Source organism: Ruegeria sp. ANG10 (assembly GCF_040705255.1).
In the GTDB taxonomy this organism is placed as follows: domain Bacteria; phylum Pseudomonadota; class Alphaproteobacteria; order Rhodobacterales; family Rhodobacteraceae; genus Ruegeria.
Genome location: NZ_JBFCVU010000002.1, coordinates 112,089 through 167,807, shown reverse-complemented (window position 1 = coordinate 167,807; position 55,719 = coordinate 112,089). Strand labels below are relative to the sequence as shown.

At 57.7% G+C, this 55,719-nt stretch carries 54 protein-coding genes and 3 tRNA genes (1 of these 57 cut by a window edge); 28 read left to right on the top strand and 29 right to left on the bottom strand.

Features of this window, described 5'->3' with window-relative positions; translation table 11 throughout:
* Window positions 1-93: 93 nt before the first annotated feature.
* The 3 genes from AB1A64_RS04860 to AB1A64_RS04850 all read left to right on the top strand — a co-directional run bounded on the left by AB1A64_RS04860 (window position 94) and on the right by AB1A64_RS04850 (window position 1,790).
* Entirely contained in the window at window positions 94-804 is a 711-nt protein-coding gene (locus tag AB1A64_RS04860; RefSeq protein WP_366550389.1) for an aspartate/glutamate racemase family protein, read from the top strand.
* Between the two features lie 295 nt (window positions 805-1,099).
* Window positions 1,100-1,360, top strand: coding sequence for a hypothetical protein (locus AB1A64_RS04855; RefSeq protein WP_366550388.1), 261 nt, complete (start codon window positions 1,100-1,102; stop codon window positions 1,358-1,360).
* 259 nt (window positions 1,361-1,619) lie between these two features.
* Window positions 1,620-1,790, top strand: a complete 171-nt coding sequence (locus AB1A64_RS04850) for a hypothetical protein (protein WP_170348840.1) — start codon at window positions 1,620-1,622, stop codon at window positions 1,788-1,790.
* A 411-nt stretch (window positions 1,791-2,201) separates the two neighbouring features.
* Here AB1A64_RS04850 and AB1A64_RS04845 read toward each other — a convergent pair.
* Window positions 2,202-2,278 (bottom strand) — tRNA-Ile (locus AB1A64_RS04845).
* A gap of 107 nt (window positions 2,279-2,385) precedes the next feature.
* On the opposite strand from AB1A64_RS04845, the gene purM reads away from it, so the two are divergent.
* The 3 genes from purM (at window position 2,386) to rnd (ending at window position 5,294) form a co-directional block, all read left to right on the top strand.
* A complete protein-coding gene (purM, locus tag AB1A64_RS04840) occupies window positions 2,386-3,432 on the top strand; it encodes a phosphoribosylformylglycinamidine cyclo-ligase (RefSeq protein WP_366550387.1) in 1,047 nt (348 codons plus the stop codon).
* Window positions 3,429-4,025 (top strand): phosphoribosylglycinamide formyltransferase, encoded by a 597-nt coding sequence (purN, locus tag AB1A64_RS04835; RefSeq protein WP_366550386.1) that lies wholly within the window; start codon window positions 3,429-3,431, stop codon window positions 4,023-4,025. Before purM ends, purN begins: the two co-directional genes overlap by 4 nt.
* Window positions 4,026-4,136: 111 nt before the next feature.
* A complete protein-coding gene (gene rnd, locus AB1A64_RS04830) occupies window positions 4,137-5,294 on the top strand; it encodes a ribonuclease D (protein WP_366550385.1) in 1,158 nt (385 codons plus the stop codon).
* A 6-nt stretch (window positions 5,295-5,300) separates the two neighbouring features.
* On the opposite strand, the gene AB1A64_RS04825 is transcribed toward rnd, so the two are convergent.
* The gene (locus tag AB1A64_RS04825; protein ID WP_366550384.1) at window positions 5,301-5,828 is read right to left on the bottom strand and encodes a hypothetical protein; all 528 of its coding nucleotides are present in this window, start codon (window positions 5,826-5,828) and stop codon (window positions 5,301-5,303) included.
* 139 nt (window positions 5,829-5,967) lie between these two features.
* Between AB1A64_RS04825 and AB1A64_RS04820 the strand changes: the two genes are divergently transcribed.
* Entirely contained in the window at window positions 5,968-6,378 is a 411-nt protein-coding gene (locus AB1A64_RS04820) for a SufE family protein (protein WP_170348835.1), read from the top strand.
* Between the two features lie 6 nt (window positions 6,379-6,384).
* Here the strand turns inward: AB1A64_RS04820 and AB1A64_RS04815 are convergent, their stop codons facing one another.
* Window positions 6,385-7,050 carry a DUF1638 domain-containing protein gene (locus AB1A64_RS04815; protein WP_366550383.1) on the bottom strand — a complete coding sequence of 222 codons (666 nt, stop codon included), beginning with the start codon at window positions 7,048-7,050 and terminating at the stop codon, window positions 6,385-6,387.
* Window positions 7,051-7,140: 90 nt separating this feature from the next.
* Window positions 7,141-7,839, bottom strand: coding sequence for a B12-binding domain-containing protein (locus tag AB1A64_RS04810; protein WP_170348833.1), 699 nt, complete (start codon window positions 7,837-7,839; stop codon window positions 7,141-7,143).
* 290 nt (window positions 7,840-8,129) lie between these two features.
* Here AB1A64_RS04810 and AB1A64_RS04805 point away from each other — a divergent pair, with 290 nt between their 5' ends.
* Window positions 8,130-9,194 (top strand): PA0069 family radical SAM protein, encoded by a 1,065-nt coding sequence (locus tag AB1A64_RS04805; protein ID WP_366550382.1) that lies wholly within the window; start codon window positions 8,130-8,132, stop codon window positions 9,192-9,194.
* Window positions 9,195-9,242: 48 nt separating this feature from the next.
* Here the strand turns inward: AB1A64_RS04805 and gltA are convergent, their stop codons facing one another.
* Complete coding sequence (gene gltA, locus AB1A64_RS04800; protein ID WP_170348831.1) at window positions 9,243-10,538, bottom strand: citrate synthase; 1,296 nt, start codon at window positions 10,536-10,538, stop codon at window positions 9,243-9,245.
* Window positions 10,539-10,657: 119 nt separating this feature from the next.
* Window positions 10,658-12,058 (bottom strand): glutamate--tRNA ligase, encoded by a 1,401-nt coding sequence (gltX, locus tag AB1A64_RS04795; RefSeq protein WP_366550762.1) that lies wholly within the window; start codon window positions 12,056-12,058, stop codon window positions 10,658-10,660.
* 78 nt (window positions 12,059-12,136) lie between these two features.
* Between gltX and AB1A64_RS04790 the strand changes: the two genes are divergently transcribed.
* The gene (locus AB1A64_RS04790; RefSeq protein ID WP_366550381.1) at window positions 12,137-14,188 is read left to right on the top strand and encodes a ComEC/Rec2 family competence protein; all 2,052 of its coding nucleotides are present in this window, start codon (window positions 12,137-12,139) and stop codon (window positions 14,186-14,188) included.
* Here AB1A64_RS04790 and lexA read toward each other — a convergent pair.
* The 6 genes from lexA to AB1A64_RS04760 form a co-directional block, all read right to left on the bottom strand.
* Window positions 14,182-14,880 (bottom strand): transcriptional repressor LexA, encoded by a 699-nt coding sequence (gene lexA, locus AB1A64_RS04785; protein ID WP_170348829.1) that lies wholly within the window; start codon window positions 14,878-14,880, stop codon window positions 14,182-14,184. The genes AB1A64_RS04790 and lexA overlap by 7 nt on opposite strands.
* Before the next feature lie 78 nt (window positions 14,881-14,958).
* Window positions 14,959-16,131: a gephyrin-like molybdotransferase Glp gene (gene glp, locus AB1A64_RS04780; protein ID WP_366550380.1), complete on the bottom strand. Its 1,173-nt coding sequence runs from the start codon at window positions 16,129-16,131 to the stop codon at window positions 14,959-14,961.
* Window positions 16,128-16,601 (bottom strand): cyclic pyranopterin monophosphate synthase MoaC, encoded by a 474-nt coding sequence (gene moaC / locus AB1A64_RS04775; RefSeq protein ID WP_366550379.1) that lies wholly within the window; start codon window positions 16,599-16,601, stop codon window positions 16,128-16,130. Before moaC ends, glp begins: the two co-directional genes overlap by 4 nt.
* Window positions 16,601-17,413 carry an indole-3-glycerol phosphate synthase TrpC gene (gene trpC / locus AB1A64_RS04770; protein WP_366550378.1) on the bottom strand — a complete coding sequence of 271 codons (813 nt, stop codon included), beginning with the start codon at window positions 17,411-17,413 and terminating at the stop codon, window positions 16,601-16,603. The genes moaC and trpC overlap by 1 nt, the downstream gene beginning before the upstream one ends.
* Complete coding sequence (gene trpD, locus AB1A64_RS04765) at window positions 17,410-18,429, bottom strand: anthranilate phosphoribosyltransferase (protein WP_366550377.1); 1,020 nt, start codon at window positions 18,427-18,429, stop codon at window positions 17,410-17,412. The genes trpC and trpD overlap by 4 nt, the downstream gene beginning before the upstream one ends.
* Window positions 18,426-19,007, bottom strand: coding sequence for an aminodeoxychorismate/anthranilate synthase component II (locus tag AB1A64_RS04760; protein WP_366550376.1), 582 nt, complete (start codon window positions 19,005-19,007; stop codon window positions 18,426-18,428). Before AB1A64_RS04760 ends, trpD begins: the two co-directional genes overlap by 4 nt.
* A 195-nt stretch (window positions 19,008-19,202) precedes the next feature.
* On the opposite strand from AB1A64_RS04760, the gene AB1A64_RS04755 reads away from it, so the two are divergent.
* Window positions 19,203-20,693, top strand: a complete 1,491-nt coding sequence (locus AB1A64_RS04755) for a divergent polysaccharide deacetylase family protein (protein WP_366550375.1) — start codon at window positions 19,203-19,205, stop codon at window positions 20,691-20,693.
* Window positions 20,694-20,738: 45 nt separating this feature from the next.
* On the opposite strand, the gene trpE is transcribed toward AB1A64_RS04755, so the two are convergent.
* The 5 genes from trpE to fabI all read right to left on the bottom strand — a co-directional run bounded on the left by trpE (window position 20,739) and on the right by fabI (window position 26,707).
* Window positions 20,739-22,250 carry an anthranilate synthase component I gene (trpE, locus tag AB1A64_RS04750; protein WP_366550374.1) on the bottom strand — a complete coding sequence of 504 codons (1,512 nt, stop codon included), beginning with the start codon at window positions 22,248-22,250 and terminating at the stop codon, window positions 20,739-20,741.
* A gap of 11 nt (window positions 22,251-22,261) precedes the next feature.
* Complete coding sequence (locus AB1A64_RS04745) at window positions 22,262-24,103, bottom strand: peptidyl-prolyl cis-trans isomerase (RefSeq protein WP_366550373.1); 1,842 nt, start codon at window positions 24,101-24,103, stop codon at window positions 22,262-22,264.
* 80 nt (window positions 24,104-24,183) lie between these two features.
* Window positions 24,184-25,359, bottom strand: coding sequence for an aminotransferase (locus tag AB1A64_RS04740; protein WP_366550372.1), 1,176 nt, complete (start codon window positions 25,357-25,359; stop codon window positions 24,184-24,186).
* A gap of 27 nt (window positions 25,360-25,386) precedes the next feature.
* Complete coding sequence (gene gpt, locus AB1A64_RS04735) at window positions 25,387-25,896, bottom strand: xanthine phosphoribosyltransferase (protein ID WP_366550371.1); 510 nt, start codon at window positions 25,894-25,896, stop codon at window positions 25,387-25,389.
* Between the two features lie 4 nt (window positions 25,897-25,900).
* Window positions 25,901-26,707, bottom strand: a complete 807-nt coding sequence (gene fabI, locus AB1A64_RS04730; protein WP_170348819.1) for an enoyl-ACP reductase FabI — start codon at window positions 26,705-26,707, stop codon at window positions 25,901-25,903.
* 135 nt (window positions 26,708-26,842) lie between these two features.
* Between fabI and pdxH the strand changes: the two genes are divergently transcribed.
* The 4 genes from pdxH (at window position 26,843) to AB1A64_RS04710 (ending at window position 28,691) form a co-directional block, all read left to right on the top strand.
* Window positions 26,843-27,448, top strand: coding sequence for a pyridoxamine 5'-phosphate oxidase (pdxH, locus tag AB1A64_RS04725; protein ID WP_366550370.1), 606 nt, complete (start codon window positions 26,843-26,845; stop codon window positions 27,446-27,448).
* Window positions 27,449-27,569: 121 nt separating this feature from the next.
* Window positions 27,570-28,097: a cold shock domain-containing protein gene (locus AB1A64_RS04720; RefSeq protein ID WP_366550369.1), complete on the top strand. Its 528-nt coding sequence runs from the start codon at window positions 27,570-27,572 to the stop codon at window positions 28,095-28,097.
* Between the two features lie 6 nt (window positions 28,098-28,103).
* On the top strand, window positions 28,104-28,571 hold the full coding sequence (locus AB1A64_RS04715; RefSeq protein ID WP_366550368.1) for a DUF192 domain-containing protein: 468 nt from the start codon (window positions 28,104-28,106) through the stop codon (window positions 28,569-28,571).
* A 43-nt stretch (window positions 28,572-28,614) separates the two neighbouring features.
* Window positions 28,615-28,691: transfer RNA gene (locus AB1A64_RS04710), tRNA-Pro, on the top strand.
* Between the two features lie 10 nt (window positions 28,692-28,701).
* Here the strand turns inward: AB1A64_RS04710 and AB1A64_RS04705 are convergent.
* The gene (locus AB1A64_RS04705; protein ID WP_366550367.1) at window positions 28,702-29,136 is read right to left on the bottom strand and encodes a hypothetical protein; all 435 of its coding nucleotides are present in this window, start codon (window positions 29,134-29,136) and stop codon (window positions 28,702-28,704) included.
* A 531-nt stretch (window positions 29,137-29,667) separates the two neighbouring features.
* Between AB1A64_RS04705 and AB1A64_RS04700 the strand changes: the two genes are divergently transcribed.
* Window positions 29,668-33,288 (top strand): vitamin B12-dependent ribonucleotide reductase, encoded by a 3,621-nt coding sequence (locus AB1A64_RS04700; RefSeq protein WP_366550366.1) that lies wholly within the window; start codon window positions 29,668-29,670, stop codon window positions 33,286-33,288.
* 549 nt (window positions 33,289-33,837) lie between these two features.
* Window positions 33,838-34,083 (top strand): hypothetical protein, encoded by a 246-nt coding sequence (locus AB1A64_RS04695; RefSeq protein WP_366550365.1) that lies wholly within the window; start codon window positions 33,838-33,840, stop codon window positions 34,081-34,083.
* Window positions 34,084-34,134: 51 nt separating this feature from the next.
* Here the strand turns inward: AB1A64_RS04695 and AB1A64_RS04690 are convergent, their stop codons facing one another.
* Window positions 34,135-35,679, bottom strand: a complete 1,545-nt coding sequence (locus AB1A64_RS04690) for a trimethylamine methyltransferase family protein (RefSeq protein WP_366550364.1) — start codon at window positions 35,677-35,679, stop codon at window positions 34,135-34,137.
* Window positions 35,680-36,097: 418 nt separating this feature from the next.
* Here AB1A64_RS04690 and AB1A64_RS04685 point away from each other — a divergent pair, with 418 nt between their 5' ends.
* On the top strand, window positions 36,098-36,616 hold the full coding sequence (locus AB1A64_RS04685; RefSeq protein WP_366550363.1) for an outer membrane beta-barrel protein: 519 nt from the start codon (window positions 36,098-36,100) through the stop codon (window positions 36,614-36,616).
* Window positions 36,617-36,622: 6 nt separating this feature from the next.
* On the opposite strand, the gene AB1A64_RS04680 is transcribed toward AB1A64_RS04685, so the two are convergent.
* Window positions 36,623-37,813, bottom strand: a complete 1,191-nt coding sequence (locus AB1A64_RS04680; protein WP_366550362.1) for a pyridoxal phosphate-dependent aminotransferase — start codon at window positions 37,811-37,813, stop codon at window positions 36,623-36,625.
* 265 nt (window positions 37,814-38,078) lie between these two features.
* On the opposite strand from AB1A64_RS04680, the gene cysS reads away from it, so the two are divergent.
* Genes cysS through AB1A64_RS04665 form a run of 3 tightly spaced genes read left to right on the top strand, consistent with a single transcriptional unit; the run spans window position 38,079 to window position 41,889 of the window.
* Complete coding sequence (gene cysS / locus AB1A64_RS04675; protein ID WP_366550361.1) at window positions 38,079-39,476, top strand: cysteine--tRNA ligase; 1,398 nt, start codon at window positions 38,079-38,081, stop codon at window positions 39,474-39,476.
* Complete coding sequence (gene cimA, locus AB1A64_RS04670) at window positions 39,476-41,110, top strand: citramalate synthase (protein WP_366550360.1); 1,635 nt, start codon at window positions 39,476-39,478, stop codon at window positions 41,108-41,110. Before cysS ends, cimA begins: the two co-directional genes overlap by 1 nt.
* Window positions 41,107-41,889 (top strand): squalene/phytoene synthase family protein, encoded by a 783-nt coding sequence (locus tag AB1A64_RS04665; RefSeq protein ID WP_366550359.1) that lies wholly within the window; start codon window positions 41,107-41,109, stop codon window positions 41,887-41,889. The genes cimA and AB1A64_RS04665 overlap by 4 nt, the downstream gene beginning before the upstream one ends.
* Window positions 41,890-41,892: 3 nt before the next feature.
* On the opposite strand, the gene AB1A64_RS04660 is transcribed toward AB1A64_RS04665, so the two are convergent.
* Window positions 41,893-43,119: an MFS transporter gene (locus AB1A64_RS04660; protein WP_366550358.1), complete on the bottom strand. Its 1,227-nt coding sequence runs from the start codon at window positions 43,117-43,119 to the stop codon at window positions 41,893-41,895.
* 98 nt (window positions 43,120-43,217) lie between these two features.
* On the opposite strand from AB1A64_RS04660, the gene AB1A64_RS04655 reads away from it, so the two are divergent.
* The 3 genes from AB1A64_RS04655 to AB1A64_RS04645 are packed head-to-tail and all read left to right on the top strand — an operon-like array spanning window position 43,218 to window position 45,018.
* Window positions 43,218-43,850, top strand: a complete 633-nt coding sequence (locus tag AB1A64_RS04655) for a DNA-3-methyladenine glycosylase 2 family protein (RefSeq protein ID WP_366550357.1) — start codon at window positions 43,218-43,220, stop codon at window positions 43,848-43,850.
* On the top strand, window positions 43,847-44,512 hold the full coding sequence (locus AB1A64_RS04650) for an alpha/beta fold hydrolase (protein WP_366550356.1): 666 nt from the start codon (window positions 43,847-43,849) through the stop codon (window positions 44,510-44,512). The genes AB1A64_RS04655 and AB1A64_RS04650 overlap by 4 nt, the downstream gene beginning before the upstream one ends.
* A gap of 2 nt (window positions 44,513-44,514) precedes the next feature.
* The gene (locus AB1A64_RS04645) at window positions 44,515-45,018 is read left to right on the top strand and encodes a GNAT family N-acetyltransferase (RefSeq protein ID WP_366550355.1); all 504 of its coding nucleotides are present in this window, start codon (window positions 44,515-44,517) and stop codon (window positions 45,016-45,018) included.
* A gap of 4 nt (window positions 45,019-45,022) precedes the next feature.
* Here AB1A64_RS04645 and AB1A64_RS04640 read toward each other — a convergent pair whose 3' ends face one another.
* Window positions 45,023-45,448, bottom strand: a complete 426-nt coding sequence (locus tag AB1A64_RS04640; RefSeq protein ID WP_366550354.1) for a VOC family protein — start codon at window positions 45,446-45,448, stop codon at window positions 45,023-45,025.
* Between the two features lie 31 nt (window positions 45,449-45,479).
* Entirely contained in the window at window positions 45,480-46,085 is a 606-nt protein-coding gene (locus AB1A64_RS04635) for an rRNA large subunit pseudouridine synthase E (protein ID WP_366550353.1), read from the bottom strand.
* Window positions 46,086-46,298: 213 nt separating this feature from the next.
* On the opposite strand from AB1A64_RS04635, the gene AB1A64_RS04630 reads away from it, so the two are divergent.
* Window positions 46,299-46,886 carry an HNH endonuclease gene (locus AB1A64_RS04630; RefSeq protein ID WP_170348801.1) on the top strand — a complete coding sequence of 196 codons (588 nt, stop codon included), beginning with the start codon at window positions 46,299-46,301 and terminating at the stop codon, window positions 46,884-46,886.
* On the opposite strand, the gene AB1A64_RS04625 is transcribed toward AB1A64_RS04630, so the two are convergent.
* Together AB1A64_RS04625 and AB1A64_RS04620 are read right to left on the bottom strand one after the other, a co-directional pair.
* Entirely contained in the window at window positions 46,883-47,347 is a 465-nt protein-coding gene (locus tag AB1A64_RS04625) for a disulfide bond formation protein B (protein WP_366550352.1), read from the bottom strand. The two genes, AB1A64_RS04630 and AB1A64_RS04625, sit on opposite strands and share 4 nt — an antisense overlap.
* Window positions 47,344-47,922: a YqaA family protein gene (locus AB1A64_RS04620; protein ID WP_366550351.1), complete on the bottom strand. Its 579-nt coding sequence runs from the start codon at window positions 47,920-47,922 to the stop codon at window positions 47,344-47,346. The genes AB1A64_RS04625 and AB1A64_RS04620 overlap by 4 nt, the downstream gene beginning before the upstream one ends.
* Window positions 47,923-48,067: 145 nt before the next feature.
* Here AB1A64_RS04620 and AB1A64_RS04615 point away from each other — a divergent pair.
* Window positions 48,068-48,153, top strand: a tRNA-Leu gene (locus AB1A64_RS04615).
* Window positions 48,154-48,235: 82 nt separating this feature from the next.
* Here the strand turns inward: AB1A64_RS04615 and AB1A64_RS04610 are convergent.
* Both AB1A64_RS04610 and AB1A64_RS04605 read right to left on the bottom strand, forming a co-directional pair.
* Complete coding sequence (locus AB1A64_RS04610; RefSeq protein ID WP_366550350.1) at window positions 48,236-48,382, bottom strand: hypothetical protein; 147 nt, start codon at window positions 48,380-48,382, stop codon at window positions 48,236-48,238.
* Window positions 48,379-49,872, bottom strand: coding sequence for a BCCT family transporter (locus AB1A64_RS04605; RefSeq protein WP_366550349.1), 1,494 nt, complete (start codon window positions 49,870-49,872; stop codon window positions 48,379-48,381). The genes AB1A64_RS04610 and AB1A64_RS04605 overlap by 4 nt, the downstream gene beginning before the upstream one ends.
* A gap of 383 nt (window positions 49,873-50,255) precedes the next feature.
* Here AB1A64_RS04605 and AB1A64_RS04600 point away from each other — a divergent pair, with 383 nt between their 5' ends.
* From AB1A64_RS04600 to AB1A64_RS04590, 3 genes are all read left to right on the top strand, one after another.
* Complete coding sequence (locus AB1A64_RS04600) at window positions 50,256-51,224, top strand: TAXI family TRAP transporter solute-binding subunit (RefSeq protein WP_366550348.1); 969 nt, start codon at window positions 50,256-50,258, stop codon at window positions 51,222-51,224.
* A 101-nt stretch (window positions 51,225-51,325) separates the two neighbouring features.
* A complete protein-coding gene (locus AB1A64_RS04595) occupies window positions 51,326-53,935 on the top strand; it encodes a TRAP transporter permease (RefSeq protein WP_366550347.1) in 2,610 nt (869 codons plus the stop codon).
* A complete protein-coding gene (locus tag AB1A64_RS04590; protein WP_366550346.1) occupies window positions 53,932-54,363 on the top strand; it encodes a universal stress protein in 432 nt (143 codons plus the stop codon). Before AB1A64_RS04595 ends, AB1A64_RS04590 begins: the two co-directional genes overlap by 4 nt.
* Here the strand turns inward: AB1A64_RS04590 and AB1A64_RS04585 are convergent.
* Together AB1A64_RS04585 and AB1A64_RS04580 are read right to left on the bottom strand one after the other, a co-directional pair.
* Complete coding sequence (locus tag AB1A64_RS04585) at window positions 54,360-55,400, bottom strand: lipocalin-like domain-containing protein (protein ID WP_366550345.1); 1,041 nt, start codon at window positions 55,398-55,400, stop codon at window positions 54,360-54,362. The two genes, AB1A64_RS04590 and AB1A64_RS04585, sit on opposite strands and share 4 nt — an antisense overlap.
* Window positions 55,390-55,719 carry the 3' end of an ABC transporter permease gene (locus tag AB1A64_RS04580; protein ID WP_366550344.1) on the bottom strand. Its footprint extends 2,085 nt past the window's final position, so 330 of the gene's 2,415 nt are visible here — the last part of the coding sequence; its start codon lies off the right edge, out of view; its stop codon occupies window positions 55,390-55,392. The genes AB1A64_RS04585 and AB1A64_RS04580 overlap by 11 nt, the downstream gene beginning before the upstream one ends.

The following is a 55,719-nucleotide window of genomic DNA, read 5'->3' as shown; positions in this document are numbered from 1 at the left end:
TATCCGGTCTGTGCAAACTCTGCCCACGTCGCCGCGTTTCGAATGGCGAAGAAAATCCTGCAGAACGTGCCCGGAAATCAAAAGGTTTGAGGAATGATCGCAACAGGTGGCAAATCGGTTTACGGTGCATCGGTGGGTATCCTGATGCTGGACGCGCGCTTTCCCCGCATTCCCGGCGATATGGGCAACGCGCTGACCTGGCCGTTTCCGGTGCATTACCGCATCGTGCGGAACGCCTCGCCCGATCTGGTGGTGCGTCGCGGGGCCGCTGGCATGCTGGACGCCTTTGTCGATGCCGCGCGCGAGCTGGTTGACGAGGGCGTGGACGGGATCACCACCAATTGCGGGTTCCTGTCGCTGTTTCAGAAAGAACTGTCTCAGGCGGTCCCGGTGCCCGTTGTCACATCCTCGCTGATGCAGGTCGAAATGGTGAACCGGATATTGCCCGCGGGCAAACGGGCAGGGGTGCTGACCATCTCGGCCTCGACCCTGACCGAGGCCCATTTACGCAGCGCAAAGGTGCCCGAGGGCACGCCCATCGGCTCGACCGAAGGAGGGCAGGAGTTCACGCGCGCGATCCTCGACAATGAACTGACGCTGGACGTGGACAAAGCCCGCGCTGACAATGTCGAGGCTGCCCTGGCGATGAAAGAGGCCCACCCCGACCTCGGCGCGCTGGTGCTGGAATGCACCAACATGTGCCCCTACGCGGCCGATATTCAATCGGCGACGGGGCTGCCGGTGTATTCCATCGTCTCTCTGGTCAGCTGGTTTCAAGCGGGGTTGCGACCGCCTGTTTATTGAGCGATTAACGCCGAGCGGCGACGTGTTTTGCATCCATTCAACGCGCCGCGTGCCCGTGCAAGTTAAACGATGAATTTCACGCGGATTCGACACCTTGAGTCGGTTTTATTGGCGTAATTGCCGTAGTATATCTTCTTCACTTTGCAGGATATTCTAGTAGCCGGTGCCGGCACTTGGAGACGTCAGTCGCGCGATCACAGATCACGCGGATGAGATATTGCAGATGATAAGATGATGCAAATTTTTGGTCTAAAGAACCGATCGACCCGTATCCCTTTTGTAATGGGAGGAAGTCATGACCAATAGTTTCGACGTAAAATCGACGTGGGATTCGGTAATGGATGAGACCAAGAACCCACTCAAGAAATACTCTCTAACTACAGCGCATATGCTAATGCAGATGTTGGCGTGGATGTGGAGTGCAATTTTTTCACTTATGATTGGCAGCTATTTCGTTTTCGGAATCACAGCGGTGGGCCACATGCTGCTGATTGGTGGATTGTTTGTAACGTTAGCCGTTTTCCAAAAAGCCGAAGCGGCTGATCCCAAAGAGTGACGTTGCCTCCCCCAATGATGGGGAGCCATCGTAATCCGGGGCATTTGGTCCAATCCCTGACCTGCTCCGAATAGCCTACACTACCCCAAACTGTCGCCCGCGTTGTTTGTAAAGGTACATCTCCGAACAACGCGGTTTTTTTTGGTGAGGGAATGCATGTGAAGGCTCTGCAGTCGAGTAAGGCGTTTTGTGTCCACTAAACTTGAGGCGATTTTTTATTTTATAGTGACGGAATGTTTTTCGCGGTCGGGGATTAGCAATGGACAACACTGTATTGTATTTTTTAGTTGGCATTTTTGTCGTTGGGCTTTTGACGCTCGGCTATTACTCAAGAAGTAGCGGCGCATTGATATCTATTGTGATCGTGATTGGCGTAATTGCCTCAGTAATAGCCTATCTTGGTGGCTATTTTGGTGAGCCTCCAAATTAGAAATCCTACTGAGCATCGAAAGCAGCGAGTGATCCAGCGCCTTCGCTGCCGCGTATCGTTTTTGTCCCTTTAGTCTGGGCAACCCCTGACCAGGCTATGACCCGCGTTGCCCGCCATCCCAGATTTGGGCAACGCGGGCACCGTTAATCCAGTTCTTAAGTTCATCCGCATCGTATTTTTCCGCCACCGCGCTCAGTGTAGGCCATTTAGGTATCTTTCAGGTCAGCGCGGAATCTTTGGGTGCTAGGGGTATCTAGCTTCTTGATACGAGCGACCGGCCGGGCAAGTGATTTCTGGTCTATCAGTAATGCGTGTTGTTCTGGTTCGGTCTGATCCGACTTTGGAATCACGCAACAACCACAGAAACAGCGTTCCCTTGCTTGCCTTTTGAAAACCAGTTTAGCGGTGATTTGGTAGGCCCGGCAGGACTTGAACCCGCAACCAAAGCGTTATGAGCGCTCTGCTCTAACCAATTGAGCTACAGGCCCGCCTGAGCGCTTTGAGTATCACGGTGAACGGCCGCGTCAAGCCTGACCGTTGCAACAGGACGCACAATCGAATAACCCGCGCGGGAACCATTCATAAGGGGCTGGCCATGACGACGGGCAAGAACGGAATCACCTATGCCGATGCAGGCGTTGATATTGATGCGGGGAACGCTCTGGTCGACCGGATCAAGCCTGCGGCCAAGCGCACCAACCGCTCGGGCGTGATGAGCGGTCTGGGCGGGTTTGGTGCCTTGTTCGATCTGAAAGACGCCGGATATCAGGACCCGATTCTGGTGGGCGCGACCGATGGGGTTGGCACCAAGCTGCGGATTGCCATTGATACCGGCGTGGTTGACGGCGTGGGCATTGATCTGGTGGCGATGTGCGTCAACGACCTGATCTGTCAGGGGGCCGAGCCTCTGTTCTTCCTCGATTATTTCGCCACCGGCAAGCTGGACACCGACACCGCCGCACGGATCATCGAAGGCATTGCCGAGGGCTGTGTGCAGTCCGGTTGCGCCCTGATCGGTGGTGAAACGGCCGAGATGCCGGGCATGTATCCCGACGGTGATTTCGATCTGGCCGGATTCTCGGTCGGCGCGATGGAACGTGGCGCGCATCTGCCCGCGGGCGTACAGCAGGGCGACGTGCTGCTGGGGTTGGCCTCGAACGGGGTGCATTCCAACGGCTATTCGCTGGTGCGCAAACTGGTTGAGATCTCGGGTCTGGGCTGGGATGCGGCGTCGCCCTTTTGTGACGGGTCGCTGGGTGAGGCGCTGCTGACGCCAACGCGGCTGTATGTAAAACCCGCGCTGCAGGCGATCCGGGCAGGGGGCGTACATGCCCTGGCCCACATCACCGGTGGCGGCTTGACCGAAAACCTGCCACGCGTGCTGCCCGAAGGGCTGGGTGCCGAGATCGACCTGAACGCCTGGGACCTGCCGCCCGTCTTCCGCTGGATGGCGGAAACCGGTGGTATCGTCGAGGCCGAGATGCTGAAGACCTTCAACTGCGGCATTGGCATGATTGTCGTCTGCGCCGAAGACCGCGCCGATGAACTGGCCGCTCTGCTGGCCGGGGCCGGAGAAACAGTTGCTCGCATCGGCACCGTGACCGACACGCCCGGCACGGCCTATTCGGGCAAACTGTTGTGAGTCACAAGCGCGTCGCCATCCTGATTTCGGGGGGTGGGTCCAACATGGTGTCGCTGGTCGACAGCATGGTCGGCGATCACCCGGCACGCCCATGTCTGGTTCTGTCGAATGACGCTACGGCGGGCGGGCTGAAAAAGGCCGCGGACCGTGGCATCCCGACGGCTGCGGTAGATCACCGCCCCTTCAAGGGCGACCGCGCTGCGTTTGAAGCGGAGCTGCTGAAGCCGTTGGAAGAGTCGCAACCGGATATCGTCTGCCTCGCAGGGTTCATGCGCGTTCTGACCGGTGATTTCGTTTCCCGCTTTCAGGGGCGGATGCTGAATATCCACCCCTCATTGCTGCCGAATTACAAAGGCCTCAACACCCATGCCCGCGCGATTGAGGCTGGGGATGTAGAACATGGATGTTCTGTTCACGAGGTTACTGCAGCGCTGGATGACGGCCCGATCTTGGGGCAGGCGCGGGTAAACATCGAAGCCGGCGACACGCCCGAGGCCTTGGCTTCCCGTGTGCTGGTTTGGGAGCATAAGCTTTATCCTGCAGTGTTGCGCCGTTACGCCAGTGGCGACCGGACTCCGGTGTTGCTGCCTTGAACGTCCCAGGGTGATTTACACGCGTGTTAAATTCGGCCTATGGTCTGCACTACGGCTAGGTACGGAAGAGACGATAAGCCGAAGAAAACAAGAGCAAGAACAGCACCGCGCATGAAAACCCTGACAAAGACGCAAGAGCTGGCCGATTTCTGCAAGGCCGCGGCGGAATATGACTATGTCACCGTAGATACCGAGTTTCTGCGCGAACGGACCTATTATTCGAAGCTTTGCTTGATACAGCTTGCCGTTCCGTCTGAGGGCGAAGATAGCGCGGTTCTGGTCGATCCGCTGACTGATGGATTGTCTCTGGACCCGCTTTATGAGCTGTTTGGCAATGAAGAAGTGGTCAAGGTTTTCCACGCCGCACGTCAGGATCTTGAGATTTTCTGGGTCGAGGCTGGCGTCTTCCCAAATCCGCTTTTTGATACGCAGGTTGCGGCGATGGTCTGCGGCTTTGGCGAACAGGTGGGGTATGAAACGCTGGTGCGCAAGATCTGCAAGCAGGGGGTCGACAAGACCTCGCGCTTTACCGATTGGTCCCGCCGCCCGCTGTCTGAGGCGCAAAAGACCTATGCGCTCGCGGATGTCACCCATCTGCGCCAAATCTATGAATACCTCGCATCGCAACTACAAAAATCGCGGCGCAGCCATTGGGTGGCCGAGGAACTGCGCACGCTGACCCAGCCTGCGACCTATGACATTCGCCCCCAGGATGCGTGGAAACGTGTGAAAACCCGGACGAATTCGGCCAAGTTTCTGGCGGTGGTGCGGGAATTGGCGCAGTTTCGCGAGGCTTATGCGCAGGAAAACAATGTTCCGCGCAGCCGGGTCTTCAAGGATGATGCGCTGATTGAGCTGGCATCAACCAAGCCCAAATCACCTTCGGATCTGGGCGGCTCGCGCTTGTTGCTGCGCGAGGCCCGCAAGGGCGCGATTGCCGATGGTATTCTAAGCGCCGTCAAAAAAGGGGTGAATTGCCCTGCAGATCAGCTGCCTCAAGTCGACAACAGCCGGGACAAACTGAAGGTGAACCCGGCGCTGGCGGATTTGTTGCGGGTGTTGCTGAAATCGAAAACCGAAAGCTCGGGCGTGGCGGCCAAGCTGATTGCCACCAGCTCGGAACTGGATCAGATCGCAGCGGGTGAGCGGGAACTGCCTGCGATGTCAGGTTGGCGGTTTGAGGTGTTCGGCGAAGACGCCTTGAAACTGTGCGAAGGTAAGATCGCGCTGGCGGCCAAAGGTCAGAACGTCAAGGTCGTGTCGCTGTAGCACCCACTAACGGCGCCGCGATTCCAATGCGTTCTGCTGCCCCACAACCCGCACCAGACGGGTATTTTCCAAGTCTTTTTTGCTGATATTGATGGCGTCGGACACCATTCGAGACCGTTCGGTTCCCGTATTCGTTGCGCGCTCAGGATAGGTTACCCGGAAAGTGAATTCCAAAACGCTGTTCTTCTGGTTTTCTTCACTGTCCACGCGAACCAGTCGGGCGTCATAAGCACCTTGCCGGATTGCCGTCCCCGAGGCGTAGACGATTGCACCGTTCGGGGTCGGCTCAATCCTCAGTTCATCAATCTTGGCGATCGGAACGCTTGTATCCTCGGGGGTCGGTCTTGAGAGCAACCCGCCGCCTTCCCTGGTTTCGGGCACAAGCGCGTTGGCGTCATAGGTTGCTGTTTCCGGCGGCGGGGCTGATGTGCTTGAACCGAACCAGTTGGACGGGTTCACCCGTGACTCGCGCCAGCTGTTGCAGGCAGGCAGGGCTAGGGTAGCCACCAAGAGAACAGTAAACGATTTTTGCATGGTCCCAACGTCCAGAGCTGTAAGTCCAGCAATGGGTTATCGCAATTTCTGTTGATTGAAAAGCCGCGTAGGGGGGTGGACAGGCATAGATCAGAGGCATAGTTCACAATTGTGATTGCAACGAAAGGACCGCCGCGACATGGCAACGCCTGCCTTTGAAGAGATCGTCGAGGATTTCGAGTTTCTGGAGGACTGGGAAGACCGGTACCGCCACGTCATCGACCAGGGCAAAGCGATGGAGCCGCTGGAGGACGCACTAAAAGTGCCGGCCACCAAGGTCCATGGCTGTGCAAGCCAGGTTTGGTTGCACCCGATTATTGAAGACCGGGTTTTCCGGTTCGACGGGGACAGCGATGCGCTGATAGTACGTGGCCTGATCGCGGTACTGCGGTCCCTGTATAACGGGTTGCCCGTCAGCGAAGTTCCCAAAGTTGACGCAGGCGGAGAGCTGGCGCGTCTGGGTTTGAACGATCACCTGTCTGCACAGCGGTCGAATGGATTGCGGGCAATGATTGAACGTATCCGCGAAGTGGCGCAGGAAAACGCCTGACACTATTCAGGCTTTCGGCTTACGTTTTGCCCAATCGGTCAGGGTGGTTTCCAAATCGCCATAGCCGGTCACGCGACGTTCGAATTCCAACCCCATCCGCTCGGCACATTCCCGGGCACGGGCCGTCAGGTCCGGATCGTCAATTTGCGCCTGATAGACCAGCTTGGTGTAGTTGCCGAAATACATGCTAAGCAACTCGGGGTGTCGGTCCAGCCCCAGCGGTTTCCATACAAAGGCATCGAACTGTCGGGCTAGAAAGTCGGTCAGGTAAAAGGCAGTGGTTTCCTCATCACTATGGGCTTCAAACGCCTGATTTCCTTCGAAGAAGGAATAACAATGGGGGCCTTTGACCATCTCGACGCCCAAGTCTTCGCAGGCTTTCTGCAGCAGGCCACCCGTTCCGCAATCGGCATAGACCACAAAGATCTGGTCATAGTCGTCACGGTGTTTGGCAACGGCCTCCTGCACCGCCGGAATGATCTTGTCAGGCTGGATGTGAAAAATCGCGGGCAGGCAGGTCAGCGCCATGTGATCCCAGCCATTGCGTTGCTTCAGGTCCAGAATCTCACGCGCCAGCGCACCGCAAGCCAACAGCAGGATCCGTCCGTGTTCACCGGATTCGTAGCCCTTGGTCGTCAGGCTGGCATCATCTGGCAAATTGTCCTGCTGCATTGGGTGCCTCTCGGAATCTACGCGACTGTAAGTGTAACAAAAAAAGGCCGCCCGAAACCCGGACGGCCCCAGAAAAACCTGCGCGTCCGGTTAACCGGCCAGTTGGTTGTGCTTGCGTGAGACGAAATCCTTGGCGGTTTCAACCGCAACGGCTGCGTCACGGCAATAAGCATCCGCACCGATGGCTTTGCCGAATTCCTCGTTCAGCGGCGCGCCGCCAACCAGAACGATATAGTCTTCGCGCTTACCTTGTTCGACCAGCGTATCGATCACAACCTTCATGTAAGGCATGGTCGTGGTCAGCAGGGCGGACATACCCAGAATATCCGGCTCTTCGGTCTCCAGCGCTTCCAGATAGTTCTCGACCGGGTTGTTGATACCGATATCGACCACTTCAAAGCCAGCGCCTTCCATCATCATCGACACAAGGTTCTTGCCGATGTCGTGGATGTCGCCTTTGACTGTCCCGATCACCATCTTACCCACGCGCGGTGCGCCGGTTTCGGCCAGCAGCGGCTTGAGAATGAACATACCGCCCTTCATGGCGTTTGCGGCCAGCAGAACCTCGGGCACGAAAAGGATGCCGTCGCGGAAGTCATGGCCCACGATGGTCATGCCACCGACCAGAGCTTTGGTCAGGATGTCGTAAGGCGTCCATCCGCGTTCCAGCAGGATGTTCACACCTTCTTCGATCTCTTCTTTCAGGCCGTCATAAAGATCGTCGAACATCTGCTCGACAAGTTCGTCGTCATTTAGTTCGGACAGGACGATGTCTTCTTCTTCAGACATGGGGCGTTTCCCTGAGCTGTGCGAGCCATAGGCCCGTGGTGGCATTTTTTCCGTTTTGGCCAAAACGTCGCAGTTTGACTGTGACGATTGCGACCTCAGTCGTTTCGGGACCGACCTATACGTCAAATTTTCGGATCACTCGACAGAATTATCTGCAAGATGATCCTGCATCTGGTTCATTTTACTGGTGGATAACCACGCGGTTGATATCTGCGTGGCCTCGAATGCTGCGCTTGCGGGTATTCTGGATTGTCGATATACCCAATATTGAGAACATATAGAGAACAAATATGGTTGCACCGCATATTCGCGGCCGAGGAGCCGCCACAAATGCCGCTGGACGGTTCGAACAATTCGACACCATCCCTTGTGACGATGGCTGGGATATCGACGAGGATCTGCCGCCTTTGCGAACCGATGTTCGGGGCGAGGTAGCGCGCAGCCTAATTACCTATAATCGTTCGCCGGACTTGCCGTTTGATCGCTCGATCAACCCGTATCGCGGGTGTGAGCATGGTTGTGTCTATTGTTTCGCCCGCCCGACCCATGCCTATCTTGGGCTGTCGCCGGGGCTGGATTTCGAAACACGATTGATCGCGCGGCCAAACGCAGCGGATATCCTGCGCAAGGAGTTGTCGGCCAAAGGGTACAACGTTGCGCCCATTGCATTGGGCACCAACACGGACCCTTACCAACCGATTGAGAAAACCCGCGCGATTACAAGAGGCTGCCTGTCGGTTCTGCAAGAATTCAATCACCCCATCGCCATCGTCACCAAGGGGGCCTTGGTCGAACGGGACTTGGACATCCTGGCGCCCATGGCTCAGCAAGGGTTGGTGCGGGTCGGGATATCCCTGACCACTCTGGATGCTGATCTTTCCCGTCGGATGGAGCCGCGCGCGCCCTCACCACTGCGCCGATTGGCCATGATACGCCGCTTGACCGAAGCTGGGGTGCCGGTGCGGGTCATGACGTCACCCATAGTGCCTGGCCTGACGGATCATGAGTTGGAACATCTGCTTGAGGCGGGACGTGAGGCGGGGGCGGATGCTGCCAGTTGGATCATGTTGCGCTTGCCGCGTGAAGTATCTGCGTTGTGGCAGGAATGGTTGAAAGATCACGAACCCACGCGGGCGGAAAAGATCATGTCCAAGCTGCGCGAGATGCATGGGGGCAGGGACTATGACCCACGCTGGGGCCACCGGATGCGGGGTGAGGGTGAATATGCCGGGCTGATTGCCAAACGGTTTGCCTTGGCGGTCAAGCGCCTGGGCCTTGTAACGCGGACACCGCCCTTGCGATGCGACCTGTTTGCCCGCCCGGCTCAGATCGGCGATCAGTTGAGCTTACTATAAATGAAGCCCCGGACGCAGGTCCGGGGCTTAAGCATTTCATCGTAGCAATCAGCGGTTTTCGATATCCACGTAATCACGCATGGTTTCGCCCAGATACAGCTGGCGCGGACGACCGATCTTGTTCTGTGGATCGGCGATCATCTCTTTCCATTGGCTGACCCAGCCAACGGTGCGCGACAGGGCAAAGATCGGCGTAAACATCGAGGTTGGGAAACCCATCGCCTCGAGAATGATACCCGAATAGAAGTCGACATTCGGGAACAGCTTTTTCTCGGCGAAATACGGATCTTCCAGCGCTTCTCGCTCAAGCTCTTTGGCGACCTGCAGTTTTGGATTGTCTTCGATGCCCAGCAGATCCAGCACTTCGTCAGCGGATTGCTTCATCACCTTGGCGCGTGGGTCAAAGTTTTTGTAAACGCGGTGGCCAAAGCCCATCAGGCGGAACGGATCGTCCTTGTCTTTGGCACGGGCAATGTATTCAGGGATGCGATCCACTGAACCGATCTCTTCCAGCATCTCCAGACACGCCTGGTTGGCACCACCATGGGCCGGACCCCATAGACAGGCGATTCCAGCCGCGATACAGGCAAACGGGTTCGCACCCGAGCTTGAGGCCAGACGCACGGTCGAGGTCGACGCGTTCTGTTCATGATCCGCGTGCAGGGTAAAGATGCGGTCCATCGCGCGGCTGAGGATCGGGTTAACATCATACTCTTCAGCCGGAACACTGAAGCACATGCGCAGGAAGTTCGACGCATAATCCAGATCGTTGCGCGGATATACGAAGGGCTGACCGGTGTGATACTTGTATGCCCAGGCTGCGATGGTCGGCATCTTGGCGATTAGACGGTGCGACGCAATCTCGCGCTGACGCGGGTCATGAATATCTGTCGAGTCATGATAGAAAGCCGACATTGCACCGACGACGCCGACCATAATTGCCATAGGATGCGCATCGCGACGGAAACCGCGATAGAAATACTGCATCTGCTCGTGCATCATGGTGTGGCGAGTGATCGTGGTCTCGAACTTCTCCAGATCTTTTGCTACTGGCAACTCTCCGTACAGCAACAGATAGCACACTTCGAGGAAGTGCGATTTCTCGGCCAGTTGGTCGATCGGATAGCCGCGGTGCAGCAGTTCACCCTTATCGCCGTCGATATAGGTGATGGTGCTGTCGCAGCTGGCGGTTGAGGTGAAGCCCGGATCATAGGTGAACACACCCGCATCACTGTACAGTTTGCGAATGTCGATCACATCCGGGCCAACGGTTGGCGAGTGAACCGGCAACTCGTAATTTTCACCATGTACGGTAAGAGTGGCTGTTTTTTTGCTGTCGGTCATCGTTGTCCCTTCTTCGTTCATGAGCACGCCGGGTGAGCGGCCTGCGCGCGGTCAGCGGTCACACACCAAAGTGTTGACCGGTCGTAACGAAGCAGCGTTACCTGAATATTAAGCCAGGGTTACTTTGCTGCGTCGGAAAGCCGTGCCAAGGTTTCTTCACGCCCCAGCACAAGCATCATGTCAAACACCGAAGGAGTCACTGCCCGACCCGCCAAAGCCGCCCGCAAGGGCCCAGCCAGCTTGCCGAACTTGATGCCTTTCGCTTCTGCAAAGGCGTTGAGGGTTTCCTCCAGCTCGTTCCGCAACCAGCTAGCATTTTGCACATGCGGCGTCAATTCACTTAGTATACCGTCGGATACTGTTTGCAGTGCTTTTGCCGCTTTTTCATCCTGCTCAATCGGACGGGAAATCAACGCAAAGTGAGCTTTTTCAAGCAATTCCGGGAAGGTTCGGGCGCGATCCTTTAGACAATACATCGCACGTTCTAGAACACTAGATTGTGTCTGAGTGAGAGCAGGAAGGCCCGCGGCATTCAGATAAGCTTCGATTTCATGCCGCAGCGCAGCGTCATCTGAAGTCGCGATATGCTGCCCGCAGAGATTCTCAAGCTTTTTCAGGTCAAAGCGGGCTGGGCTTTTGCCGATTCCGTCCAAATCAAACCACTCTTTGGCCTGATCGTCGGTAAAAAACTCATCGTCGCCGTGGCTCCAGCCCAGACGCGCGAGATAGTTGCGCATGCCGGCGGCCGGATAGCCCATCGCCTGATATTCCTGTGCGCCCAAGGCACCGTGACGTTTCGACAGTTTCTTACCGTCTGGTCCGTGAATCAGCGGGATATGTGCCCATACCGGAACGTCCCAGCCCATCGCCTCATAGATCATCATCTGGCGCGCGGCGTTGTTGAGGTGATCGTCGCCCCGGATCACATGCGTCACGCCCATGTCGTGATCATCCACCACCACAGCCAGCATATAAACTGGTGTACCGTCCGAGCGCAAAAGGACCATGTCGTCCAGCTGATCGTTGCGAATGGTCACATCGCCCTGCACCTGATCGCGGATCACAGTGGCGCCGTCCTGTGGGGCCTTGATACGGATTACAAAAGGTGCATCGGGATGGGTGGCCGGATCCGCGTCACGCCAGGGGCTGCGAAACAGGGTGGATTTGCCTTCGGCGCGGGCCTGCTCGCGAAAGGCTGCAATTTCATCCTGGGTTGAAAAACACTTATAGGCTTTACCTTCGGCAAGCAGCTGATACGCCACCTCGGCATGGCGTGCGGCGCCCTCGAACTGGCTGATCACATCACCGTCGTGATCCAGGCCAAGCCATTCCATGCCTTGCAGAATTGCCGCTGTAGCCTCAGGTGTTGAACGTTCGCGATCCGTGTCCTCGATGCGCAGCAGGAATTTGCCGCCACGTCCACGAGCATAGAGCCAGTTGAACAACGCAGTACGTGCGCCGCCGATATGCAAAAAACCGGTGGGCGAGGGGGCGAAACGGGTGACGACCTGATCGGACATTGTGTGGATTAACCTTTTGGTAACCGTGTCGGGCATAGTTTGGCGTCTGTCTAACGAGCCCGAAGGACGGGGGCAACCATGCGTGTTCTGGCACGGGTCGACGCCGCTTTGCTGAACCAGACAGGGTATTTGTTCCAGTGGTCTCCGATTTGTCTGGCAGTTGGTGTTGGCCTCTATTTCAGCCTTCGGTTTGAACCGGAATGGCAGGTCTATGCCTGTCTTTTGCTTGTGATCGCTGTGCTGGTCTGGATTGGCCGCGCGCGGCGCACAGGTTGGGCTGCGTTGGCTATCGGGGGGGCACTGATCGCGTCCGGTTTTGTACTGGCCGGCGCACGAGCCCATTCGGTTGCAGAGCCGGTCCTGTCCTGGCGATATTACGGCCCGATCGAGGGGCGGGTTGTAGCCATGGATCGCTCTGCGTCGGACGCGTTGCGGGTCACGCTGGATCGGGTGCGTATAGGGGATGTGCCCGCAGACCGCAGACCGCAGCGCGTCCGGCTTTCACTGCACGGAGGATCGGTTTCTCTGACGCCTGGGCAGAGGATCATGACCACCGGGCATCTCTCTCCGCCGCAAGGGCCGGTTGAACCCGGTGGGTTTGATTTCCGCCGTCACGCTTGGTTTCAAGGGCTGGGTGCCGTTGGCTACACCCGGGTGCCGGTGATGACCATTGCGCCCGCAACTGACGCGACCGAAGGGGTCCGGATAACAGCCTGGCGTATGGCCATCTCGGAAAGGGTACGCGCGATCCTGCCCGGAGAGATCGGCGGGTTCGCAGCCGCCGTCACGACCGGAGACCGCAGCGGAATGGGGCAAGAGACGCTAAAATCCCTGCGCGCCTCGAACTTGGCGCATCTGCTAGCGATTTCCGGGCTTCACATGGGATTGCTGACGGGGTTTGTTTTTCTGGTGTTCCGGTTGGGTTTGTCTGCGATTCCCTCAGTGGCCTTAAGGCTGCCTGTTCGTAAGCTGGCGGCAATTTGTGCGTTGATCGCGGCCGTCATCTATCTGCTGTTGTCCGGAGGCAACGTTGCAACGGAACGCGCTTTCGTTATGGCCAGTGTTATGCTTGGGGCGATCCTGATCGACCGTCGTGCGATTTCCTTGCGCGCCGTTGCCGTGGCCGCGCTAATCGTGTTGATTCTACGGCCAGAAACGTTGTTGAGCCCTGGATTCCAGATGTCCTTTGCTGCCACTACGGCGCTTGTCGCGGTGTTTGGGCAGTTGCGAGACTATGGCCCAATGCCCGGTCCGAAATGGCTAAAACCGGTGACCGGCTTGCTGTTGTCCTCGGCGATTGCCGGGCTTGCGACCGCTCCTATAGGGGCGGCGCATTTCAACACGATGTCGCACTATGGGTTGCTGGCAAATATGCTCTCGGTCCCGGTGATGGGGACGATTGTGGTGCCTGCCGCCTTTGTCGCTGCACTGCTGGCCCCCTTCGGGCTAGAGGCGGTCGCATTGAATGTCATGGGTTTAGGGTTGGAGTGGATTCTGATCGTGTCCGACAGGGTATCAAACCTAGATGGCGCGCAAGGCTATGTCGTTAGTCCGCCACATTATGTGCTGCCCATGTTTGCGCTGGGGGCTTTGTGGCTGGCGCTGTGGCAAGGCCGCGCAAAATGGATTGGGATCATCCCAGTTGCGTCCGCGTTTATGTTGTGGGGGCAGGGGCAAAGACCCGAGGTCCTGATCGCGGATTCAGGCGGCTTGGTGGGTGTGATGACCGAACATGGCCGCGCGCTGAGCAAAGAAAAAGGCAGCGGGTTCATCGCTACGGTATGGTTGGAAAACGACGGCGACGGGGTGGATCAGAAGAAGGCAGCCAGCCGCTGGCCTGATGCAGAAAACGCTGTTCAGCGCTTTGATTGGCAGGGCAAGGAATTGATTCACATCACCGGAAAACGCGCGGCGCAAGGGTTCGATGAGTGCCAAAAGAACCAGATCGTGGTCTCTGCTGTTGAGATGAACCTTAACGGTGATTGCGGTCTTTTCGATCCGAACCGCCTGAAAGAGACGGGAAGCCTGGCGTTTTCAAAAGGACGTATAACAACCAGCCGAGAGGCAATCGGCCATCGTTTGTGGTCCCCGGCTATCGCCGAGAACCGCAATTTCAAACGGGATCAATAGCTGCGGATCAACCCGACCAACCGTCCTTGCACCTTGACCTTATCCTCTGGCAGAACGCGGGTTTCATAGGCGGGGTTCGCCGCCTCAAGCGCGATGGCATTGCCACGGCGGAAAAAGCGTTTCAGGGTCGCTTCCTGATCTTCGACCAGAGCCACAACGATATCGCCGTTATCGGCAACCCGAGTTTCACGGATCACCACGACATCGCCATCATTGATACCGGCGTCGATCATTGAGTCGCCACGTACCTCAAGCGCGTAATGCTCACCCTTACCCGAAACCATGCTGCCTGGGACTGCTACGCGGTGCGAAACGTGGCTGATCGCCTCAATCGGAACACCAGCGGCGATACGGCCCATGACAGGCAATTCCAAGGCGTCCACAGTGACCGGTTCGAAATTCGCGGGGCGGGGGCCTTCGGGCCTGTCACCTTCGATCACGCGGGGTTTGAAAGCGGCTGTTGGTTCGCCGCCAAGACTTTCGGGTAGCTTCACGATCTCAATCGCGCGCGCCCGATGGGCAAGGCGACGAATAAAGCCGCGTTCTTCCAGCGCAGTGATCAGGCGATGGATGCCGGATTTCGATCGTAGATCCAGCGCGGCCTTCATTTCGTCGAAACTGGGCGGAACACCGTCCGCCTGAACGCGTTTGTGGATGAATTCCAACAAATCCAACTGTTTCTTGGTCAGCATTGCTCACACCTCGTCGGTCATGCGTTTTCTTTTGTTCTACGCATGTTCACGTTTTGTGTCAACGGATTTGAACGTGGCCTATATCGGCAGGTAAAGAACCTGATCCCCCGCGGGACGCGCCGGATCATTCGGCTCACGTACCAAAAGCGCGTTGGCCTGCGCCAGAACACTGAGAAGCGAGCTGTCCTGATCGGTACAGGCGCGAATGCCATCCTCACCGAGGACAGCTCGCATATAATGTTCGCGTGGGCCGTTTTTGCCGATGGGCTCGGCCAGCTTGGCCCGACGAAACGGGGTCAGGGCTTTTTCGATCCCCAGCATGCGGCGCAACATGGGGATCAGGAAGAGATAACCGCAAACCATTGCACTCACTGGATTTCCCGGAAGTCCAACCATCGCGGTGTCACCCAACTGACCCGCCATAAGGGGTTTTCCGGGGCGCATGCGGATTTTGTAGAACGACCGCTCCATCCCCAATTTCTGAGAAACGTCGGCGACCAAATCGTATTCTCCGACCGAGGCACCGCCGATTGTCACGACCAGATCAGCGTCGCTTGCCAGCCCAAACGCCGTTTCCAAGGACGCGACAGTATCGCGCGCGATCGGCAGAATTCGCACATGTGCGCCGGCATCCTCTAGCATGGCTTTCAGGCCAAAAGTGTTTGAAGCGATAATTTGATCCGGGCCTGGAATCTCACCGGGCATAACCAGTTCATCTCCGGTCGAAATCAATGCAACCACGGGTTTACGCCTGACTGGCACCGTTGCAATATTCATTGCCGCCAACAGCGCGACGTCTTCAGGGCGCAAAAGACGCGGAGCGGTAATTTTGGTGCCGACGGTAAAGTCGACACCTGCAGGCCGGATATTTGTTTTCGGTCCGGGATCGTCGGTGATCGTCAAAAGATCTCCGCGCCGTTCCGTATCTTCTTGAATAACAACGAAATCAGCGCCTTCCGGTACCGGAGCGCCGGTAAAGATTCGAACGGCCTGACCGGGGCCTACGGTGCCTTCAAAACGACGCCCTGCAGCGGATTCGCCAACAACTTTGAACATGGCGTGTTGTTCGACTTCGGTCGATTTCAGCGCATAACCATCCATGGAAGAGGCCGCAAATGGCGGTTGATCGCGCGTGGCGCTGAGGTCTTGCGCCAGCACGCGGCCAGCAGCTTCGGCAAGGGGTAATGTTTCAGCGTTTAACGGGGAAACAAGATCAAACAGCAGCGACCGGGCTTCTTCGACAGTAATCATTTCGCCTCATAACGGCCTGATTTACCGCCATCTTTAAGCAGGACCCGGATGCCGCCGATCTCCATCGCCTTATCAACTGCCTTGGTCATGTCATACACCGTCAACGCGGCGGTTGAGACCGCAGTCAACGCTTCCATCTCAACCCCGGTCTGGCCCGCGGTCTTGACGGTGGCTTCAATCTGTACACCCGGCAAATCAGGGTCCAGGGTCAACTCAACCGCAACCTTTGTGACTGGCAAGGGGTGGCACAGCGGGATCAGGTCGGGCGTCTTCTTGGCCCCCATGATGCCCGCCAGCCGAGCAATACCCAGAACATCACCCTTCTTGGCGCGACCTTCGGAAATTAAATCAAAGGTTTCCTTTGCCATCTTGATGTGACCAGCAGCCACTGCAACACGGTCTGTGATGGCCTTGTCCGAGACATCGACCATATGGGCTTGGCCCTGCGCATCAAAATGGGTCAACGGCATTACATCACTCCGGGTATCAGCGGGTTTGCCAGCAATTGCCGGGTGGCGGCGGTGACATCATCCTGACGCATCAGGCTTTCCCCGATCAGGAAACACCGCGCGCCGTAACGGGCGATATCGGCCAGATCTTCAGGTGTGCTCAGCCCGCTTTCACAGACAATCGTCCGACCGCCCGGCACCAGTTTCGACAGGCGACGCGTGGTATCAAGTGTGGTCTCGAAGGTCTTGAGATTACGGTTGTTTATCCCGATCAACGGGCTTTTCAATTGGGTCGCACGCTCCAGTTCAGCCTCGTCGTGAACTTCGATCAGAACGTCCATTCCCCAGTCAAAGGCCGTTTGCTCCAACTCAGCCGCCTGACCATCTTCGACCGAGGCCATGATGATCAAAATACAATCGGCCCCCAAAGCGCGCGCCTCGACCACCTGATAAGGGTCGTACATAAAATCCTTACGCAGGGCCGGCAGCGACGTTGCTGCGCGGGCCGCGGTCAAGTATTCTTTGGCGCCCTGGAAGCTTGGGGTGTCGGTCAGTACGGACAGACAGGCTGCACCGCCTTCTTCATACGCTTTGGCCAATGCAGGCGGGTCGAAATCCGGGCGGATCAACCCCTTGGAGGGGCTGGCCTTTTTGATCTCGGCGATCAGGCCATACCCCTTGCGGGTCGCTTTCCGCAAGCTTTCGGCAAAACCGCGCACTTCGGGTGCGAACCGTGCCTCACTTTCCAATGTTTCCAAGGACTTCTCAGCCTTGTCTGCGGCAACTTCTTCCAGCTTATAGGCTTTGATCTTGTCCAGTACCGTCTCGGTCATGCGGCCTCCTGAGTCATGCGGGCCAGTACCGCGATTTTTTCTTTGGCTTTCCCGCTGTCGATGCTTTCGACGGCTTTTTCGACACCATCCCGCAAATCTGTTGCAGCGTCCGCTACTACCAGCGCAGCTGCGGAGTTCAACAAGACCGCATCGCGATAGGCCGAAGGCTGCCCGTCCAGCAGCGCGCGGAAGGCGACAGCGTTTTCTTCGGGTGTTCCGCCGATGATATCCTCGAACGGATGAACCGGTAGGCCCGCGTCTTCGGGGTGAAGTTCCACCTCTTTGACGCCCCCATCCTCAAGTGCGGCGACCCAACTGATGCCGGTGATAGTCAGTTCATCGGTCCCGTCCGAACCGTGGACTAGCCAGGCACGGTCAGCCCCCAGCAGGCCCAGCGTTTCGGCCATTGGCCGGATCAGGTCGCGGCTGAAGGCTCCGGTCAATTGGCGTTTGACGCCCGCAGGGTTGGTCAAAGGACCGAGAATGTTAAAAATTGTGCGCGTACCAAGCTCTTGCCGCGAGGGCATGACATGGGCGATGGCCGGGTGATGCATCGGCGCCATCATAAAGCCGATACCGACCTCTTTCAAAGCGTTCTCAACAGTTTCCGGGCCAACCATGACGTTGATCCCCAACTGACCCAAGGCATCCGCTGCCCCGGATTTTGAGCTGAGGTTGCGATTGCCATGCTTGGCCACGGTGACACCGGCACCGGCGACAACAAATGCCGTGGCAGTTGAGATATTGAGCGTGCCTTTGCCGTCCCCTCCGGTACCGACGATATCCATTGCACCGTCGGGCGCGGTGACGGCATTGCACTTGGCGCGCATCACGGCGGCGGCGGCGGCGTATTCCTCGACCGTTTCGCCTCGGGTACGCATGGCCATCAGTAACCCACCAATCTGGCTGGGCGTGGCTTCGCCGTCAAACAGGATACCAAAGGCTTGCTCAGCCTCGGCACGGGTCAGAGGCCGATCAGCGGCAGCTCCGATCAGCGGTTTCAGAGCGTCGCTCATGCGGGAACTTTCATCTCAGACAGGAAATTCTTGAGCAGGGCATGACCATGCTCCGAGGCGATGGATTCCGGGTGGAACTGAACGCCATGAATCGGCAATTCTTTGTGCTGCAGACCCATAATGGTGCCGTCTTCCAGTTCTGCTGTAACCTCAAGACAGTCGGGAAGAGTGTTAGGGTCAACCACCAAAGAATGATAACGGGTCGCCTCAAATGGTGAAGGCAGCCCGGCAAAAAGCCCCTTACCAGTGTGGTGCATCGTGCCCATCTTGCCATGCACAATCTCGTGGCAACGGATAACGTCGCCCCCAAAGGCCTGTCCGATGGTCTGATGCCCAAGACAGACGCCCATCAGCGGCGTTTTCGTTTCAGCCGCCGCCTCGGTCAGGGCCAGGCATATTCCAGCCTGATCCGGATCACAGGGGCCAGGGCTTAGCAGGATACCGGACGGGTTCATGGCCATGGCTTCCTGGACGTCCAAGGCATCATTCCGCCGAATGACCATCTCGGCGCCAAGTTCGCCTAAATAATGTACCAGGTTGTAGGTAAACGAGTCGTAGTTGTCGATCAGCAGCAGCATTTGGGCACTTGTCTCGGCTTGGGCATTTCGGGCTGGCGATGCAACCCCGAGCCACGGTATAATGTCGGGACATACATGCTCAGGCTTGCGCGGCAGCGTCAAGGGGACATCCCGTTCTTGGCGCTGCGGTAAGCAAATGCCGCAGCAGACGGCGAACATGTGATCGATGCAGGGCCAAGACGAGAGGCAATTGTTATGGGCGGATTTGTCGGCGGAATGATCGTGGGAACGGTTGCTGTTCTTGTGCTGGGGGCGGTGCTGTCTTTGAACATGCCTTTGACCAGCAAACCGAACGTGGCGGTTTCTGCGCCTGAACCCTCTCCGGCTGAGGTCCCGGATACCGTAGCCGACGCCACTGATACCGGGGGTGATCCCGATGTGCTGGACTTGCCACCAACCACACCCGAATCTGTCGGCGAGCAGACGGACACGCTGGCTGAATTGTCAGATGTCGAGGTTGAGCCCGATGCCCAGCCCGAAGTTAAACTGGACCCGGCGCAAGTCGATGCGCCCAGCGTTGCTCAATCAGCTCCTGTAATTGCAACCACCGTGGCCCCGGTCGCGCCACAGGCCCCGCCGCTGTCGCAGGTATCCCCAAATGCCGAAGCCTTGCCTGAAGTGTCGCTGGAGGTGCCTGAACCTCAGCCTGAACCGGCCGTCGAACAAGAGCCCGAGGTTGTGGAGGCCGAGCCGAAACCAGAACCCGAGGTTGCAGTAGAGGAACAGAAATCGGACCCTGTTGTTTCCGACAGTGCAGCACAACCGGAACCCGAGGTCGCCGCAGCCACTGATCCGGAAACTGAGGAAAACCCATTTGTCGACAGTCCAATTGCCGTAGAAGGTGATGAGGATACAGCACCGCGCAATCTGCCCCGGATCGCGTCGGTTCCGCAAATTGGCGGGGCGGACGATGCCGCCAAAATCCCGACAGTCGGAACGCGCGTCGTTCCATTGACGGAACGTGATGATGTTATTGAGGTCAGCACGACCAACGTAGCGGCCGCCGCTCCGGGCAAACCGATCGAGGCTTATGCCGCAGAATTCGAAAACCCCGAATCCAAGCCGTTGATGTCAATCATTCTGATCGACGATGAAGGTGCCTATGGGGCTGAAGCCCTGCACGATTTTCCCTATCCGCTGAGTTTCGCCGTCAGCCCGTCTGATCCGGATGCTGTTGAAAAGATGGCGCGTCACCGCGAAGCTGGGTTCGAGGTTCTCGCTCTGGCGGATCTACACGAAGCGGCCAGCGCGCAGGATGCCGAAGTATCGCTGGCCGTATGGCTCGACACGCTGCCGGAAACGGTGGGTATTCTCGAAGGCGTGGATTCGGGCATTCAAGGCAATCGCAAGCTGGCCGACCAGGTGGCCGCGATTGCTGCCGGTACTGGACGTGGTCTGATAACGCAGGACAATGGTCTGAACACTGTCCAAAAACTGGCTGCGCGTAACGGTATTCCATCAGGGGTGATTTTCCGCGACATCGACGGTGCGCGCCAGGACCCCAAGATCATGCGTCGTTTTCTGGACCAAGCCGCATTTCGTGCCGGGCAGGAGGGTACGGTTGTAATGCTGGGCCGTCTGCGCCCTGACACTATCTCGGCCTTGTTGCTGTGGGGGCTTGAAGATCGGGGTAGCCGTGTGGCGATGGCCCCAATCTCTGCCGTAATGATGCAAGAAGTTCAGTAATCTCTGAACAGGGAAAACGGCTGGCCCTGAAAGCCCGCCGTTTTTTTATGTGTTGCCCGATCCTGTGAACCGGGACGCGTCGGCAGCAGCGCGGCGGATGGCGTTTGATTTATGGACGGTTTCCATAAACTCTGCCTCGGGGTTGCTGTCAAAAACAACGCCGCCGCCCGCCTGAATATAAAGCTTGTGATCCTTCACGATGGCCGTGCGCAGAGCAATGCACATGTCCATGTCGCCGCCGGCACTGAAATAACCTACACCGCCGCCATAGATACCGCGCTTTTCAGGCTCTAACTCGTCGATGATCTCCATCGCGCGCACTTTTGGCGCGCCCGAGACGGTGCCCGCAGGCATCCCGGCAAAAAAGGCGTCCAGCGCGTCTTTGTCTTCGGCCAGTTCACCGACCACGTTCGACACGATGTGCATCACATGGCTGTAGCGTTCGATGATAAATTCTTCGGTCGGGCGTACGGTGCCAATCTTGGCCACGCGGCCGGTATCGTTGCGGCCCAGATCCAGCAACATCAAGTGTTCGGCCAGCTCTTTCTTATCGGCAAGCAGATCGACCTCGTTGGCCTTATCCTCTTCGGGCGTAGCGCCACGGGGGCGGGTGCCTGCGATGGGGCGGATCGTCACCTCGTCGCCAAAGACACGCACTAGAATTTCTGGGCTGGCACCGACCACCTGAAAGCCGCCGAAGTTGAAATAGAACATGAACGGCGATGGGTTTGTGCGCCGCAATGACCGATAGAGCGTAAAGGGCGGCAGAGGGAACTCCTGTGTCCAACGCTGAGCCGGAACCACCTGAAAGATGTCACCCGCACGGATGTATTCCTTGGCCTTTTCAACCGCTTCCATATAGCCGGATTTGGTGAAGTTCGACACCGGAGGCGCGACTTCAGAGGCATCACCCAGATCGCGAGTCTCTGCGGGCATGGCGCGTTCCAGATCGCGCACAGCGTCCATAACACGCTCAGCAGCTTGCGCATAGGCAGCCTTGGCCGATTGCCCTTCGGCGACCCAGGCGGGGGAGACGACCGTGACCTCTCCCTTTACGCCGTCTAGAACGGCAATGACCGACGGGCGCAGCATGATCGCATCGGGCAGGCCCAGCGGGTCTGGGTTCACATCCGGCAGATACTCTACCAGACGCACCATGTCATACCCAAGATAACCGAACAGCCCCGCGGCGGCTTGCGGCAGATCGTCGGGTAGCTCAATCCGGCTTTCGGCCAGCAAGGCGCGTAGGTTGTCCATCGGGTTGCCGCCCTGCGGTTCAAAAGCCTCCGTATCAAATCGGGCCGAGCGGTTCAGTTCAGACGTTTCCCCGCGACAGCGCCAGATCAGGTCAGGCTTCATCCCGATGATCGAATAGCGGCCACGCACCTCGCCACCGGTCACGGATTCCAGCATGAAGGCATCTTTCTGCGCGCCCGTCAGCTTGAGCATCAGGGACACGGGCGTATCCAGATCGGCCGCCAAACGGGTGTAAACGACCTGATTTTCGCCAGCTTCATAAGCGCGGGCGAAGCTGTCAAACTCGGGGGTCAGGGCCATATTCGGTCTCTTTAATAGCTCGACTGCACGGCATTCAGCGCGCGTTGGTCAATCACGGGACGGGCGCGGGTCTGTGCGTCGCGCACATAAGCGTCAAAGATGTTCTGCGCCAGCGCTTGATTTAGCTGTGCTTCAAGCGCGGTCTGTACTTGGCGCAGTTCATCAGTTTCCGCGGGCGGCAGCAGTTCTTCAAGACGCACGACAAACGCCGTGCCGTCGCCAGGAATAACGCGCAGTTCTCCAGGTTCCATCTCGAACACCTGACCCATGAAATCTGCCGGTACATCCTCAAGGAAAGCGGTGCGGGTCAGCGCATTTTCAACCCGGAACGGCAAGCCGGTGGCGGTGAAATCGCCGTCAGATTTCAGTTGCTCCAGAACGGAATTTGCATTTTCAGCCAACGCCTTGCCGGTTTCCACCTGCGTCCATGCGGCGGCCACACGATCACGTGCGCTTTCCAGCGGCTCGGGGCGTTGGGGCAACACCTCGTTCAAACGCAAAGCAAAGATCGAGCCGTCTTCGAGGAACGCAACTTCGGGGAAGTCGCCTTCGTTTACGGCTTCGGCAGCGGCGCGGAAACCGTCATAGGCGGCGACGCCCTCACCGCTTTCGCGGGTCCAGTCGATCTGACCCAGTTCCATCTCAGTCTCGCCGGTCAACTCTTCCAGTGTCGCACCACCGGCAAGCAGGTCGTCAATGTCTTCGGCCTGTGCTTCGATTTGACGGCGCGCGCGGTCGGCGGCCAGTTCTTCGCGCAGGGCAGGGGCGGCATCTTCGAACGGCGTGTTGTTTTCGGCCAGCGATCCGTTGATACGGAACAGCGCGGGGCCGAAGGTCGATGGCAGCGGGCCAACAACCGTGTCCAGATCGGCGGCAAAGACGGCATCAGCGGCTTCACCCAGATCTTCGCGGGTGACATCGCCAAGGTCGATATCGCTCAGCTCTAGCTGGCGATCCCGCACGAGGTTTTCGAACGTGGTGCCACCGACCTCAAGCTGCGCAATCGCATGCTGGGCATCCGCTTCGTTCGGATAGGTCAGACGTTCGACCAGACGACGCTCGGGCTGATAGAATTCCGAGGCGCGTTGATCATAGAGGCGACGCACCGCATCTTCATCGATCTCGACACTGTCCAACAGCATGTCAGGCGACAGAATCGCATAAGTCAGCTGTTTGGTGCGGGGCAGGGTGAACTGATCCTGATTCTCATCATAATAAGTCTGGATCTGCTCATCCGTGGGGGCGGCAACGGGCGCGGACAGTGCGTCAGGCCCGACTGTAGCGACGGTGAAACTGCGACGTGCGCCAACATAGTCCGTCAGCACCTGTGTCAAAAGCGAAGGCATCTCAACCCCGCTGATCACCGCGTTTTGCACGATGGTGCGCGAAGATTCCTTGCGCAGATCCGATTCGAATTCTGTATCTGTCATGCCAGCCTGTTCCAGCTGGAACTGATAGGCCTCGCGGTCAAACGAGCCATTGACGCCCTGAAAGGCCGGGATGGCGACGATTTCCTCTTGCAGGTTTTCGTCCCCAATCGAAATGCCCAATTCACCAACTTCGTTGTCCAACGCGGCCAGGGCAGTCAGGCGGGACAGGGCCAGTTGGTCCAGCCCGAATTCATGTGCCTGTGACATTTGCAAGGGCTGGCCGGTCTGGCTTTCGACCGCGCGGATTTCGCGCTGCAATTCGCGAACGTATTGGTTGATCGAAACTTCTTCGTTCCCGACCTGCGCGACGGTGCGCACGGTGCCGGTCAGACTGGTTGCGCCAAAGCCCGCAAGGCCCAGCATCAATAGGCCCATGAGAATCCAGACAAAGGTCTTCGATAGGTTTTTCATGCCTGCGGCCATGGTGCCCTCTTAATCTTGTGGCAAGGAACTGCCCTGTCGGTTGCGGCCCTGAATACGACGCGCACCGCCGGGGGGCAAGCTCAGAAGGACAGGGCTTGCAACCGTTCGAACAATTGCTGAATACCGGCGCGGTCGAGATTAGCGAATGCAATGCGCATCTGACGTTTTCCGGCGGGATCATCCGGCGGCATAAACATCGTCCCGGGCAGCAGAAGGATGCCGGCCTCAGCCACCAGACGGCGGGCCAGCTCATCCGAAGGGATATCGAACGGATGTTCGAAATAGGCGAAATAGGCGCCCAAGCCTAACAGACGCCAACCCTTGTCAGTCAGGTTCGGCAACTGCTCTTGGATAGCCGCGCGGCGATCGAGGATTTCGTCGCGCTCTCCGGCGACCCATTGCGACAGGTTCCGCATGCCCCAAAGGGCCGCGAACTGGCCGATCTGGCCGGGGCAGATCGCCACCGTATCGAGGAATTTTTCTACTTCGGACAACAGGTCAGCACCCGTTGCAATCGCGCCAACGCGATGACCGGTCAGGCGGTAGGCCTTGGAGAAGGAGTAGAGGTGAACCAGCGTCTCATCCCAGCCGGGCTGCGCGAACAGATCATGGGGCGGGCCGCTGCGGCTGTCGAAATCGCGATAGGTCTCATCGACCAACAGGCGCAGACCCTTTTCACGGGCCAGTTCGTAGAACGCGCGCACCAGATCGGCCGGGTATTCCACGCCGCCCGGGTTGTTCGGCGTCACCAGCGCGATAGCGCGGGTCTTTTCGGTGATCAAAGCGCGAGCGGCATCTGGATCAGGCAGCAGATCATCACCTGTTTTCAGGTCAACGGCATGCACCCCCGCCATATCCAACCACATTTTGTGGTTGAAGTACCATGGCGTTGGCAGGATGACCTCATCCCCTTCGTCGGTGATGGCCGAGATTGTGGCGGCAAATGCCTGGTTGCAGCCCGAGGTGATTGCGACCTGATCCGGTGCGACCTCGGCGTCATAGTGCTGACCAATTTGCGCCGCCAATTCGTTGCGTAGGTCGGGATTGCCTAGAACCGGCCCATACAGATGGGCCCGATCCTCGGTCACCGCAAATTCGGCTATGGCCTGACGCAAGGCCAAAGGCGGCGGGTCGACCGGCGCGGCCTGACTGACATTGATCAAAGGACGGTCGTCAGGGAAATTCGCGCCTTCTAGCCAGCGCCGCGCCTCCATCACCGGAGGGGCGAAGGTGGCGGCGGTGCGTGTCCGGGTCATGCGAGATCCTAGATGTTCAGGAAAAGATCAGTCGGTGCCGCGATAGGGCTCGACATATTGCAGGGCCATATCCCACGGGAAGAAGATCCACGTGTCCTGGCTGACTTCGGTGATGAACGTATCCACCATCGGGCGGCCTTTGGGCTTGGCATAAACAGTGGCAAAATGCGCCTTGGGATACATCGCGCGCACCAGTTCCAGTGTTTTGCCACTGTCGACCAGATCGTCGATGATCAGAACGCCTTCACCATCTCCCATCAGCACGGCATCAGGGGCTTTCAGCACCTCGGCTTCGCCTTGTTCTTGATGGTGATAGGACCGCACGCTGATCGTATCGACGGTGCGGATGTCCAACTCGCGGCTGACGATCATCGCGGGGGCCATGCCGCCCCGAGTGATCGCAACCACAGCGCGCCAGGCACCGTCATTCGGGCCCTGACCGTCCAGACGCCACGCCAAGGCGCGAGAGTCGCGGTGAATTTGGTCCCAACTGATGTGAAAGCCTTTTTCGTGGGGCAGGCGGTCCTTGGCGCTCATTGCGTTAACCCTTTTCAACGTCCGGGGCGTCGACGGCTTTCATGCCGACGATGTGATACCCCGAATCTACGTGCAGATTTTCGCCCGTGACGCCACTGCTGAGATCGGACAGCAGATACAGCGCCGACTTACCAACATCGTCGATGGTCACGTTGCGGCGCAGGGGCGAGTTATACTCGTTCCACTTCATGATGTAGCGGAAGTCGCCAATACCGCTGGCGGCCAGCGTCTTGATCGGACCGGCCGAGATCGAGTTCACCCGAATCCCATCTTTGCCCAGATCCTCGGCCAGGTATTTGACCGACGCTTCCAGCGCAGCCTTAGCAACACCCATGACGTTATAGTGCGGCATCACCTGCTCGGCACCATAATAGGTTAAGGTGATTGCACTGCCACCTTCGGACATCATCTTTTCCGCGCGCTGCATAACAGCGGTGAAGGAGTAGACCGACACATCCATGGTCAGCTTGAAATTCGCCCGGCTGGTGTCGACGTACCGACCGCGCAGCTCGTTCTTGTCGGAAAAACCAATCGCGTGAACCACGAAGTCCAGCTTGCCCCACTTCTGTTCCAATTCCGAGAACAGAGCATCAATCGAATCCTCGTCACCCACATCACAGGGCAGGACAATTTCACTGCCCAGCTGTGCTGCCAACGGATCGACCCTCTTTTTCAAGGCATCACCCTGATAGGAAAAGGCCAATTCGGCCCCGGCATCGGATAAAGCGCGGGCAATGCCCCATGCGATCGATTTATCATTGGCCAGTCCCATGATGAGGCCGCGTTTGCCGGCCATCAACTGATTTGACATGTTTGGTTCTCCGCCTGTCTTCGCGATTTGTTGCGTTGGTTTATGCCATTGGATGCGCTGCATCAAGGCCGCGTACTCTTGCCCGCAGCGGGTTCTCGCCCTAGGGTGGCCGATATTAGTTTCCGGGGGATGGAAATGACCGAGCGTGACGGCATCTTCGCCGGCTCCGATCCGTTTGAAATAGCGGGGCGGTGGCTGGGTGAGGCCAAAGACAGCGAACCGAATGATCCCAATGCAATAGCGTTGGCAACTGTCGATTCAGACGGCATGCCAAACGTGCGCATGGTGCTGTTGAAGGAAATCGAATCCGGAGCCTTCGTGTTTTATACCAATTACGAAAGTGCCAAGGCGGCCGAATTGGATTCGGCGGGCAAAGCAGCTTTTGTGATGCATTGGAAATCATTGAGGCGGCAAATCCGTGTTCGTGGTACAATAACCCGAGAAAGTGGGGCGCAATCCGATGAATATTATGCGTCCCGCTCGTTAAAAAGCCGTCTTGGGGCTTGGGCTTCGAAACAATCTCAGCCTCTCAGCAGTCGGTCTGCATTGATGGCAGAAGTTGCAAAGGTGACCGCAAAATTGGGGCCGAACCCACCGCGACCACCGTTTTGGGGCGGGTACAGGCTGGTGCCGACCGAGATCGAGTTTTGGGCCGATGGTGCATTCCGGTTGCACGACAGGTTCCAGTGGCGCCGGGATCAGGTAGACTCGGCTTGGGATGTACAAAGGTTGAATCCATGACGTTCGCGTATCGTGAAATGCAATACGAAGGAAACAAACGATTTTTTCAGCTTGAATTTGCGAGCCAATCCCATACACATCGGACCCTTAACGAACTATTAAATTTCGCGATAGGAATGCTGTGCCGGAAGACCTGAACAATATGTACCGCGTTCGTGGACACGTGAAATGGTTCGACCCCGCCAAGGGGTACGGGTTCGTTGTGTCTGACGAAGGCGGCCCGGATATTCTGTTGCATGTGAACGTGTTACGTAACTTTGGTCAAAGCTCGGTTGCCGATGGTGCAGGGATTGAGATCATGACACATCGCACCGACCGCGGCGTTCAGGCGGTTGAAGTGATCAGTGTAGATCCACCTGCCCGGGCCGACTCGATGCTGCTGGCGGATTTCGCCGAGCTTGATCCGGTTGTAATCGCCGAAGCTCCGCTGGAGGCGGCGCGGGTGAAATGGTTCGACAAGGGCAAGGGCTTTGGTTTTGCCAATGTTTTTGGCCGGGACGAGGACGTGTTCCTGCATATCGAAGTTCTGCGCCGATCAGGTTTGGCCGATCTGCAACCAGGTGAGGCGCTAGCGATGCGTGTCATCAGTGGCAAACGCGGACGCATGGCGGCTCAGGTCCTGGCCTGGGAAGCGGCACTGGACGAATAATACCAGATGATCAGACTGTTAACGGTTCTTGCAAGTGTGACAATGCTGTGGGCCGGTGACGTGCTGGCTGCGTGCCAGGTGGATCGTGTCGGGCTGCGGAACGACAAAACTCAGGTCAGTTTCAACGTCGAGCTTGCAATCAGTCCGCAGGATAGGGCGCGTGGATTGATGTTTCGCGAGTCGCTGCCGCAGCGGTCTGGAATGCTGTTCGTCTTCGATCCGCCGCAGCCAGTCGCTTTTTGGATGAGAAACACGCTGATTCCCTTGGACATCATTTTTCTGGATCGAACAGGCGCTGTTGTTCATGTGCATGAGAACGCGATTCCCGGGGATGAATCGCTGATCGAAGGCGGAGATTCAGTCTATGCCGTCCTGGAAATTAACGCTGGATTGGCGGCGCGTTACCTGATCACCCCAGGAACACAGATGCAGCACGAAATTTTTTCGCAAGGTCCTGCAATTTGGCCCTGTTAGGGCTTTTCAAATCAGAATGGCAACGTTAGGAAGGCGCACGGTCCGGGGCGTGGCGCAGTCTGGTAGCGCACCTGTTTTGGGTACAGGGGGTCGTAGGTTCGAATCCTGCCGCCCCGACCACTTCTTCCTCTTATGTTGGTGAACCACCCATTTTCTGGAACAGCGCACCCAACGCTTGATCCAGTGCTTTGCTTTCTACGGGAACTTTGACGGCCGGGCCCTGTTTTTGTGGCACGTTAAAATACAATTCAGCATCCACGCGATACCCGGTAGTGTTCTTGGTCGACGTCATGCGCATGACGCTTTTGGGCAGGTCCTGCGGGTAGCCATCATAATTGAGAATCAGAAACGCGGTGGTGTCCGGAGGAAGAAACTCCTGGCACTCAAACACCCGATTCCCCACTTTCTCGAATTTTTCTCCTGGTCCGGCGCACTGAGTCTCAAAGGTGTCAAACAGCCGTTCGGGATATGTTTCAAACTGCGCGCTGCGGGTCGGAGGGGGCATATCTTGTGGTGTGCAGGCCACGATAAGGGCCATTGCGGGCAGAAATCGAAATGCGGTCATCCACTCTGACACTCTCGATTTTCTATTCTGCACGTTATGCCTCCTGTCCGGCCGCGCGACCGGTGGTGTTGTGATTCTCATTCAGCCTAGCCACCTTACAGCGGGATTATCAAATGCCGGTAACTCTGCTGATAAAAACAGTTAATCCTGTTGCGCGATTTTCAAGTACAGTGCTTTGCCCCGTGGATGAACCTGTGGAGGAATCGGAATCCAACGCCCGCGGACCCTTTGGAACCGTTTGGTCAACAAAAAAGATTTCAAAAATGAATGAAAATGGCGTTGACGATCTATGGGCGAATACGCCAAGTTGTATGGGCCGAAAGACATGCCACTAAATCTGGTAGCATAACCAGGGTAAGGCATAGGGCGAGGGTCGGAAAGCACATCTATTAAACGTGCAACCGTATAAGCGGTTTCGCGCTGTTAAAGACAGCGACCGGTCATTTGCGCCCAATTTTCAGGCATGGCGTGCGGATCGCTGAAATGCATCTGACGCGAACGGACAAGTTGATTGAATCTAGGGCTGCGGACATGAAGATTGACAGGAAATTCACCAAATCGGGGCAAGATGCATACGCGGAACTGGATTTTGTCTCTGCGACATCTGAGATACGGAATCCGGATGGCACCATTGTATTCCGACTGGAAGAAATCGAAATTCCCGCAAAGTGGAGCCAGGTCGCCAGTGATGTCATCGCCCAGAAATATTTCCGCAAGGCCGGCGTTCCGTCCGCTCTGAAAAAGGTCAAGGAAAAGGACGTTCCCGAATTCCTGTGGCGCTCGGTTCCTGCAGAAGGTGCTGAATTCGGCGGCGAAACCTCGTCAAAGCAGGTGTTCGACCGATTGGCGGGGGCTTGGGCGTATTGGGGTTGGAAGGGTGGCTATTTCTCGACCGAGGACGATGCGCGCGCTTACTTTGACGAGATGCGTTACATGCTGGCGACTCAGCGCGCCGCGCCGAACAGCCCGCAGTGGTTCAATACCGGTCTGCACTGGGCGTATGGAATCGACGGTCCGGCGCAGGGACACCACTATGTCGACTACAAAACCGGCAAACTGACAAAATCGAAATCTGCTTATGAACATCCGCAACCGCACGCGTGCTTCATCCAGTCTGTCGACGATGATCTGGTGAACGAAGGCGGCATCATGGATCTTTGGGTGCGCGAGGCGCGCCTGTTCAAATACGGCTCGGGCACCGGGACCAACTTCAGCCATCTGCGCGCAGAAGGCGAGGCGCTGTCGGGTGGCGGCAAATCCTCGGGGCTTATGGGCTTTCTCAAGATCGGCGACCGCGCCGCTGGCGCGATCAAATCAGGCGGAACAACCCGTCGAGCAGCAAAGATGGTAATCGTCGATGCTGATCACCCTGACATCGAGAAATTCATCGAGTGGAAGGTGATCGAAGAGCAGAAGGTGGCCTCGATCGTTGCCGGATCGAAGATGCACGAGAAGATGCTGAACGGCATTTTCGAGGCCATCCGCAGCTGGGACGGTGCGCAGGACGATGCGTATGATCTCAACAAGAATGATGGTCTTAAGAAGGCGGTTCGCGAGGCAAAAAAGGTTGCGATCCCCGAGACTTACATCAAGCGCGTGCTGGACTATGCCAAGCAGGGTCACGACAGCATCGAATTCCCGACCTACGATACAGACTGGGATTCGGAAGCTTACAGCTCGGTTTCGGGTCAGAACTCGAACAACTCGATCCGTGTGACCAACGCATTCCTGACTGCAGTTGAAAAAGATGCCGATTGGGAGTTGATCAATCGCACCGATGGCAAGGTCTCCAAGACCGTTAAGGCGCGTGATTTGTGGGAAAAGGTTGGCCACGCCGCGTGGGCTTGCGCTGATCCGGGCATTCAGTTCCACGACACCGTCAACGAATGGCACACATGCCCGGCGGACGGAGAGATTCGCGGCTCGAACCCTTGCTCAGAGTACATGTTCCTCGATGACACGGCCTGTAACCTGGCGTCGATGAACCTGCTGACGTTCCTCAAGGACGGTGAATTCCAAGCGGCAGACTATATGCATGCCTCACGTCTGTGGACACTGACGCTGGAAGTCTCGGTGACGATGGCGCAATTCCCGTCGAAGGAAATCGCGCAGCTGTCCTATGACTTCCGCACCTTAGGTCTGGGATATGCCAATATCGGTGGCCTGCTGATGAACATGGGCTACAGCTATGACTCGGATGAGGGGCGTTCGATCTGCGGCGCGCTGACGGCGATCATGACCGGAGTGGCTTATGCAACCTCGGCCGAGATTGCCGGTGAGCTTGGACCTTTCAAGGGTTATAAGCGCAACGCTGACCACATGCTGCGCGTCATCCGTAACCACCGCCGTGCTGCACAAGGCGTGACCGATGGTTATGAGAAACTGGCCGTCAAGCCGGTGCCACTGGACCATGGTAACTGCCCGGACAAGCGTCTGATCGATCTGGCCATGTCGGCCTGGGATGAGGCGCTGAGCCTCGGCGAGAAGAATGGTTATCGCAACGCGCAAGCCACGGTGATTGCGCCGACCGGCACCATCGGTCTGGTTATGGATTGTGACACCACCGGGATCGAGCCTGACTTTGCGCTGGTAAAGTTCAAGAAGCTGGCCGGTGGCGGTTATTTCAAGATCATCAACCGCTCGGTGCCGTCGGCCCTGGAAAAACTGGGTTATTCTTCGTCACAGATCGAAGAGATCGTCGGTTACGCGGTCGGACACGGCACTATCGGCAACGCGCCGGGGATCAACCACACCTCGCTGACCGGTCACGGCTTTGGTCCGAACGAGTTGGCAAAAGTAGACGCTGCGCTGGAAAGCGCTTTTGACATCCGGTTCGTGTTCAACCAGTGGACGCTGGGTGAGGACTTCTGCACCGGCGTTCTGGGCATCCCGGCCACTAAGCTGAATGACCCGACATTCGATTTGCTGCGTCATCTGGGCTTTACCAAGACGGATATCGACGCGGCGAACGACCATGTCTGCGGAACCATGACGCTGGAAGGCGCGCCGCATCTGAAGGAAGAACATTATTCGATCTTCGACTGCGCCAACCCGTGCGGCAAGAAAGGCAAGCGTTTCCTTGGGGTTGATAGCCACATCACCATGATGGCAGCAGCGCAAAGCTTCATCTCGGGAGCGATCAGTAAAACGATCAACATGCCGAATGACGCAACCATCGAAGATTGCCAAAAGGCTTATGAGCTTAGCTGGTCGCTGGGTGTGAAGGCCAACGCGCTGTACCGTGACGGCTCGAAACTGTCGCAACCGCTGGCAGCGGCGCTGGTCGAGGACGATGACGAGGCGGCGGAAGTGCTGGAAAGCGGCTCGGCGCAGGAAAAGGCCGTCGTTCTGGCCGAAAAGGTGATCGAGAAGGTTGTGGTCAAGGAAATCATCCGCAGCCACCGCGAGAAACTGCCGCATCGCCGCAAGGGTTATACCCAAAAAGCGATCGTTGGCGGCCACAAGGTCTATCTGCGAACCGGTGAATTCGAAGACGGCAAGTTGGGCGAGATCTTCATCGACATGCACAAGGAAGGCGCTGGCTTCCGGGCGATGATGAACAACTTTGCCATCGCTGTCTCGGTTGGCCTGCAATATGGCGTGCCGCTGGAAGAGTTCGTCGATGCGTTTACCTTCACCAAGTTCGAACCGGCGGGGATGGTGCAGGGCAACGACTCGATCAAGAATGCGACGTCGATTCTGGATTACATCTTCCGCGAATTGGCCGTGTCTTATCTGGACCGTACCGATCTGGCCCATGTGAAACCCGAAGGTGCAACCTTCGATGATCTAGGCCGGGGCGAGGAAGAGGGCGTCTCAAACGTTTCTGAAATCAGTGAAAGTGCAGCGACTAAATCATTGGAAGTGCTGAAACAAATTAGCTCAACAGGGTATCTTCGCAAGCGTCTGCCGCAGGATCTTGTCGTCTTTAACGGCGGTCAGGCCGAGGTGAACGGCATGGCGGAAACCGCCGCATCGTTCGAGGCTCCGGTCGCGGAAACAGCGGTTGCCACAGGCATGGATGCTCGCACTAAAGCCAAGATGCAGGGCTACGAAGGAGACCCGTGCGGCGAATGTGGAAACTATACGCTGGTGCGCAACGGCACCTGCATGAAATGCAACACCTGCGGCGGGACCAGCGGGTGTAGCTAAGGCAAACACCCCGCCAGGCGGGGTGTAGGGACCTGAATTTCCCCTCGGATATTCGGTCCCGACGAATACGGGGCAAGGCATAGCCTGAGACTTACCACTAGGCGTCTTGCTCCACTCGGTCGACATGCCCGTGTCGGCCGGGAACAGGGTGGGGCGGAATATTTGCTCTTTCCCACTCTTTCACGGGGCGGGTGCGCTCGTCCCATGCGCAGTCCAGGCCGCAGGCAAAAAAACACCGGGCGGTCAACGAAATGAGCCTGGAAGGCGAAACTGACAGGGGGCTTCGGCCCCCTTTCTTTTTTCCACCCGTGATTGGGAAATTAGGCAGGGTTCTGCCGGATTGTGCATTCCTCATCGGGCAAGACCCGCCGAGACGTGATGGGGGAATTTTGCCCAGCGGCTCGCCGCAGACGCGACTCGGAAAAACACGCAAAGATTGGCGCGAAAGTGGCTTAGTCCCGCAATGCGGGTGACAGCAGCCCGGCGTGCGGTGTTTGTAGGGCTTGTCCGGACGCAAACATGCAAAAAACTCAATCAGGAGGCATCACAATGAAACCGAAAACTCTGGCCGCTATTTCCGCCCTTGCCCTTGGACTGCCGACGCTGGCCGTTGCGCAATCCTCGGCAGATGCAAATGGAGACGGCGTTTTGACCATCGAAGAAGTACAGGCGGTTCTGCCTGAAGTGGACACGGATGGTTTCTCGGCAATGGATGCCAACGGCGACGGCGCGCTGGATGAGGCCGAGATTGCCGTGGCACAGGAAGCAGGATTGCTGCCGCCCACCGACGGCTAACGCATTAAAGAAAGAAAGCGGCCAGAAGATTTCTGGCCGCTTTTCAGTGCCTTATTGGGGAAGGTGAATATTGAACTTGGCCCGAAGTTCAGCGTCCAACAGCGGATCAAAGCGCGCCGGAGACGGCATCGACAAGATCTCTTCCTTCCGTTTGATCGCCTTTTCGATCAGATCAGGTTTGCCAAGCTCGGCCCATTCCTTGGGTGAGGTGCGGTCGCCGAAAACGGGATAGACATAGTCCGCTTGCATCCGGCTGAGCGTAGCATCCGTGCCCAGATAGTGGCCCGGCCCGCCAATGCAGACCTCGGCGATTTGGTCCAAGGCCAAGGTTTCGTCGGTCACTTCGATCCCGCGCACGCAGCGTTGCGCCTGACCGATCAGGTCGTCGCTGAGGATCAGGCTCTCATGGCAAAAGCCCAGCAACGAGGCATGCATGCCCGCCGCTTCGTATACCATGTTCAAACCTGACAGGCCCGCCATGACGTTGGAACACATCTGCTCCCACCCGGCCTGCATATCGGGCAGCTTCGAATCTGACGCCCCAGCTGCAGCACCACCCGGCAGGTCATAAAACCGATGCATTTGCGCGCAGCCGGCCGTCAGCAGGGCCTGTTCGCCCGAACCGATGGACATCGCGCCTGTGCGCAGGTCCAAACCAAACGGCCAAGTGCCAAAAACCGCTGGCGCGCCGGGGCTTACGGCATTTACGTAAACCAGACCGGCCAGACATTCCGCAGTGGCTTGTGTGATCGCACCGGCAATGGTCGAGGGCGCAGTCGCACCAGCCATCCCGGCAGACAACAGCAGAACCGGCATCCCGGCCTTGATGCACTCTTCCATCACTTCGCAACTTTCGGTCGCGAATTTCATCGGGGGCACGACAAAACAGTTCGAATTCGACACGAAGGGCCGCTCACGATACTTGTCCTCACCGCCAGCGATCATGTGGAGCATTTCCACCGCGGGGGCAACGTGGCTGGGTTCGGTGAAAGATGTGCCGATATGTTTGAAACTGCCTGAACAGGCCGCATAGATGGTGTTCAGGTCCATTTCCAGATTGTCGACAATGTCTCGGCAAACCATGGGGCGCTGGACAAAGTGGATGTTTTCAAGCTGCTCACAGATGCGTGCCGCATCGTGCAGGTCCTGAACGGTCGAGTCGCGGTATTCCCGCCCATGTACATCCACCATGCTGACGGCAGCACCGGCGGTGCCGTAGTGAACCTTGGTGCCTGACAACTCCAGATCAGTCTTTCCATCGCGGCTGTACAGGGTGACCGATCGGTTGGCCTTGGCAATCGTGTCTTCCACCAAGGCGCGCGGAAACCGGATGCGGTCATCGTCACCCAGGATGCACCCGGCGCCGACCAGATAGTCGATGCCGCTTGGCGGGGCATCCGCCAGACCGATGGTTTCCAATGCGGTCAAGGCGGCTTCGTGGATGCGCTCGATTTGGGCTTGGGTCAGCACATTGAGAGTGCCACCTTCCATGCCGGCCCGGACAGGGCGCAGATGCTCAGGCAGGGCAGTGGCACGGGCGGCACGACGCGCGGCGCGCCCGCCGGTACGGGAAGAGGTGCGGGATTGATCGTTCATGATTCGGATTCCGGTCGTTAAGGGGGGTGTCAGAGTCGTTGTTTCAAACCTCTGATGGCCGCCCACGCGCCGCACGACCTCGATCCGCACCGATGGTGCGGCTGACCAGTCGAATCTTCCAAACGTCGTCTTGCATGCAGGTCCTCACCTTGTGAAACGAAGTATTCAGATGTGTCCCGTCACAATCTGTTCTGTTTGCGACCTGGGGGTCTAAAAGCGAAGTATACATGAAGATGTCACACTCTTCTTTTGTCTGCTCAAGTTTCTTTCTTGGGCAGACAAAAATCTGTTATAGTTCCTTCACTTATTTAAGAGTGGTTCGTGATCTCAATTGAATTTTAATGATCACGTACCAAGTTTTTGAGTTAATATGACATAAACGACCGTCGCTGCGGCGAAAGGTTTGTAGGAGAGATTAATGAAAGCCCTAAAGGCCCTCATTCTCACTTTATTGGCGTCACTTGCGACCCCGGTATTGGCTGAGGATTGGACCGGGGCTTATGCAGGCTTCAGCTTTGGATATGCAGATGCCGATGGTCCGAACGGCTCCAGCGGTGATGATCTGACCTTTGGGCCGCATATTGGCTATGACCGTGACTTCGGGAATTTCGTTCTGGGCGGTGAACTTGAATACAACAGCCTGTCTCTGGACCTGGGTCAGAGCGAGGGTTCCCTGGACAGCATGACCCGCCTGAAGCTGCGCGGCGGCTATGATTTCGGACCGGCCTTGGGCTATGTCGTGATCGGTGCGTCGCGGGTCGATAGCTCGGTCGATAACGATACCGCTGCTGTGTATGGAATTGGCGTGGCCTATCCCATAGGCGACCGCTTTGTCATCAGCGGCGAGGCGTTGCGGCAGGAGTTCGACGATGTCACCCGATCGGATGGCACGTTGGATTCGAATGTCTTTAACCTGCGAACCTCATTCCGATTCTGACGCCCGTTAGCTGACCGCGGCGTGACGACCGACCATTTCCGTCGCAAATTCGCAAATCGTCGACAAAGCGGACCCGAACCGTTCGTCATCAATGGTCATGGCCACGCGGATATGACCGGCGGCCGCCGACCCAAAACTCTCACCCGGCATCACAGCAATGGCGTGCGTATCCAGCAAGGCGTTGGCGAATGCTTCTCCGCTGAGGCCTGTGGCGCGGATATCCAGCATCAGGTACATGGCCCCCTGCGCTGGAACCAGCCCGACAGTGTTCTGAGCGCTCAGAATACCCACGGCGAGTGTGCGCCGCCTGCGGAAGGGCGCGGCGATTTGTTCTTCCAGCGCGTTACCTGCGTTCAGGGCGAAACTGGCGGCGTCCTGAATAAACCCGGGAACGCCATAGGTTGTGTGCGTGGCAAGGTTGATCAGATGCGCGATTACATCCTCAGGCCCAACAACCCATCCACAGCGCGAACCTGTCATGGCGTGCGACTTGGACATCGACCCAACCACCAGCGTACGTTTGGTCATCTCGGGCAGAGTGCGCGGGGAAATATGTGAGCCTTCCCAGACTTGTGTATCATAAACCTCATCCGAAATCAGCCAGAGGTCCCGCTTGCGGCAGACCTCGGCGATCCCTTCAAGCGTTTGACGGGAATAGACGACTCCGGTTGGGTTGTTTGGTGTGTTTATCAGCAGGGATACCGCGCCATCCGTGACCGCGTCGATCTGCTCGGCACGCGGTTGAAATGCGTCTTCGGCGGTTGTCTGGATCGCCCGTGCTTCAGCTCCTACGCCGCGGATCGTGCCTGGATAGGTGGCGTAATACGGATCCAGATACAAACCAACATCGCCCGGATCACAAACCGCAACATGGGCCGCGAACAAGGCTGACTGGCCGCCAGGCGTGATCAACACGTTGTGGCGGGTGGTGGGAATTCCCGTGCGCGCTTGCAACCGGGCGGCCACGGTATCGCGCAACAAATCCGTGCCGGGCACCATCGCGTATCCGGTGTGACCCTGCCTTGCCGACAGGTCCATGGCTTCCAGAATCGATGGGTCGGTGCGGACGTCATGTTCACCAATGGTCAGTTCGGTCACGGCATAGCCGTCGCTGATCATTCGACGGGCACGATAGAACACGTCCCAACCGTCACTGCCGCCGCCGGTCAGATGAGTAATACGCTGCGACAATTTCATGACCCGCCTCCGTCTGGTGTTCTGCGCCGAAAGGGCCAGAGCCGTTGCCGAATGTCAATCGGCGAAACAGATGAATGGAACTCAAGGCTTGGCGAAGGGCGGTCGCCGTGATACTGGGACAATATGAACCCGATGACCTGCATCATTATTTGCTGCATTACCTGCTGATACTTCAAGCGGGCCGGTTTCTTTCGTTTTCATCCCTGAGACAAGTTGCTAAGCCCGCGTTAACGCGACTAGCCACGCTGTCTTTAGGAGCCAACCGATGACGACGATCAAACTGCACAACACCCGGACGCGGACGAAAGAGGATTTCGTACCGATCAGCGCCGACAATGTGCGGATGTATGTCTGTGGGCCCACCGTTTACGACCGCGCCCATCTGGGTAATGCGCGGCCCGTAGTGGTGTTTGACGTCCTCTACCGGTTGTTGCGGCACACCTATGGCGCGGATCATGTGACTTATGTGCGCAATTTCACCGACGTGGATGACAAGATCAACGCGACCGCGCTGGCGCGGCAACAGGCGGGGGCCGAAGGCACGCTGGAGCAGCTGGTTCAGGAACGCTCGAATGAGACCATCGGTTGGTATCTGCACGATATGGGCGCGCTTGGGGCGCTAGAGCCCAATGAGATGCCGCGCGCTACGCAATACATTGCGCAGATGATCGCGATGATCGAAGCCCTAATCGCCAAGGGCCATGCTTACGCGGCCGAGGGCCATGTTCTGTTTGCCGTGGACAGCTGGAAAGAGCATTACGGCGAATTGTCGGGCCGGTCTGTCGACGACATGATCGCGGGCGCTCGGGTTGAGGTTGCGCCTTACAAGAAAAACCCGATGGATTTTGTGCTGTGGAAACCCTCGACCGATGAATTGCCGGGGTGGGACTCCCCTTGGGGCCGAGGGCGTCCGGGCTGGCACATCGAATGCTCGGCCATGAGTTACGAACTGCTGGGCGAGAGTTTTGACATCCATGGCGGTGGCAATGACTTGATGTTCCCGCATCATGAGAATGAGATTGCACAGAGCAAGTGTGCCCATCCGCATGGTGAGTTCGCAAAGGTCTGGCTGCACAATGAGATGCTGCAGGTGGAAGGCAAGAAGATGTCCAAATCTTTGGGTAATTTCTTCACCGTGCATGATTTGCTGGAGCAAGGCGTGCCGGGTGAGGTGATCCGGTTTGTCTTCCTGCAGACCCATTATCGCAAGCCAATGGATTGGACCGAGAAGAAGGCGCGTGAGGCTGAGGCAACGCTGCGCAAGTGGCGGGCGCAGACAGCGGGCTTCGAGCCCGCAGCCAACGCGGCACCCGCAGTTATCGCAGCGCTGAGTGACGACCTGAACACCGCGGGCGCTTTGGCTGAACTCTACCGCCTGGCTGCGGATGGGAATGCTGCAGGCTTGTTGGCCAGCGCGCAATTGCTGGGTCTCTTGATCCCAGAGATGGGGGAGTGGGCGGATACCACATCGGCGGATTTGTCTTTACATGCGGACCGGTTGGCAGACGCGCGAGCCATTGCGATGCAAAGCAAGGATTTCTCGGAAGTGGATCGTCTGAAAGCCGCCTATTTGGCCGCTGGGTTGGAAGTTCGTATGAGCAAAGATGGGGTTGAACTGGTGCCTGGTGCCGGATTTGACGCAGCCAAGCTGGAGGAGGTGTGATGACCAAGGAACGCCTCTATCTCTACGACACCACCCTGCGCGATGGGCAGCAGACTCAGGGCGTGCAATTTTCGACCTCTGAGAAGGTGCAGATCGCGCAGGCGCTGGACGCGTTGGGGGTCGACTATATCGAAGGCGGCTGGCCGGGCGCGAACCCAACCGATAGCGCGTTTTTCGATGTTGCGCCCAAGACCTCGGCCCGTCTGACCGCGTTTGGCATGACCAAACGAGCAGGGCGGTCGGCCGAGAATGACGATGTTCTGGCCGCTGTAATGAACGCGGGCACGCAGACGGTCTGTCTGGTTGGCAAATCGCATGATTACCATGTGACGCACGCGCTGGGTATCTCGCTGGAGGAGAATGTCGAGAACGTCCGTGCCTCGGTTACGCATATCGTGGCGCAGGGGCGTGAGGCGCTGTTCGATGCTGAGCATTTTTTTGACGGGTACAAGGACAACCCCGGCTATGCGGTTCAGGTATGCCGGGCGGCGTTGGACGCTGGTGCGCGCTGGGTTGTGTTGTGCGACACCAATGGCGGCGCACTGCCCGCCGAGGTGACGCGGATCGTAACCGAAGTGATTGCCGCCGGGTTGCCCGGTGACCGCTTGGGCATTCACACCCACAACGATACCGAGAATGCGGTGGCTTGCTCTCTGGCCGCTGTCGATGCGGGCGCGCGGCAGATACAAGGCACGCTGAACGGGTTGGGTGAGCGATGCGGCAATGCGAACCTGACCGCTCTGATCCCGACTTTGCTGTTAAAGGAGCCCTATGCGTCAGGTTTTGATATTGGTGTCAGCGAACAGGCCTTGGCCGGCTTGACGCGGGTCAGCCGGATGCTGGATGATATCCTGAACCGGGTGCCCAGCAAGCAATCGGCCTATGTCGGCGCCTCGGCATTTGCGCACAAGGCGGGGCTGCACGCCAGCGCGATCCTCAAGGACCCGTCGACTTATGAACATGTCGACCCGGCCTCGGTCGGGAATGCGCGGATCATCCCGATGTCGAACCAGGCGGGGCAGTCGAACCTGCGCAAACGCCTGACCGAGGCCGGTCTGTCCGTGGAAAAAGACAACCCGGCGCTGGGGCGCATTCTGGATCGGATCAAGCAGCGCGAGGCCGAGGGGTATTCCTATGACACCGCGCAGGCCAGTTTTGAGCTGCTGGCGCGTGATGAGTTGGGGCAACTGCCCGAGTTCTTTGAGGTCAAGCGCTATAAGGTTACCGTTGAGCGGCGCAAGAATAAGTATAACAAGATGGTCAGCCTGTCCGAGGCCGTCGTTGTGGTGAAAGTCGACGGGGAAAAGAAACTGTCAGTTAGCGAGTCTCTGGACGAGGACGGCAGTGACCGGGGGCCGGTGAACGCGTTGGCCAAAGCACTGGCGAAGGATCTGGGGCAGTATTCGCAGATATTGGCTGATATGCGTCTGGTCGACTTCAAGGTACGCATCACTCAGGGCGGCACCGAGGCTGTAACTCGCGTCATTATCGACAGTGAAGACGGGCAGGGGCGGCGTTGGTCGACCGTGGGCGTAAGCGCGAACATAGTCGATGCCTCGTTCGAGGCGCTGTTGGACGCGATTCAGTGGAAACTGGTGCGCGATTGCGGGTCGCAGACAGCGGTGGCCGAGTGAGCGTTGATTTTAACGATGACGTTAAGGCCTGCGCAGCGTTGGTGCATCGCGCTGATCCTGATCGGTTCATGGCGGTGATGGCCGCACCCGTTGCGGTACGGCCTAAACTGTTCCCGCTTTATGCGTTGAATGTCGAGGTTGCACGGGCCCCTTGGGTTACGCAAGAAACGATGATCGCCGAGATGCGCCTGCAATGGTGGCGCGATGCGCTGCAAGAGATTGCCGAAGGCAAAGCGGTGCGTCGGCATGAGGTCGTGACGCCTCTGTCCCAGGTTCTGTCACCCGATCTGGCCGCCATGTTGGATGAGTATGTGGCCGTAAGGCGTTGGGATATTTACCGTGATCCGTTTGAGGACGAGGGCCATTTCGACGCCTATATCAACCAAAGCACCGGATCCTTGATGGTTGCGGCTGCGCAGGCTTTGGGGGAAGCCGATGAAGCTGTACTGCGTGATTTCGGCTATGGCGTAGGGGTGGCGAATTGGTTTCGGGCGATCCCTGATCTTGAGGCGCGTGGTCGTATTCCTTTGCTTGACGGCACGCCTGAAGGCGTACGGGCGTTGGCGCAAAAAGCCTTGGGCAGGCTTCAGCGCGCACGGTCAAACGGTGCAGGTATCTCGGCTGATGCCCGCCCCGCGCTTTGTGCCGGATGGCAGGCGGAATGGGTTTTGCGACAGGTCGTGGCGCGCCCGAACCGTGTTGCGGCTGGGGATCTGGCCCAGGGTGAAATTCGCCGCAGAGCGTCCTTGATGTGGTCCGTCGCCAGCGGGCGCTGGTAGGTGTCAGACCGTTTCCGGTTCAGAGGGTTTCAGAACCAACCACAGCAGCGCACCGCCTGCCAGTGTCAACAGCGGGATCATGGCTAGGTTCACGGCGGTCCATCCCTCGACTGGTGACCCGCCCGAGCAGTTCATCAACCCGCCCGAAGCGAGCGATGCAAGCGTCACGCCGCCAAACACCAGCAGGTCGTTCAGCCCCTGCATCCGTCCGCGTTCGTTCACGTCGTGCGACGCGGCCAACATGGTGGTAGCCCCGATAAAGCCAAAGTTCCAGCCAATGCCCAGCAGGATCAAAGCGACGAAGAAATTGCCCAGCTCGACCCCTTGCAGCGCGACCACCCCGGCCCCAGCCAGAATGGCAAGGCCAAGGGCCACGATCTTTTCCACTCCGAAACGCGCGATCAATTGGCCAGTGAAAAAGCTAGGCACATACATCGCCAGAACATGGGTGGTAACGACATCGGCGGCGTCATTGGCGCTGAAACCGCAGCCCACAACCGCAAGTGGGGTTGAGGTCATAACAAGGTTCATCAATGCGTAAGACACCATTGCGCAGATGATTGCCACGGCGATGCGCGGAGTCTTCAGCATTTCAAGCCGGGTCCGTCCTGTGGGGGCATCTTCCCCGGGCTTTTCGGGCGTCGGGATATCGAGGAAGAAAAACAGCCCCGAGCCAAAGACGTTCATCGCGATCACGGCCAGATAAGTGCCAAAGAACGGAATTACATAGGCAGTCGAGGTCAATTTGACGATCTGCGGACCGATGATGGCCGCCGCCAACCCTCCTGCCATGACATAGGAAATGGCCTTGGGTCGAAATGCGTCAGACGCGGTATCAGCTGCTGCAAAGCGGTAGAAACCGTGCGCGCTCATGTAGATACCGGTCAGCAGGCTTCCCAAGAGGAAGATTGGGAACGAGCCCAAAAATAGACCGTACGCGCCGACCGCGCCGCCGCAGGCCCCCGCCGTGGCGCCGACCAGAAACCCCGCGCGGCGCCCCCAGCGTTGCATGATCGCGGAAATTGGTGTGGCTGCCAGCATCGACCCCAGAACGATCAGCGAAATGGGTAAGGTTGCAAGGCAGGGGTTGGATGCCAGCGATTGCCCCGCCAACCCGCCGACAATGAAGATCATCGGCATCTGCGCGCCCAGCACCGCTTGTGCCGTCACCAATACGGCGACGTTGCGTTTGGCCTGGCTGTTGTCCGGGGTTGAAGCAGTCAGTGTCATGCGCTCATGGGTATCTTTGAAAAGTCAGTCATACAAGCGGGTTGCATCTGCGACAAAGCAACCTACCGTGAGCGCACCACAAATCAGCCGGAGAACCCATGTCTGTTGGACGCATTATCGAAACACCTGATTGTGTTGCAGAAGGGGCCGAATGGCTGGCCGGTGCCTGCCCGCGCATGGCTTGGGCGATGGAACAGACGGGGCCTTTACCATTGCGTCGTCGACCGGACGGGTTTGCCCAGCTTCTGAGCGCTATCGTCAGTCAGCAGGTCAGCGTGGCCTCGGCCAGAGCGATCTGGAAACGCATGCAGGATGCCAAGCTGACCGGCCCGCGTAAGATCATGTGGGCCACCGATGATGATCTGAGGGCTGTCGGGCTAAGCCGTCAAAAGATTCGCTACGCCCGCGCGCTGGCCGAGGCACGTATTGATTACAAGACACTACGCGACGCTTCTAACGCAGACGTCATCGCGACTTTGACCGAGGTGCCGGGGATCGGTGTCTGGACTGCCGAAATATACGCGATGTTCTCACTGGGTCGCGCCGATGTGATCGCGCCGGGTGATCTGGCGCTGCAAGAGGCGGCGCGCATCCTCTATGACCTGCCCAAACGTCCCGCGGACAAAGAACTGCGCCAAATGGCCGAAGCTTGGTCGCCTTGGCGGTCGGTTGCGGCGCGTGTGTTGTGGGCCTATTACCGGGTGGCCAAAGAACGAGAAGGGATCAGATGACACGGGTTTTGAATGCGCTCCGAAAAGAGCCGGTTTCGGGCGATAAACGCTCGGTGGTGGTGTTCGTGCATGGCTATGGCGCCAATGGGGCCGACCTGCTGGGGTTGGCCGATCCGTTGGGCGAACACTTGCCTGACACGCTGTTTGTCGCCCCCGACGCGCCCGAGCAGATCCCCGGAATGCCCAATGGGTTTCAGTGGTTTCCGATCCCATGGATTGACGGCTCGTCCGAGGAAGAGGCCCGACGTGGAATGGAAATGGCGGTTGAGGATTTCAATGCATTCCTCGATGCGCTGATGGTGGACGAGGATGTTTTGCCGGAACAGGTTGTTCTGTTCGGGTTTTCCCAGGGCACGATGATGAGCCTGCATGTCGCCCCGCGTCGCGAAGACCCGGTGGCCGGGATCGTTGCCTTTTCGGGACGGTTACTGGAGCCCGATCTGCTGCCCGACGAGACGGTCAGCCGGATGCCGATTCTGCTGGTTCATGGCGATGTCGATGATGTGGTGCCGCCGCAATCCTTGCCCGCTGCCGCAGAAGCGCTGCAAGAGGCCGGTTTCAAAGAGGTTTACGCGCATGTGATGAAGGGTACTGGCCACGGAATTGCGCCGGACGGCCTGAGCGTCGCGCTGGCCTTCATGCGAGACAAGCTGAGCCTGTAGGGATGATCGCGGTCCGCCCCATGATGCCAGAGGATGTGGCCACAGCCTGCCGCATCCTCAATGAGATCATCGCAATCGGGGGCAGTACCGCGTTTGAAATTCCATTCTCTGACGCGTTGTTCGTTCAAAGCTACCTGGAGGGCGCTGACAAAATCTGCACCCACGTCGCGTTGGACGATCAAGGGGAGGTGGCTGGCTTTCAGTGGCTGGGAATGCACGACACGTTGCCACAGGATTGCGCCGATATCGCGACCTTCACCAGACGTCAGCCTGCGCTGAAAGGGGCAGGCCAGGCCTTGTTCGGGGAAACATCGAAATTCGCGGTGGCAATGGGGTTTACTGCGATCAACGCAACCATTCGTGCCGATAACGGAATGGGTCTTGGCTACTACGACAAGATGGGGTTTCGCGACTACTCGGTCGCTTATGGCGTGCCACTGCGGGATGGCACGCCGGTTGACAGAATTTCCAAAAGGTTTGATCTGTCGACGAGCGCGGCGCCTTGAGAGGTCAGCCCCACAAATGCCCTTCGGCGAATTCGACCGAATTGCCTGACGGATCGCGCACGTAAAGCGAGCGCGCGCCGTTTGGCCAGTCAAACTCGGCATCTAAGGGGATATTCCAATCCAGCAGATGTTTGCGCATCATGTCGATCTCCGCGCGTGTCAGGATCAGACAAACGTGACCAGGCCCGCGTGCGCCATGGGGGGGGACGGGCAAGTCGGGATTGCCCGGCGGTTTCTGAGTTTCTTCCGCGTTGAACAACAACAAGACCGAACTGCCGATCCGGAAGAATACATGCCGATCCGTCACGTGCTGGAGTTTCTCTAACGCCAGAATCTCGCCGTAAAACCGTTCGGCAGCATCCAAGTCGTCGACATAGAGAGCAGCCTCTAGAATGCCGGTTGGTACTGGAATGTCGGGTGTGACTTTCATGTTGTAAGCCTATCACAACATGCAGTTTTTGTCACCGGCGTGGACGGCGGTCGCGTTTGCGTTGCGGGGCAGAGTTCAATGTCGGTATCGGTAGGCTGTCCCATTGACCCGGCTCAAGCCCCTCTAGCGACCAGTCGCCGATCCGGGCGCGGATCAGGCGCAGGGTCGGGTGACCGACGGCGGCCGTCATCCGCCGCACCTGCCGATTGCGGCCCTCGCGGATGGTTAGTTCGATCCAGCATTCGGGCACCGTCTGGCGCACTCTGATTGGTGGATTGCGGGGCCACAGCCCCGGCGGTTCATCCATCAAACGGGCCTTGGCGGGGCGGGTCAGGCCGTCTTTCAGTTCAACCCCGTCTCGCAGGGCTTTCAAGGCAGCGTCATCCGGCAGACCTTCGACCTGAACCCAATAGGTTTTGGTCATCTTGTGTTTGGGGTCCGATATTTGCGCTTGCAGTCGCCCATTATCGGTCAGCAGCATCAAACCTTCGCTGTCCCGGTCCAGCCGCCCGGCCGGGTAAACGCCTGGCAGATCGATATAGTCTGACAGAGTGCTGCGGGGAGAATCTGCGTTGGCGCGGTCGGTAAACTGCGGCAGCACATCGAAAGGTTTGTTGAAGCGAATGAACCAGGACATGACAAACGCCATAGCCCGCGGGTCAAAGGGGCGCAACCTGTGGATAACTGTTACGCAGGTGTTACAGATTCGGATTAACCAATCCCCGAGATATTGTGGAAACTCTGGGCTTGTCAGAGTTTTAACACGATATATAGTTAAGTTAAGGCCGGGGCGGGTGTTCCCCGCTCTGATGTCAAAAACGGGCAGAGCAGAGCGAGGAGCGATTCTGAGATGGATGGAGACTTCAGGACCGAATTTGTCAGGGAACCCGGTGCGCTCAGGCATCATCCGGCATTGGTTTTGAACGCCGATTATCGCCCCTTATCCTATTACCCGTTGTCCTTATGGCCGTGGCAAGAGGCGATCAAGGCGGCCTGGCTGGACAGGGTGGACATAGTGGCTGAATACGACGAAGTCGTCCGAAGCCCCAGCACCGAGATACGAATACCTTCGGTCGTTGTCCTGAAAGATTATGTAAAACCTAGAAAGCGCGTGGCCTTCACGCGCTTTAATTTATTTTTGAGGGACGAATTCCGCTGTCAGTATTGCGGCAGCCGGGGTGATCTGACGTTTGACCATGTGGTACCGCGTGCGGCAGGGGGCGTCACAAGCTGGCAGAATGTCGTGGCGGCCTGCAGCCCGTGCAACCTAAAGAAAGGCTCCAAGTCACTGCGACAGGCGGGAATGACGCTGCGCAAGCCTCCGCGCCAACCGGAATCAGAGGCGTTGCGCAATATCGGGCGCAAGTTCCCACCGAACCACCTGCATGATAGCTGGATCGACTTTCTTTATTGGGATGCGGAACTGGACGAACTTTAACGAGCGCGCCAGGCTGCGATCCAGACCAGCACCAACACGCCGGACAGGACGGCGTTCCAACCTGCCATCGACAAGCCGAACATCTGCCACGGGATATCGTCGCAGCGCACCAGCGGGGCGGACATGATCTGTTCCATCAAGTCTTGCGTCGACAGGCCACCGATATCACCGGATGTGCAACTAGACGGGCCTTCCCACCATTTCTGCTCGACCCCCGCGTGAAACACGCCGATTGCAGCCGTCGTCAGGGCTGCAAGCGCGCCTAACAGTGGCAGCAGCGTTGCCCGTGGCAGGGCCAATGCCAATGCTCCGATAAGAACGGCAGCGCCATGCGGATAACGTTGCCAGATGCACATTTTGCAAGGCGCCAAGCCGCCGAGGTACTGAAACCCCCATGCCCCAAGTAGAAGCGCCGCGGACCCTACCGTGGCGATCAGGACCAGAGTATTTTTGCGAGTCATAGATATTTCACCACGAAAAAGCCGCCAAACAGCAGGACGATGAACAACGTGAACATAAGGCCCAGACGCTTCTCAATGAAGGCCCGGATCGGTTCTCCAAAGCCCCAAAGCAGACCAGCGACCATAAAGAACCGCAAGGCGCGCGCCAGGATAGAGGTGGCGATGAAAGTACCTAGCGGCATGCCAGTCCAGCCGGACATGATGGTAATGACCTTATAGGGGAAGGGCGTAACACCAGCCGCCAGCACGGCCCAAAAGCCAAAATCGTTGAAGCGGGTGTTGAATTCTTCCATGGCGTGGGCTTTGCCCATCGACTCGAGGATCGGTTGGCCAAGACTTTCGTAAAAGAACGCGCCAATGGCATAGCCCAGCAAGCCGCCCAAAACCGAAAAGACCAGTGCGACCGATGCAATAAGCCAAGCCCGCGACGGGCGGGCCAGAATCATTGGAATCATCAGAACATCAGGAGGGATCGGAAAGACCGAACTTTCGATAAAAGCCACAAAGGCCAACGCCCACAATGCATGCGGATGTTCTGCCAGACGAATGGTCCAGTCATAAAGCGATCGCAACATAAGATGCTAAAATCCTGTTCTAACGTAGCGCAAGCCAAACCATGCGCCCGGCAAGGCGTCAAGCATCACCGCGAGTACAAACTGGATTTTGGTTGCTTTTTGCCTCTGGACCTTCCCGATTAGGGGCGCTAATCCAATGGTCGTGGCCCAAGTGGCGGAATGGTAGACGCAGGGGATTCAAAATCCCCCGGTAGTGATACCGTGCCGGTTCGAGTCCGGCCTTGGGTACCAAAGTAAAAACAGAGGGTTAGGGAAACCTGCTCTCTGTTTTTTCTTTTTCGGCATTGCGATTGCACATACTGCCAACGCACATCTATTCGTTTTGGTGACGTTCTGCCTGTGTCTCAGAGTCGGCGGGTTTGGATGTCTTAGGAAAGCCTGTGAAGATCAACCAGATCAGGAACCCGATATATGCGAAAACGACAACATTCAGCATGGTATCAACAAACTGTCCGCTCATGTCCGGTCCTCTCGCGATAGGCTTTTGAACAGGCAGATCACTAGGATCGGTACGATAAAGACGAACGCCATGGCCGAAAGTGCGATGATTGACCTGACCACGGAAATGTCGCCCACCAGAATCATCGCCAGCCCCAGCGCGCCTAAAATAATGCCCCAGATTGTGCGAATGCGGGGCGACGGGTTCTCGTCGCCTCCGGTGCCGATCATTGCAAGTGTAAACCCAGCGCTTACGACGCTGGTCACAACGAACAGGAACGCGGCCAATACAGTGGCGATTTGCGTCACACCGCCCAGTGGGAATTTTGCAAGCAGGGCAAAGGTCGTCGCGTCCAGATTCTCGGCGTTAACGGCGGACAGGGTGCCGTCCTGACGCAGAGTGTCGTAGAAACCCAGGCCACCGAAAATGCCGAACCACAAGATCGAGAACAGGGTGGGGGCAACGATGACACCGACCAGAAACTCTCGGATCGTGCGTCCGCGAGAGATTCGGGCGATGAAAATGCCCACAAAAGGTGACCAGGCAAGCCACCAGATCATATAGTTCAGCGTCCAGCCGTGGAACCAGTCGACGATGATGTCGTCGAAGAATTCAGCCGTGGAAAACCCGGCCGGAAGAACGCCGAAGAGGTAGCGTCCGAAGCCTGACACGATGCCGTCCATCATGAACGACGTGGGGCCGAGGATCAGCAGGTAGACCATCATCCCAACCGCAATTAGCATCGCGATATTGGACAGCAGGGACATCCCTTCGCCAAGGTCGCGGCGCAGCGGAATGATGTAAGCTACGCAAAGCAAGGCAAAGACGGGCAGGGTTAGCACGCCAGGTGAAGCGACCCCGATCAGACCCGCAAGGCCGGTTTGGATCTGGAAAACGCCCATCGCCAGCGAACCGGCCAAGCCGACGGCAATCGCAACAATCGAGAGCAGATCGAAAACCCATCCCAGAGATTTGGTCCAGCGGGCCTCGCCCAATGTTTCGGTTACAGGGGCGCTCAGCAGCAGCGTGCGCCCTCGACGATAGGCAAAATAGGCGATGACCAGACCGACGATCGCGTAGATGGCCCAGGCGTGAAATCCCCAGTTCAGATAGGTGATGAACAAGGCATGACCGGCGGCCATGGGATCGGGGTTGTATTGGCGCAGAACCTCGAAATGGGTCAGGGGTTCGGCCGCGCCGTAAAACAACAGACCAACGCCCATGCCAGCTGCGAAAAGCATGGCGATCCAGGCAGGCGTTGAAAACTCAGGCTCGGCCTCGTCGGGACCAAGGCGGATGTCGCCAAATCGGGACAAGGCCAGATACAGTGTGACAAACAGCAGACCGCTGACCTCAAGCATGATGAACCAGCCACGGCTGTTGAACTGCGTGGCCACTGCCGCGGACGCAAGCCGCCCCAACCCTTGCGGGTCGACTATACCCCAGGCCGCAATCGCTGCACTGATGGTCAGAGCGATGACAAGCAACGGGCTGGGTGAAGCGGGCTTCATTTTAAACGGCCTTTCCTGGCAGTTGCAGAACAAATTCTTTGCCAGCCCTGTGCTTACAGGTGCATGTGAATGTCGGTTTGACACTAGAGGTCACCGAACCGAGTTTCAAAAGAATTGTTCCTGACCACCCAAAAGACCTGAGATTTGGACATTCTGGGGGGAAAGTTCTGAAAAAGCACTCAGATATGCGGCGTAGGCGTGTCAGGCCGAGTACGGGGGTTGACAAGTTGAGTATCTGAATGAAACGTCGAAGGTGTTGGGAGATTTTGGAAATTCAGTCGCTTGTGCCTGTTGCAAGACAGGTTCAGTTGGCGTACCGGCAGGTCCCGGGATGGGACCGCTAACAGTCTCCCATCCACCAAAAGAATTGGGAGTTCACGAAAATGAAAAACAGCAGCAAGCTTAGCCTCGGCGCGGTCGTCACCGCGGCTCTTATGGCTCCGGCCGCGTATGCAGAAGAATTCATCACAATCGGCACCGGTGGTGTGACCGGTGTGTATTACCCGACAGGCGGCGCGATCTGTCGTCTGGTCAACAAAGGCCGCAAAGAGCACGGCGTGCGCTGCTCGGTCGAATCGACCGGTGGTTCGGTTTACAACATCAACACCATCCGCGAAGGCGAGTTGGAGTTCGGTGTGGCGCAGTCCGACTGGCAGTACCACGCCTTTAACGGCACCTCGAAATTTGAAGAGGCTGGCCCCTTTGAAAACCTGCGCGCCGTCTTCTCGGTACACCCTGAGCCGTTCACCGTAGTTGCCCGTGCAGATTCCGGCATTACGAACTTTGAAGACATGAAGGGCAAGCGCGTAAACATCGGCAACCCTGGTTCCGGTCAGCGTGGCACCATGGAGGTTCTGCTGGGTGAAATGGGTTGGACCACCGACGATTTCGAACTGGCGACCGAGCTGAAAGCGGCTGAACAGTCCGCTGCTCTGTGCGACAACCAGATCGACGCGATGGTTTACACAGTTGGTCACCCCTCGGGGTCGATCCAAGAAGCCACCACCGCGTGTGATTCCGTGCTGGTGAATGTCAGCGGCGACGCCGTGGACAAGCTGGTCGGCGACAACTCGTTCTACCGCACTGCAACCATCCCCGGTGGCATGTATCGCGGTTCCGACGGTGACACCGCAACCTTTGGTGTTGGCGCGACTTTCGTGACCTCGGCAGACGTGTCGGAAGACGCGGTATATGCGGTTGTCAGCTCGGTCTTTGAAAACTTCGATGACTTCAAAAAGCTGCACCCGGCATTTGCGAACCTCAAGCCCGAAGAGATGATTGCAGACGGCCTGTCGGCTCCGCTGCATCCGGGCGCCGAGAAGTACTACAAAGAAAAAGGCTGGGTTCAGTAAGCCAGACCTGACGCAGGGTGCCCAAGGGCGCCCTGCAACCCAAGCCCGTAAAATAACGGGTGGTTCAAAAGGCCAAAATGGCCACGACGGGGAGACACTTTATGAGTTCCGACACACAATCCAATCGCCCACTATCCGAAGAAGAGCTGCAGGAACTTGTAGCCTCGTCCGATGCGGGTGGGCGTAATCCGGTCGGTAATGTCGGGATTTTTCTGGCCGTTGTGGCGGCGATTTGGTCAATATTTCAGGTGCTTCTGGCCTCACCGATTGCCAACTATGTGTTGCCGGGCAGCGTAGTGAATAATGCGCGCCAGTTCCATCTGGCCTTCGCTATGTTTCTGGCCTTTGCGGCCTATCCGGCGCTGAAATCCAGCCCACGCGACTATATCCCTGTGCAAGATTGGATCATGGGTGTCGCAGGCGCATTTCTGGCGCTGTACGGTTACTTTTTCTACGAAAAGATCGTCGATGCGGGCGGTCTTGCGGACGACACCGACAAATGGATCGCTTTGGCTGGCCTGTTGCTGTTGTTCGAGGCCGCGCGCCGCGCGCTTGGCCCTGCAATGGCCATTATTGCGACGATCTTTTTGGCATATGTGTTCTTTGGCTCGTCCGAATGGGTGCCCGAGGTGATCCGCTGGAAAGGCGCAAGCCTGAAAAAGGCCATGAGCCACATGTGGATCACGTCCGAAGGCGTGTTCGGCATCGCGTTGGGTGTTTCCACCAAATTCGTGTTCCTTTTCGTGCTGTTCGGTGCCTTGCTCGACAAGGCCGGGGCAGGGAATTACTTTATCAAAATGGCCTTTGGCGCCCTCGGCCACCTGCGTGGTGGACCAGCCAAGGCGGCGGTTGTCGGTTCGGCGGCGACCGGCCTGATCTCGGGTTCGTCCATTGCCAACGTTGTGACCACCGGAACCTTCACTATCCCGCTGATGAAACGCGTCGGGTTCAGCAGTGAACAGGCCGGATCGGTCGAAGTTGCCTCCTCCGTAAACGGCCAGATCATGCCGCCCGTAATGGGCGCTGCGGCGTTCCTGATGGTGGAATATGTTGGCATTTCCTATGTCGAGGTGATCACCCACGCCTTCCTGCCTGCGGCGATTTCCTACATCGCGCTGGTCTATATCGTGCACCTTGAAGCCGTTAAGCGGAACATGCCGACGCTGGGTGATCGCGACGTGCATCTGGCGCGCACCGTGGTCGGAATGTTGATGTTCTTCCTGGTGTTTGCGGGGCTTTGCTATGGTTCGCAATACCCGGTCGATGCGGTCACCAGCTGGGTGCCTTCGGCGGCAGGGCTGGTCCTGAGCCTGATCGTCTGCGCGGTCTATGTGGTGCTGCTGTATCTGGCGGCTCAGGTGCCGGATCTGGAACCTGATGATCCGAATGCCAAAGAAGTAACGCTGCCGGTCATCGCCGATATCTATAAGGCTGGGCTGCACTATCTGCTGCCGATCATCGTTCTGGTTTATTTCCTGATGATCGAACAGAAATCGCCGGGTCTTTCGGCGTTCTGGGCCACGGCGTTGCTGTTCGTGATCCTGCTGACCCAAAAGCCGCTCAAGGCGATGTTCCGGGGACAGAGCAACCTTTACAACAGCTTTATCGATGGTGTCGCCGACCTGTGGCAGGGCCTGATTGACGGCGCGCGCAACATGATCGGTATCGCCCTTGCGACCGCGACTGCGGGTGTCATCGTTGGCACGGTTACTCTGACTGGTGTCGGGCAGGTGATGGCCGATCTGGTCGAGTTCCTGTCGGGTGGCAACCTGATCCTGATGCTGGTGATGGTTGGCATCCTCAGCCTGATCCTGGGCATGGGCCTGCCGACCACGGCGAACTACATCGTTGTCAGCTCGCTAATGGCTGGTGTGGTTGTCGAACTGGGCGCGCAGAGCGGCCTGATCGTGCCGCTGATCGCCGTGCACCTGTTCGTTTTCTACTTTGGGATCATGGCGGATGTGACGCCTCCGGTCGGGCTGGCAAGCTTTGCGGCGGCGGCTGTGTCGGGCGGCGATGCGATCAAGACTGGCTTTACCGCGTTTTTCTACAGCCTGCGCACTGTGGCACTGCCGTTTGTGTTTATCTTTAACACAGACCTACTGTTGATCGACGTTACCTGGGTTGAGGGGATAACCGTCGCGATATTCGCAACCATAGCCATCCTTGTCTTCACCGCGGGCACGATGGGTTATTTCGTGACGCACAGCCGTATCTACGAAAGTGTCGCGCTGATCTTTGTTGCCTTTGCGCTGTTCCGGCCTGACTTCTTCATGGATCGGATATCACCGCCCTATGCATCGGTCGAACCTGCGGCCTTCGTGGAAACGATCGGGCAAACGCCACCGGGAACCGAAGTGCGCCTTGTCGTCAGCGGGCCTGATTTTGACACTCTGGAAATGACGGACACAACAGTTGTGGTGGCTGTCGGTAGCGAAGAGGGTGGCGCCGCGCGGGTGGACGCCATGGGCCTGATGCTGATCGAAGAGGACGGTCTGGTCAAACTGGACGAGCCGCTGTTTGGCACACCAGTCGCGGATGAGCTGGACAACTTCGACTATTACGCGGACGACGCGGTGCGTCTGACCTCGGTCAGCCTGCCATCCAGCCAGCCTCCGAAGCAATTGATCTATATCCCAGCGATGATCTTTCTGGGTCTGATCGCCTTCCTTCAACGCGGCCGCGCCGCCAGACAAGAGGTGCACGCATGACAAACTCTGTTCTTTGTGCCGTTGACATTAGCAATGGCGATCTGGACGTGCACGTATTGAAGACAGCGGCGGCTCTGGCTGATCAGAACAACGCGCAATTGGACGTGGTGACCGTGTTGCCGGACTTTGGGGAAAGCTGGGTATCCGGCTTTTTCCAACCGGATTTCCACGAAAAGGCGCTGGATGAGGCGCATGCAAAACTGACCGATATGTGTACGGCAACTTTGGGTGCAGAGCGGAACGAGAAAATCCGCCATGTGGTCGCCACAGGCACAGCTTATCAAGAGATTCTGAAAACCGCGGAAAGTGCGAAAAGCGATCTGATCGTGATCGGCGCGCACAAACCGGACCTCAAAGACTATCTTTTGGGCCCGAACGCGGCGCGAGTCGTACGGCATTCCACGGTTTCGGTTTACGTGGTGCGCTAATACCCCGTCATCTCAAGGTAGCCACGCCCAGAGTGGCTGCCTGAAACCGTGACGGGGCCTTCCCAGTATTCGAACCGTGTTGCCATCCAAGCATCGGGGGTGATTGCTGACACGTCGACCTCCAAATCACGATCAGGCAATGTCACACGCCACTGGACGGGTACGTCTCGACCGGCGACTCGCGCCGTATCCAACGGAGCGAATGAAACGGAGCCATCGGGCAGGGGCGTAGCAGTGCCATCTGGTGTGATCCATGTGGCTGCTGTGAAATCTCCGCGTCCACCGCGCAGACGAAAGGCCATCAGCTTATTGCCGTCATCGAAGCTGAGCGAGAACCAATCCCACCCACCTTGATCCTCGGCCAGAGGTTGGCTGGACCACTCGCGATCCAACCAGCCCTTGCCAGTCACCGCGACATCGCCGTCGGGCAGTCGCAGTACACCTTCGACGTCATAGAAGGGCTGCGAATAGTAATAGCTGGCTTGTCCATCGGTGGACTTGATCGAGTACCCATCCTCTCCGTGAAACACCAGCGGACCTTGGGCGGTCAGGCTCAGGTCATAGGAAAATTCGTCACCGCTGGCGGACAAGGACAAGGCGCTGGGATTTGGCCCGCGCATATGCCATTCGTCGATCCATGCCTCGAATGGTTCGGCAGCCACCCCGGCCTGACCGATACCACCGCGCGACAGGCGTTCGGCAAAGTAATGCGTTTCCTCAGTCGTCACAGCAGCATGGCCCAACCACAGCTGAGGACTTTGCCAACCTTCGGCCTCGGTCGGTTTCAGAGCGGATCGGAACAAGGTCCATTGAATGCCGTAATCGCGCCCGTCTTCTCCGGTCAGGTTGGCAGTCAGATACCACCACTCGATCCGAAAGGACGGGTGCGGGCCGTGATCGCGTGGAAATTCGAACTGGTAACCAGGTTTGGGGATGTCGAACCCGTCGGCTGATCCGCCCAGCCCGGCATAACCCTGCGCTTGCAAAGCTGAGGGCAGCAATAGGATCAGGATAAACAGCCAAGCTTTAACGTTCATTGGCAAATACCTTCAGCAGGTCGGCGGGTGGCAAACGCATCAAACGCAACGCGGGCAGGGCGGCGGCGGCAAAGGCGGCAAGCAAGGTCAGCACAAACAGATAGACCCAATCGGCAGGAAACAGAAACATCGGCAGTCGCCAGCCAAAAGCCTGTACGTTGATCACCGCCAGCAGCGCCCAGGCCAAAACCAACCCAAGTGGCAAGGCAAGCACGGCCGTCAACGCCGCCAGCAGCACACTGCGCAACACCTCCAGCTGTGCCAGTTGCGCGCGTGTCAGTCCCAACGCCCAAACCGGGGCAACCTGCGGCAGCCTCTG

Coding starts and splice junctions, on each gene's coding strand:
- AB1A64_RS04855 (WP_366550388.1), top strand. CDS start 1,100: ATGACCAATAGTTTCGACGTAAAATCGACGTGGGATTCGGTAATGGAT.
- AB1A64_RS04680 (WP_366550362.1), bottom strand. CDS start 37,813: ATGAAATTGTCGCAGCGTATTACTCATCTGACCGGCGGCGGCAGTGAC.
- AB1A64_RS04850 (WP_170348840.1), top strand. CDS start 1,620: ATGGACAACACTGTATTGTATTTTTTAGTTGGCATTTTTGTCGTTGGG.
- trpD (WP_366550377.1), bottom strand. CDS start 18,429: ATGAGCGACGCTCTGAAACCGCTGATCGGAGCTGCCGCTGATCGGCCT.
- pdxH (WP_366550370.1), top strand. CDS start 26,843: ATGACCGAGCGTGACGGCATCTTCGCCGGCTCCGATCCGTTTGAAATA.
- moaC (WP_366550379.1), bottom strand. CDS start 16,601: ATGCCGTTGACCCATTTTGATGCGCAGGGCCAAGCCCATATGGTCGAT.
- gltX (WP_366550762.1), bottom strand. CDS start 12,058: ATGTCCGATCAGGTCGTCACCCGTTTCGCCCCCTCGCCCACCGGTTTT.
- AB1A64_RS04660 (WP_366550358.1), bottom strand. CDS start 43,119: ATGACACTGACTGCTTCAACCCCGGACAACAGCCAGGCCAAACGCAAC.
- AB1A64_RS04805 (WP_366550382.1), top strand. CDS start 8,130: ATGGTTGCACCGCATATTCGCGGCCGAGGAGCCGCCACAAATGCCGCT.
- AB1A64_RS04645 (WP_366550355.1), top strand. CDS start 44,515: ATGATCGCGGTCCGCCCCATGATGCCAGAGGATGTGGCCACAGCCTGC.
- AB1A64_RS04700 (WP_366550366.1), top strand. CDS start 29,668: ATGAAGATTGACAGGAAATTCACCAAATCGGGGCAAGATGCATACGCG.
- AB1A64_RS04630 (WP_170348801.1), top strand. CDS start 46,299: ATGGATGGAGACTTCAGGACCGAATTTGTCAGGGAACCCGGTGCGCTC.
- AB1A64_RS04610 (WP_366550350.1), bottom strand. CDS start 48,382: ATGAGCGGACAGTTTGTTGATACCATGCTGAATGTTGTCGTTTTCGCA.
- lexA (WP_170348829.1), bottom strand. CDS start 14,880: ATGCTGACCAAGAAACAGTTGGATTTGTTGGAATTCATCCACAAACGC.
- AB1A64_RS04820 (WP_170348835.1), top strand. CDS start 5,968: ATGGCAACGCCTGCCTTTGAAGAGATCGTCGAGGATTTCGAGTTTCTG.
- AB1A64_RS04760 (WP_366550376.1), bottom strand. CDS start 19,007: ATGCTGCTGCTGATCGACAACTACGACTCGTTTACCTACAACCTGGTA.
- AB1A64_RS04695 (WP_366550365.1), top strand. CDS start 33,838: ATGAAACCGAAAACTCTGGCCGCTATTTCCGCCCTTGCCCTTGGACTG.
- cimA (WP_366550360.1), top strand. CDS start 39,476: ATGACCAAGGAACGCCTCTATCTCTACGACACCACCCTGCGCGATGGG.
- AB1A64_RS04640 (WP_366550354.1), bottom strand. CDS start 45,448: ATGAAAGTCACACCCGACATTCCAGTACCAACCGGCATTCTAGAGGCT.
- AB1A64_RS04595 (WP_366550347.1), top strand. CDS start 51,326: ATGAGTTCCGACACACAATCCAATCGCCCACTATCCGAAGAAGAGCTG.
- AB1A64_RS04705 (WP_366550367.1), bottom strand. CDS start 29,136: ATGACCGCATTTCGATTTCTGCCCGCAATGGCCCTTATCGTGGCCTGC.
- AB1A64_RS04590 (WP_366550346.1), top strand. CDS start 53,932: ATGACAAACTCTGTTCTTTGTGCCGTTGACATTAGCAATGGCGATCTG.
- AB1A64_RS04600 (WP_366550348.1), top strand. CDS start 50,256: ATGAAAAACAGCAGCAAGCTTAGCCTCGGCGCGGTCGTCACCGCGGCT.
- AB1A64_RS04715 (WP_366550368.1), top strand. CDS start 28,104: ATGATCAGACTGTTAACGGTTCTTGCAAGTGTGACAATGCTGTGGGCC.
- AB1A64_RS04860 (WP_366550389.1), top strand. CDS start 94: ATGATCGCAACAGGTGGCAAATCGGTTTACGGTGCATCGGTGGGTATC.
- AB1A64_RS04690 (WP_366550364.1), bottom strand. CDS start 35,679: ATGAACGATCAATCCCGCACCTCTTCCCGTACCGGCGGGCGCGCCGCG.
- AB1A64_RS04635 (WP_366550353.1), bottom strand. CDS start 46,085: ATGTCCTGGTTCATTCGCTTCAACAAACCTTTCGATGTGCTGCCGCAG.
- AB1A64_RS04740 (WP_366550372.1), bottom strand. CDS start 25,359: ATGACCCGGACACGCACCGCCGCCACCTTCGCCCCTCCGGTGATGGAG.
- AB1A64_RS04655 (WP_366550357.1), top strand. CDS start 43,218: ATGTCTGTTGGACGCATTATCGAAACACCTGATTGTGTTGCAGAAGGG.
- AB1A64_RS04755 (WP_366550375.1), top strand. CDS start 19,203: ATGGGCGGATTTGTCGGCGGAATGATCGTGGGAACGGTTGCTGTTCTT.
- AB1A64_RS04815 (WP_366550383.1), bottom strand. CDS start 7,050: ATGCAGCAGGACAATTTGCCAGATGATGCCAGCCTGACGACCAAGGGC.
- AB1A64_RS04685 (WP_366550363.1), top strand. CDS start 36,098: ATGAAAGCCCTAAAGGCCCTCATTCTCACTTTATTGGCGTCACTTGCG.
- gltA (WP_170348831.1), bottom strand. CDS start 10,538: ATGACCGACAGCAAAAAAACAGCCACTCTTACCGTACATGGTGAAAAT.
- AB1A64_RS04625 (WP_366550352.1), bottom strand. CDS start 47,347: ATGACTCGCAAAAATACTCTGGTCCTGATCGCCACGGTAGGGTCCGCG.
- gpt (WP_366550371.1), bottom strand. CDS start 25,896: ATGAGCGCCAAGGACCGCCTGCCCCACGAAAAAGGCTTTCACATCAGT.
- AB1A64_RS04650 (WP_366550356.1), top strand. CDS start 43,847: ATGACACGGGTTTTGAATGCGCTCCGAAAAGAGCCGGTTTCGGGCGAT.
- AB1A64_RS04825 (WP_366550384.1), bottom strand. CDS start 5,828: ATGCAAAAATCGTTTACTGTTCTCTTGGTGGCTACCCTAGCCCTGCCT.
- purM (WP_366550387.1), top strand. CDS start 2,386: ATGACGACGGGCAAGAACGGAATCACCTATGCCGATGCAGGCGTTGAT.
- cysS (WP_366550361.1), top strand. CDS start 38,079: ATGACGACGATCAAACTGCACAACACCCGGACGCGGACGAAAGAGGAT.
- trpE (WP_366550374.1), bottom strand. CDS start 22,250: ATGGCCCTGACCCCCGAGTTTGACAGCTTCGCCCGCGCTTATGAAGCT.
- trpC (WP_366550378.1), bottom strand. CDS start 17,413: ATGACCGAGACGGTACTGGACAAGATCAAAGCCTATAAGCTGGAAGAA.
- AB1A64_RS04790 (WP_366550381.1), top strand. CDS start 12,137: ATGCGTGTTCTGGCACGGGTCGACGCCGCTTTGCTGAACCAGACAGGG.
- AB1A64_RS04745 (WP_366550373.1), bottom strand. CDS start 24,103: ATGGCCGCAGGCATGAAAAACCTATCGAAGACCTTTGTCTGGATTCTC.
- glp (WP_366550380.1), bottom strand. CDS start 16,131: ATGATTACTGTCGAAGAAGCCCGGTCGCTGCTGTTTGATCTTGTTTCC.
- AB1A64_RS04810 (WP_170348833.1), bottom strand. CDS start 7,839: ATGTCTGAAGAAGAAGACATCGTCCTGTCCGAACTAAATGACGACGAA.
- fabI (WP_170348819.1), bottom strand. CDS start 26,707: ATGTCAAATCAGTTGATGGCCGGCAAACGCGGCCTCATCATGGGACTG.
- AB1A64_RS04585 (WP_366550345.1), bottom strand. CDS start 55,400: ATGAACGTTAAAGCTTGGCTGTTTATCCTGATCCTATTGCTGCCCTCA.
- AB1A64_RS04605 (WP_366550349.1), bottom strand. CDS start 49,872: ATGAAGCCCGCTTCACCCAGCCCGTTGCTTGTCATCGCTCTGACCATC.
- AB1A64_RS04620 (WP_366550351.1), bottom strand. CDS start 47,922: ATGTTGCGATCGCTTTATGACTGGACCATTCGTCTGGCAGAACATCCG.
- rnd (WP_366550385.1), top strand. CDS start 4,137: ATGAAAACCCTGACAAAGACGCAAGAGCTGGCCGATTTCTGCAAGGCC.